This window comes from Streptomyces sp. NPDC000594 (assembly GCF_040299965.1).
In the GTDB taxonomy this organism is placed as follows: Bacteria; Actinomycetota; Actinomycetes; order Streptomycetales; family Streptomycetaceae; genus Streptomyces.
In genome coordinates this window covers 57,117-114,787 of sequence record NZ_JBEPCY010000021.1, presented here as the reverse complement: position 1 = coordinate 114,787, position 57,671 = coordinate 57,117, and the positions used below count along the sequence as shown (strand labels likewise).

At 73.0% G+C, this 57,671-nt stretch carries 33 protein-coding genes (2 of these 33 cut by a window edge); 14 read left to right on the top strand and 19 right to left on the bottom strand.

The features are described from left to right. The 5 genes in view from ABT354_RS25625 to ABT354_RS25605 are tightly spaced (at most 31 nt apart) and all read right to left on the bottom strand, a layout consistent with a single transcriptional unit that may run on beyond the window. A protein-coding gene (locus ABT354_RS25625; RefSeq protein ID WP_351497801.1) for a non-ribosomal peptide synthetase crosses the window boundary here: on the bottom strand, positions 1 to 5,966 show its 5' portion. The gene continues 3,691 nt to the left of window position 1, outside the view; only the first 5,966 of its 9,657 coding nucleotides appear in the window; the start codon lies at positions 5,964 to 5,966; the stop codon falls past the left edge of the window. Then, positions 5,963 to 13,153, bottom strand: coding sequence for a non-ribosomal peptide synthetase (locus tag ABT354_RS25620; RefSeq protein ID WP_351497799.1), 7,191 nt, complete (start codon positions 13,151 to 13,153; stop codon positions 5,963 to 5,965). The genes ABT354_RS25625 and ABT354_RS25620 overlap by 4 nt, the downstream gene beginning before the upstream one ends. Continuing rightward, the gene (locus ABT354_RS25615; RefSeq protein ID WP_351497797.1) at positions 13,146 to 18,272 is read right to left on the bottom strand and encodes a condensation domain-containing protein; all 5,127 of its coding nucleotides are present in this window, start codon (positions 18,270 to 18,272) and stop codon (positions 13,146 to 13,148) included. Before ABT354_RS25615 ends, ABT354_RS25620 begins: the two co-directional genes overlap by 8 nt. 31 nt (positions 18,273 to 18,303) lie before the next feature. Next, positions 18,304 to 20,316 carry a non-ribosomal peptide synthetase gene (locus tag ABT354_RS25610; protein ID WP_351497795.1) on the bottom strand — a complete coding sequence of 671 codons (2,013 nt, stop codon included), beginning with the start codon at positions 20,314 to 20,316 and terminating at the stop codon, positions 18,304 to 18,306. After that, on the bottom strand, positions 20,313 to 21,290 hold the full coding sequence (locus ABT354_RS25605) for a ketoacyl-ACP synthase III family protein (RefSeq protein ID WP_351497793.1): 978 nt from the start codon (positions 21,288 to 21,290) through the stop codon (positions 20,313 to 20,315). The genes ABT354_RS25610 and ABT354_RS25605 overlap by 4 nt, the downstream gene beginning before the upstream one ends. 116 nt (positions 21,291 to 21,406) lie before the next feature. On the opposite strand from ABT354_RS25605, the gene ABT354_RS25600 reads away from it, so the two are divergent. Beyond that, positions 21,407 to 21,967 (top strand): ArsR/SmtB family transcription factor, encoded by a 561-nt coding sequence (locus ABT354_RS25600; protein WP_351497791.1) that lies wholly within the window; start codon positions 21,407 to 21,409, stop codon positions 21,965 to 21,967. A gap of 82 nt (positions 21,968 to 22,049) precedes the next feature. On the opposite strand, the gene ABT354_RS25595 is transcribed toward ABT354_RS25600, so the two are convergent. The 4 genes from ABT354_RS25595 to ABT354_RS25580 form a co-directional block, all read right to left on the bottom strand. Beyond that, on the bottom strand, positions 22,050 to 23,168 hold the full coding sequence (locus tag ABT354_RS25595; RefSeq protein ID WP_351497789.1) for a cation diffusion facilitator family transporter: 1,119 nt from the start codon (positions 23,166 to 23,168) through the stop codon (positions 22,050 to 22,052). Between the two features lie 212 nt (positions 23,169 to 23,380). Then, positions 23,381 to 24,718 (bottom strand): aldehyde dehydrogenase family protein, encoded by a 1,338-nt coding sequence (locus ABT354_RS25590; RefSeq protein WP_502983496.1) that lies wholly within the window; start codon positions 24,716 to 24,718, stop codon positions 23,381 to 23,383. Between the two features lie 83 nt (positions 24,719 to 24,801). After that, positions 24,802 to 25,902, bottom strand: a complete 1,101-nt coding sequence (locus ABT354_RS25585) for an alcohol dehydrogenase catalytic domain-containing protein (protein WP_351497787.1) — start codon at positions 25,900 to 25,902, stop codon at positions 24,802 to 24,804. Next, positions 25,902 to 27,434 carry an APC family permease gene (locus ABT354_RS25580; RefSeq protein ID WP_351497785.1) on the bottom strand — a complete coding sequence of 511 codons (1,533 nt, stop codon included), beginning with the start codon at positions 27,432 to 27,434 and terminating at the stop codon, positions 25,902 to 25,904. Before ABT354_RS25580 ends, ABT354_RS25585 begins: the two co-directional genes overlap by 1 nt. Positions 27,435 to 27,660: 226 nt before the next feature. On the opposite strand from ABT354_RS25580, the gene ABT354_RS25575 reads away from it, so the two are divergent. Beyond that, on the top strand, positions 27,661 to 28,299 hold the full coding sequence (locus tag ABT354_RS25575; protein ID WP_351497783.1) for a TetR/AcrR family transcriptional regulator: 639 nt from the start codon (positions 27,661 to 27,663) through the stop codon (positions 28,297 to 28,299). Positions 28,300 to 28,608: 309 nt separating this feature from the next. Beyond that, positions 28,609 to 29,112: a hypothetical protein gene (locus tag ABT354_RS25570; protein ID WP_351497781.1), complete on the top strand. Its 504-nt coding sequence runs from the start codon at positions 28,609 to 28,611 to the stop codon at positions 29,110 to 29,112. Between the two features lie 628 nt (positions 29,113 to 29,740). Here ABT354_RS25570 and ABT354_RS25565 read toward each other — a convergent pair. From ABT354_RS25565 to ABT354_RS25550, 4 genes are all read right to left on the bottom strand, one after another. Beyond that, a complete protein-coding gene (locus tag ABT354_RS25565; RefSeq protein WP_351497779.1) occupies positions 29,741 to 30,538 on the bottom strand; it encodes a calcium-binding protein in 798 nt (265 codons plus the stop codon). 548 nt (positions 30,539 to 31,086) lie between these two features. Further along, positions 31,087 to 31,797, bottom strand: a complete 711-nt coding sequence (locus ABT354_RS25560) for a tectonin domain-containing protein (protein WP_351497777.1) — start codon at positions 31,795 to 31,797, stop codon at positions 31,087 to 31,089. A gap of 366 nt (positions 31,798 to 32,163) precedes the next feature. Then, entirely contained in the window at positions 32,164 to 33,993 is a 1,830-nt protein-coding gene (locus ABT354_RS25555; protein WP_351497775.1) for an ABC transporter ATP-binding protein, read from the bottom strand. Further along, positions 33,990 to 35,918 carry an ABC transporter transmembrane domain-containing protein gene (locus ABT354_RS25550; RefSeq protein WP_351497773.1) on the bottom strand — a complete coding sequence of 643 codons (1,929 nt, stop codon included), beginning with the start codon at positions 35,916 to 35,918 and terminating at the stop codon, positions 33,990 to 33,992. The genes ABT354_RS25555 and ABT354_RS25550 overlap by 4 nt, the downstream gene beginning before the upstream one ends. An 85-nt stretch (positions 35,919 to 36,003) precedes the next feature. Here ABT354_RS25550 and ABT354_RS25545 point away from each other — a divergent pair, with 85 nt between their 5' ends. From ABT354_RS25545 to ABT354_RS25515, 7 genes are all read left to right on the top strand, one after another. Then, the gene (locus ABT354_RS25545) at positions 36,004 to 36,864 is read left to right on the top strand and encodes an AraC family transcriptional regulator (RefSeq protein ID WP_351497771.1); all 861 of its coding nucleotides are present in this window, start codon (positions 36,004 to 36,006) and stop codon (positions 36,862 to 36,864) included. 119 nt (positions 36,865 to 36,983) lie between these two features. After that, entirely contained in the window at positions 36,984 to 38,015 is a 1,032-nt protein-coding gene (locus ABT354_RS25540) for an ABC transporter substrate-binding protein (RefSeq protein WP_351497769.1), read from the top strand. Then, positions 38,012 to 38,899 (top strand): siderophore-interacting protein, encoded by an 888-nt coding sequence (locus ABT354_RS25535; protein WP_351497767.1) that lies wholly within the window; start codon positions 38,012 to 38,014, stop codon positions 38,897 to 38,899. Before ABT354_RS25540 ends, ABT354_RS25535 begins: the two co-directional genes overlap by 4 nt. After that, positions 38,896 to 40,047, top strand: a complete 1,152-nt coding sequence (locus tag ABT354_RS25530; protein WP_351497765.1) for an iron chelate uptake ABC transporter family permease subunit — start codon at positions 38,896 to 38,898, stop codon at positions 40,045 to 40,047. The genes ABT354_RS25535 and ABT354_RS25530 overlap by 4 nt, the downstream gene beginning before the upstream one ends. Beyond that, a complete protein-coding gene (locus ABT354_RS25525; protein WP_351497763.1) occupies positions 40,044 to 41,099 on the top strand; it encodes a FecCD family ABC transporter permease in 1,056 nt (351 codons plus the stop codon). The genes ABT354_RS25530 and ABT354_RS25525 overlap by 4 nt, the downstream gene beginning before the upstream one ends. A gap of 109 nt (positions 41,100 to 41,208) precedes the next feature. After that, positions 41,209 to 42,108, top strand: a complete 900-nt coding sequence (locus ABT354_RS25520) for an ABC transporter ATP-binding protein (RefSeq protein WP_351497823.1) — start codon at positions 41,209 to 41,211, stop codon at positions 42,106 to 42,108. An 897-nt stretch (positions 42,109 to 43,005) separates the two neighbouring features. Next, positions 43,006 to 43,881, top strand: a complete 876-nt coding sequence (locus tag ABT354_RS25515; protein ID WP_351497761.1) for a hypothetical protein — start codon at positions 43,006 to 43,008, stop codon at positions 43,879 to 43,881. A gap of 394 nt (positions 43,882 to 44,275) precedes the next feature. Here ABT354_RS25515 and ABT354_RS25510 read toward each other — a convergent pair whose 3' ends face one another. The 3 genes from ABT354_RS25510 to ABT354_RS25500 form a co-directional block, all read right to left on the bottom strand. Continuing rightward, positions 44,276 to 45,697: a sulfatase family protein gene (locus tag ABT354_RS25510; RefSeq protein ID WP_351497759.1), complete on the bottom strand. Its 1,422-nt coding sequence runs from the start codon at positions 45,695 to 45,697 to the stop codon at positions 44,276 to 44,278. Between the two features lie 176 nt (positions 45,698 to 45,873). Then, a complete protein-coding gene (locus tag ABT354_RS25505) occupies positions 45,874 to 45,966 on the bottom strand; it encodes a putative leader peptide (RefSeq protein ID WP_332903363.1) in 93 nt (30 codons plus the stop codon). Between the two features lie 268 nt (positions 45,967 to 46,234). Further along, positions 46,235 to 47,821 (bottom strand): hypothetical protein, encoded by a 1,587-nt coding sequence (locus ABT354_RS25500; protein ID WP_351497757.1) that lies wholly within the window; start codon positions 47,819 to 47,821, stop codon positions 46,235 to 46,237. Positions 47,822 to 47,897: 76 nt separating this feature from the next. On the opposite strand from ABT354_RS25500, the gene ABT354_RS25495 reads away from it, so the two are divergent. Continuing rightward, positions 47,898 to 48,407 carry a hypothetical protein gene (locus ABT354_RS25495; protein ID WP_351497755.1) on the top strand — a complete coding sequence of 170 codons (510 nt, stop codon included), beginning with the start codon at positions 47,898 to 47,900 and terminating at the stop codon, positions 48,405 to 48,407. Positions 48,408 to 48,492: 85 nt separating this feature from the next. After that, positions 48,493 to 48,897 carry a hypothetical protein gene (locus ABT354_RS25490; RefSeq protein WP_351497753.1) on the top strand — a complete coding sequence of 135 codons (405 nt, stop codon included), beginning with the start codon at positions 48,493 to 48,495 and terminating at the stop codon, positions 48,895 to 48,897. A gap of 101 nt (positions 48,898 to 48,998) precedes the next feature. Here ABT354_RS25490 and ABT354_RS25485 read toward each other — a convergent pair whose 3' ends face one another. The 3 genes from ABT354_RS25485 to ABT354_RS25475 all read right to left on the bottom strand — a co-directional run bounded on the left by ABT354_RS25485 (position 48,999) and on the right by ABT354_RS25475 (position 56,075). After that, entirely contained in the window at positions 48,999 to 49,610 is a 612-nt protein-coding gene (locus ABT354_RS25485) for a hypothetical protein (RefSeq protein ID WP_351497751.1), read from the bottom strand. 674 nt (positions 49,611 to 50,284) lie between these two features. Next, positions 50,285 to 53,647 carry a S8 family peptidase gene (locus tag ABT354_RS25480; RefSeq protein ID WP_351497749.1) on the bottom strand — a complete coding sequence of 1,121 codons (3,363 nt, stop codon included), beginning with the start codon at positions 53,645 to 53,647 and terminating at the stop codon, positions 50,285 to 50,287. 292 nt (positions 53,648 to 53,939) lie between these two features. Further along, positions 53,940 to 56,075 (bottom strand): SMI1/KNR4 family protein, encoded by a 2,136-nt coding sequence (locus ABT354_RS25475; protein WP_351497747.1) that lies wholly within the window; start codon positions 56,073 to 56,075, stop codon positions 53,940 to 53,942. Between the two features lie 247 nt (positions 56,076 to 56,322). Here ABT354_RS25475 and ABT354_RS25470 point away from each other — a divergent pair, with 247 nt between their 5' ends. Both ABT354_RS25470 and ABT354_RS25465 read left to right on the top strand, forming a co-directional pair. After that, a complete protein-coding gene (locus ABT354_RS25470) occupies positions 56,323 to 56,964 on the top strand; it encodes a GOLPH3/VPS74 family protein (RefSeq protein WP_351497745.1) in 642 nt (213 codons plus the stop codon). Positions 56,965 to 57,136: 172 nt separating this feature from the next. After that, positions 57,137 to 57,671 carry the 5' portion of a hypothetical protein gene (locus tag ABT354_RS25465; protein WP_351497743.1) on the top strand. 353 nt of this gene lie beyond the right edge of the window, so only the first 535 of its 888 coding nucleotides appear in the window; its start codon is at positions 57,137 to 57,139; the stop codon falls past the right edge of the window.

Below are 57,671 nucleotides of genomic sequence, written 5' to 3'. Positions count from 1 at the left end.
CCGCGGGCGAGACCCGTACCCGCGAGATACAGCTCCCCGGTCACCCCGGCGGGTACCGGCTGGAGCCAGTCGTCGAGCACCCGGACCCGGCCGCCGTCCAGCGGTCGGCCGATGGGGACGGGACCACCGTCGGGCAGGTCGGTGACCCGGTGCCGGGTCGCGAAGGTGGTCGCCTCGGCCGGACCGTATCCGTTGACCACCCGGAGGCCCGGGCAGTGCCGCCGCACCGCGCGCACGGCGTGCGGTGACACCACGTCCCCTCCCGTCCACACCGCGTCGAGGCCGCGCAGACAGCCGGGGTTCTCCTCGGCGACGAGCTGGAAGAGACCGGCCGTGAGCCAGAGCGTGGTGATCCCCGATCCGGTCAGCAGGCGTTCCAGGGACGGCAGGTCCAGCTCGCCGGGCGGCGCCACGACGATCTCCCCGCCGGTCAGCAGCGGCACCCAGATCTCCAGGGCGGCGGCGTCGAAGGAGTGCGGCGAGTGCAGCAGGATCCGCTGCGGGCGCTCGCTCTCCCAACAGCGGTCCAGCGCGAGCGCGACCAGGTCGCCGTGGGTGATGGCCACGCCCTTGGGGACGCCCGTCGAACCGGAGGTGTGGATCACGCACGCGAGACCGGCGGGGTGTACGGCCGCCGGCTCCGGACCGGGCGCCGGGGGAGGACCGCCCGTACCCGTGTCCCGTACGTCCACGATCCGTACCCCGGCCCACGCCGGATCCGGGGAACCGGCCCACGCCGCATCCGCCGGGGAACCGGCATGGGCCGCATCCGCCGGGAAACCCGCTCCGGTGACGAGGACCCGCACGCCCGCGTCGGCGACCATCCGCCGCGACCGGGCCTGCGGCGAGCGGGCGTCCAGCGGCGCGTACGCGCTCCCGCAGCGGAGAATCGCCAGCACGGTGACGACGAAGTCCGCGCCCCGCTCCATGAGCACCGCGACCGGTGTCTCCGGCCCGGCACCGGCCGCCGCGAGCCGGGCGGCCAGCCGGGCGGAGCGGGCGTCCAGCTCCGCGTACGACAGCACCCCGTCCGCGGTGCGCAGCGCCGGGGCGTCCGGGGTGCGGCGCACCTGTCGGGCGAACCGGCCCGGCACGGTGTCCCCCGCGCCCCGCGCGGGCACGGGGGCCGCTCCCCAGCCGGTGAGCAGCAGAGCACGCTCCTCGTCCGCGAGGACGGCGAGCCGGTGCACCGGCCGGTCCGGGGCGGCCGCCGCGGTGCGCAGCAGCCGGACGAAGCGGTCCCGTACGGACTCCGCGGCGGCCCGGCCGAACAGCGCGGTGCGGTACTCCAGCACCCCGTCCAGCCCCGCGCCGCGACCGTCCGCACCACGCCGCTCGGTGAGCGAGAACGACAGGTCGAACTTGGCCGCGCCGGTGGCGACGGTGGTGGTCTCCGCCGACAGACCAGGGAGGCCGAGGCCGCTCGGCGGTTCGGGGGTGACCACCAGCATCACCTGGAACAGCGTCCGCCCGCTCGCCTCGCGGCGCGGCCCGACGGCCTCCACCACCAGGTCGAACGGCAGGTCCTGATGGGCGAAGGCGGCCAGATCGGCGTCCCGGACCCGCCCGAGGAGCTGCCGGAACGTCACCGGGCCCGAGGTGTCGGTGCGCAGCACCACCGTATTGACGAAGAATCCGACGGCCCCGTCCCAGCGGGTGTCCGCCCGGTCCGACACCGCCGTGCCCACCGGGATGTCCGTGCCGCCGCCGAGCCGGGTGAGCAGCGCCGCCAGCCCGGCGTGTACGGCCATGAACAGGCTGGCTCCCTCGTCGGCGGCCAGCCGGGCGAGCCCGGCGTGCACCTCCGCCGGAATCCGGAAGGCCACCGAGCCGCCGTCGTCGTCCGGCGGCCCCGTCCGGTCGGCGGGCAGCGGGATCCGCTCCGGCAGCCCGTCGAGGGCACGCGCCCAGTGGGCCGTCAAGGGCCCGGCCGTCCCGGGTCCGGCCGTGGCGGGTCCGGCCGTGGCGGGTGCGGCCGTGGCGGGTGCGGCTGTCCCGGGTCCGGCTGTCGAAGGTGCGGCTGTCCCGGGTTCGGCCGTCGCCGGGCGGTCCGTGCCCAGGCCGAGTGCCGCCCGCTGCCGGAGCGCGAAGTCGGCGTACTGGAGGGGGCGCGTCGGCCAGTCGGGCGCCGCTCCCCCCAGCCGGGCGGTGTAGGCCGTGCCCAGGTCGGCCGTGAGCGGGGCGAGCGAGGCATGGTCGCAGGCGATGTGATGCAGCAGTACCAGCAGGGTGTGCTCGTCGGGGGAGACGGTGAACAGCTCCGCGCGCAGCGGGAGTTCCGCGTCCAGGGCGAAGGCGTGCCGGGCGCTCCGCGCGAGCGCCCCGTCCAGGGCGTCCGCCGCCACCGGCGTCCGGGCGAAGGGCAGCCGGACCTTCTCCGGCGGGACGATCCGCTGGTACGGATGGCCCGCGTGCTCCTCGACGAGGGTACGCAGCGACTCATGGCGGACGGCCAGATCGTGCAGCGCCGCACGGAGCGCCCCGGCGTCCACCCGACCCGTCAGCCGCAGCACCAGGGGAACGTTGTAGGCACGGTCGGGGCCGTTGAGCGAGTGCAGGACCCACAGCCGCCGCTGGGCGAAGGAGAGCGGCACACGGCCGGGGCGGCCGGCCGGAACGGGGGGCCGTACGAGCGGGCCGGATGCCGCCGTCCCCCCGTCGGAGGTCTCGGGACGGAGCCGGGCGGCGAGCCCGGCGGGCGTCGGGTGCGCGAAGACATCACGGACGTCCAGCTCGCCGCCGAACGCCGCGCGGACGGCATCGGCCAGCCGGGCGGCCTGGAGACTGTCGCCGCCCAGGTCGAAGAAGCTGTCGCCGGGCCCGACCCGTGGCACGCCGAGGAGTTCCGCGTACAGGGCGGTGATCCGCCGCTCCTGCGGGGTACGCGGCCGGTCGCTGCCGCCGGGGGCCGGGACGGGGACGGCGGTGGGCAGCGCGGCGCGGTCGAGTTTGCCGTTGGGGGTGAGCGGCAGCGCCGGCACCGGCATGACCAGCGCGGGGACCAGATGGCCGGGCAGCCTGGCCCGCAGCTCCTCCCGCAGCCGGGCGGCGAACCCGGCGGGGTCCTCCGGGGCGCCGCCGGGGACCACATGGGCCACCAGCCGCGGGTCCCCGGCACGGGCAGGGTCCGGGACGGCGCTCACCACGGCCTGGGCGACACCGGGGACGGTGGCCAGGGCCGCCTCGATCTCGGCGGGCTCGATACGGAAGCCCCGGATCTTGACCTGGTCGTCGGAGCGGCCCAGATACTCCAGTCCGCCGTCCGACAGCCGGCGCACCAGGTCGCCCGAGCGGTAGAGGCGCGACCCCGGAGGCCCGAACGGGTCGGACACGAAGCGCTGGGCGGTCAGCCCCGGCCGGTGGAGATAGCCCCGGGCCACACCGGGGCCCGCGATGTACAGCTCACCGGTGACGCCCGGTGGGATCGGCCGGAGCAGATCGTCGAGGACATACAGCCGGGACCCGGCGAGGGCCGTGCCGATGGGGCTGCCGGGCCGCGCGCCGTGCGCCCCGGTCAGGTCGAGCCGGGTGGCGTGGACGGTGGTCTCGGTGATCCCGTACATATTGACCAGCGCGGGCCCGGTGTCGCCGTGCCGCCGGAACCAGGAGCGCAGCCGCTCGGGGCGGAGCGCCTCACCGCCGAAGATCACCCAGCGCAGGGCCAGTTCCCGGTCGCGCTCCGGCGCCTTCGCCGCGGCCAGATCCAGGGCCTGGAAGGCGGAGGGCGTCTGGTTGAGCACGGTCACCCGTTCGCGGACGAGCAGTTCCAGGAACTCCCGGGGCGAGCGGCTCACCTCCTCGGGGACGACGACGAGCCGTCCGCCGTGGGCGAGGGCACCCCACATCTCCCAGACGGAGAAGTCGAAGGCACAGGAGTGGAACATCGTCCACACGTCCCCGGGGTGGAACCCGAACCCGGCGGCCCCGCTGGTCAGCAGGGTGACGGGGGCGCGGTGCGGGACGACGACGCCCTTGGGCCGCCCGGTGGAGCCGGAGGTGTAGATGATGTACGCGCTGTGATCGGCGGTGAGGGGGGCAAGACGCTCGGCGTCGGTGAGATCGGCGTCCGCCCCGGGGGACGCCGGGACGGGGCCCGCCCGCACCGCGCCGCCCGGCGCCGTCCCGCCCGCTGCGAAGGTGTCCGGTGCGGAGGTGTCCGGTGCGAACGTGTCCGGGCCCAGGACCTGTACCGGGGCGGCGTCCGCCAGGATCATGTCCACCCGCTCGGCGGGCCAGGACGGGTCGAGCGGCAGACAGGCCGCACCCGTCTTGGCGACCGCGAGAATCGCCGTCACCAGGTCGGCCGAGCGGGGCAGCAGTACGGCCACGGTCCGCTCGGGGCCCGCGCCCCGGCCGATCAGCGCGCGGGCCAGCCGGTTCGCGCGGGCGTTCAACGCGCCGTACCGCACCAGGGTGTCCCCGCCGCTGACCGCCGGGGCCTGCGGGGTACGCGCCGCCCAGTACTCCACCAGCTCCGGCAGGGTGGCCGGCCCGGCGGGTACCGGTGTCGGCGTCGGTGCCGAGTCGGTAAGGGGTACGTGTACGGGAAGCGGTACGGGTACGGGAAGGGGTACGGGAAGGGGTGCGGAGCGCCGCCGCTCCCCGGCCGACAGCAGCGTGAACCGGCCCACCGGACGGTCGGGCCCATCGATCAGCCCGCCGAGCAGCCGGACATAGCGACGGGCCTCGGCGGCAGCCTCCCGGGGCCCGTACCGCTCGGGGTCCGCATAGAGATCGACCCGCAGGCCGGACCGCTGCGACTCCGGGTGGACAGTGACCGACAGATCCTCCACCGGGCCGACGGCGAGATGATGCATCGTCATCGGCCGCCCGGCGAACCGGCGGCCGAAGCTGAACGGCATCACATTCGAGGCCAGCCCGTACAGCCCGCCCCCGGTACCGGTCAGACCGAGATCGCGGTGCAGATCCTCCACCCGATAGCGCTGATGGGCGAGGACGGCGGTCATCTCCGCACCGACGGCGCGCACCAGATCGGCGGCCGGACGGTCCGGGCGGACCCGGACCCGCAACGGCAGCACATTCGACATCATCCCGCCGACCGCGCGGGCGGTCTCCGTGCCGCGCCCGGCGACCGGCAGCCCGAGCAGCACCTCGTCGCCGCCGCCCGCACCGGAGCGGGCATGCGCCAGCAGGACGGCGGCGGCCGTGGCGACCACGGGCCACCGGACATCGAGCCGGTTGGCCAGCGGGCGCAGCGCGGCGAACCCGGCGGCGGGCAGCCGGGCGAACCCCCGGGCGGCGAGCCCGCCCGGGGGATACGGCCCGGCGGGCGCCCGGGGTCCGGCAGGGCGGGGCCGGCCGGCCATCCGGTCCCGCCAGAAGGCGCGGTCGGCGGCGAAGTCGGCCGAGGCGCGGTAGCCGGACTCCTCGGCGAGGAGCGCGTCCAGCGGGACCCGGTTGCCGGGGGCGGGGTCCTCGCCCCGCTCCAGCGCGGCGTACACCTCGCCGAGCCGGCGGGCGAACAACGCACCGCCGAGGCCGTCCATGACCAGGTGGTGACAGGCCAGGAGCCAGCAGACCCGGTCGTCGGAGAGCCGGATGAGCGCGGTCCGGAACAGCGGTCCTGCGGCGAGGTCGAACGGGCGGGCCGCATCGGCCCGCATCCACGCCACGGCGGAGACCAGGGGCGTCCGTTCGTGCCGCAGATCCACCAGGGGTACGCCCCACGGCGGCAGCGGCGCGATCTGCTGGCGCGGCCGTCCGCCGACGGTACGGAACACCGCCCGCAGCGGTTCGGCCTCCGCCACCACGGCCCGGAAAGCGGCCTCGAACAGCTCCGGCGCCAGCTCTCCGGCCACCTCGAACCCGGCCGCCACGTGATACCGGCCGGGTGGCGCCAGCTCCTGCCCGAGCCAGACCCCGTACTGCGCCGTGGACAGCGGTACGGAGAGATCGTCCCCGCCCGCGCCCCCCGCCGTGCCGTTCCCCGGCAGCGGCCCGCTCATACGGTGCCCCCCGGCGCCGGCGGGTCCGCCTGGAGCCGTCCGGCGAGCACCCGGCAGATCTCGGCCAGTGGTCCGGGCCGCCCCAGCTCGCCGTGGGTGCAGTCGACCTGCGTCACCCGGGCCGTGCCGCCGTCGAGCAGCGGCCGCCACAGCTCACGCGCGACATCCGGGGAGGTCTCCCGGGCGGCGAACACCAGCGCGTCACCGCTGAACGGACGGGGCCGGTGCGCATGCGAGAGGGTGGCGTTGTTGGCGAAGATCCGGGCCACCGCGGCCACCCTCGGCTCGTCGAAGGAGGCCAGCAGTCCCGTCTGTTCGCGGGCGATCTCCACGAACCGGGGGTACGTCAGCGACTCGCCCGCCCAGGAGGCGGGATCGTAGCCGAAGAACTCCAGCACCATCGCGAGCACATCGCGACCCGCCACCGAGGGGGCCACCGCCGGGGCCGGCCCGCCGGAGCAGGGTCCGGCCGGATAGGCGTCGAGGAGGGCGAGCAGGGCGACCTCTTCACCGGCCCGCTGGAGCTGGACGGCCATCTCCTGCGCGACCATTCCGCCGAACGACCAGCCCAGCAGATGGTAGGGCCCGGCGGGCCGGACCCTGCGGACCTGCTCCAGATAGTCCGCCGCCATCTCCTCCATCGTGGCGGGCAGCACCTCCTCGCCGTCGAGGCCGCGCGCCTGAAGGCCGTACACCGGCTGGTCCGTGCCGAGTGGGCCGGTGAGTCCGGCATAGGACCAGGCGATACCCGCCGCCGGGTGCACACAGAACAGCGGCGGCCGGCCGCCGGTCTCCCGCAGGGGCAGGAGGACCCCGGTACCGCTGCCGGACGGAGCGGGGGACACGGCGGACCGGGAGGCCGGGCGGTCACCGGACCGGCCGGAATCGGCGGGCACACCGGACAGATCGAGCACACCCGGCGGATCGAGCACACCGGACGCGGCGGACACGGTGGACGCGGCGGACGCGCCGGACACCACGGCCCCGGTGGTCCCAGTGGTCCCCGTGGTCGCGGCGTCGGCGAAGCCCTGAATCGCCCGGGTGGGCTCATGCGCCGCCGTGGTCAGCAGCCGGACGAAACGGTCCGCGAGCGATACGATCCGCTGCTCCCCCAGGAGATGCGGGCGGTAGTCGAAGCGCAGCAGCAGCCGCTCGGCGCGCGCGGACACCACCAGATTGAGCGGGAAGTGCGGAGCGTCGTCGCCGTACGCCCGGTCCAGCCGCAGCCCCGGCGCGATGGCCGCCAGCTCGTCGTTGTCCAGCGGATAGTTCTCGAACGCCATGACGGTGTCGAAGAGGTTGCCCACATCGGTGATCCGGCGGATCTCACCCAGGCTGATGTGATGGTGGGGGAGCAGGGCGGCCTGCTCCCGCTGGAGCCTGACCAGCAGGGTGCCCAGCGGCTCCGCCGGGTTCAGCCGGACCCGGGTCGGCACGGTGTTGATGAAGAGCCCGACCATGGACTCGACACCTGTGAGTTCCGCCGGGCGCCCGGAGACGACCGACCCGAACACCACATCGGTATTGCCGGTCTCCTGGCCCATCAGCACACCCCAGCAGGCCTGGAGGACCGTGTTGGCGGTGACACCGTGGCGGCGTGCCATCTCCATCAGGGCGGTGGTGGTCTCCGCGGTCAGCTCGACGGTGACATTGCGCGGCGCCAGCGGCGCCGGGGCCGTGCCCTCGTCCACGGCGACCCGGGTGGAGGTGGTGAGACCGGCCAGCGCCTCCCGCCAGGCGGTCTCGGCCTCGGTGCCGTCCACCCGGTCCAGCCAGGAGAGATACTCCCGGAAAGGGGTGACGGGCGGCAGCTCCGCCGGGGAGGCCGTACCGCCGTCGGCACGGTAGAGCGCGAACAGCTCCCGCACCATCACCGGCAGCGACCAGCCGTCCAGAATGATGTGATGGGTGGTGAGCACCACCCGGTGACGGTCCTCGCCCATCCGGATCAGCAGCATCCGCAGCATCGGCGGCGCGGTCGGGGTGAACCGGCGGTTGCGCTCCTCATACAGCAGCCGGTCGATCTCGGCCGTACGCCGGTCCTCCGCCACCGCGCTCACATCGAGCTGCCGCCAGGGCAGCGGGGCACTCGCCCCGAGCACCTGGACGGGCTCGGCCAGACCCTCGTGGACGAAGGCCGCGCTCAGATTGGTATGGCGCTCCAACAGCCGGCTGCCCGCCGTGCGCAGCCGCTCCGGGTCGAGGTCACCGACCAGCTCCAGCCACAACTGGACGGTGTAGACGCTGTGCTCGCCCTCCTGGGCCGCCGCCTCGTTCTCCTCCTCGGCGGCATCCTCCTCGGCGGCATCCGCTTCGGCGGCCATCCCGCTGACCAGTACGTGGTACAGCAGGCCCTGTTGCAGCGGCGACAGCGGAAGGATCTCCTCCAGGCCGGGGTACGCCCGCTCCAGCCGGTCGACCCCGTCCTGGTCGAGCCTGGTCAGCGGGAAGTCGGACGGGCTCCGGCCACCGGCGCCGGGCTCGGCGGCGTGCGCGGCGATCTCGTCGAGGATCGTGAACCAGGTCCGGCTCAGCTCGTCGACGAGATCCTCGTCCAGGATCCCCTCCGGCCAGGTGAAGCTGACACCGAGTTCGGGCCCCTGCTCGGTGTCCTGGGTGAGTGCGGTGATCTCCAGCGGATGGGCCAGCGGCATGTCCGCGTCGGCCCCGGCGCTCATACCGCTCTCCGGCGCGGGCCCCCAGTCCCGCTCGCCCGACGCGTCGGGCAGCAGAAACCGCCCGAAGTAGTTGAAGCCGATGTCCCGGGGCTCGGCGGCCGCCAACGAGGGAGCCGTATCCGGGTTCAGATAGCGCAGCAGACCGTAGCCGATCCCCTTGTCGGGGATGGCGCGCAGCTGCTCCTTCACCCGTCGCAGCGCCCGCCCCGGCCCCGGCTCCCGGTGCGAGCCGTCGCCGGCCGGTGCGAGACGTACCGGGTACATGCTGGTGAACCAGCCGGTGGTACGGGACAGATCGGCGTCGGCGACGACCGGCTCCCGACCGTGCCCCTCCACGTCGATCACCACATCGTCCGTGCTGCCGAGGCAGCGCTGGACCGCCAGCGCCAGGGCGGTGAGCAGCACATCGTTGATCTCGCAGTGGAAGGCGGCGGGGATGGTGCTGAACAGGTGCCGGGCCCGGTCCGCCCCATAGGTGACAGCCCGGGACCGGGCCCGTCCGGTGGTGTCGTGGGCCGGGTCCAGCGGCCGGTTCGCCAGGCGGGGGCCGGGAGTGGCCAGCATCCCGGTCCACAGCGGCAGTTCGGCCAGCCGCCGTTCGTCGCGCGCCTGCTCGGTGAGGGCATGGCTCCAGCGCCGCAGCGAGGTCTCCACCGGGCGCAGCCGGGGGGTGCGCCCGGCCTCCAGCTCCTGATACGCCTCGACCAGGTCGGGGACGAGGATGCGCCAGGACACGCCGTCGCAGGCGAGGTGGTGGGCCAGGAACAGCAGCCGGCCCGGCGTGTCCCCGGTGTCCAGCCAGACGAAGCGGGCCATGACGCCCGCGCCGACATCGAGTTCGCTCTTGGCCCGCGCGGCCTCGGCGACCAGGGTCTCGCCGAGATCGGTGAGCCCTCCCGCGTCCACCCGGCGGACGCAGGAGACGGCGGACACCGACCCGGGCGGCCGGACATCGAGCCGCCAGCGCCCGGGGGAGCGGTCCAGCCGCAGCCGGAGGGCGTCGTGGTGGTCGGTGAGCCGCTGTACGGCGGCGGTCAGCCGGTCCTGGTCGAGACCGGCCGGGACCTGCAACAGCACGGCCTGGTGGAAGCCGTCGACGGGGCCGTCGAGGGAGCGCAGCCACTCCATGATCGGAGTGAGGGCGACCTCGCCGACGCCGTCGCTGTCGGCACCGGTCTTCGCCCTGGCGGTCTCCCGCGCGGCGGCGGCCAGCGCGGTGACGGTCTTGTACTCGAAGATGTCCTGCGGGGTGAGGACCAGACCGGCCTGGCGGAGCCTGCTGACCAACTGGATCGACATGATGCTGTCGCCGCCGAGGTCGAAGAAGCTGACACCGAGGGGCACATCGTCGATCCGGAGCACCTCGGAGAACACCCGGGCGACCTGCTCCTCCCGGGACGGGGCGGGAGCCACCGCCGGGGCCGCTGCCTCGGGTACGGAAGCCACCGCCGGGGCCGTCGCCTTGGGTACGGGAGACACTGCCGGGGCCGCTGCCTCCGGTACGGGGTGCACCGCCGGGGCCGCCGCCTCGGGTACGGCGGGGGCCGGGTCCCTTTCCGGTGAGGTCGGCGCGCCCGCTACGGCTTCCGGCGGGGTGGGCGTTTCCCGTACCGCCACGGCTTCCAGCGGGGCGGGCACGGCCGCGCGGTCGAGTTTGCCGCTGGGTGTCAGCGGCAGCGCCCCGGTGAGGCTCAGCTCGCGCGGCACCAGATGGGCGGGCAGCCGCTCGGCGGCCCACTCCCGCAACACCCCGGGGTCGGGCCGCTCGCCCTCCGCGGGCACCGCCCAGGCCACGAGCCGGGCATCGCCGGACGCGTTCTTCCGTACGGACGCCATGGCCTCGACGACCCCGGGATGCCCGGCGAGCACCGCCTCCAGCTCGCCCGGCTCGATCCGGAAGCCGTTGATCTTCGTCTGGGCGTCCCCCCGGCCCAGGAACCGGAGCCGGCCGTCGGCCAGCCAGCAGACCACATCGCTGGTGCGGTACATCCGGGTGCCGGGAGCGGCGAACGGGTCGGCGACGAAACGGTCCGCCGTCAGGCCCGGCCGGTGCAGATAGCCTCGGGCGAGCCCTTCGCCCGCCAGATACAGCTCGCCCGGCCGGCCGGGCTCCACGGGCTGGAGCGAGCCGTCGAGAACATAGGCGCGGACGTGCGGCAGCGGGCGGCCGATCGGCGGCGGGCCCCCGGCCTCGGCCTCGGCCTCCTCTGCGCCGGCGGACCAGGCGGTGGCGTACACGGTGGCCTCGGTCGGACCGTAGACATTGAGCAGCGCGGTGTCCGGCATGCTCTCGGCCACCCGTGCCACCAGGGCCGCCGGGAGCGCTTCGCCCCCCATCGCCAGCGTCTTCGCCGACACATCCAGCTCGCCGAACTCCAGCAGCCTGGCGAACGCGGAGGGGATCGCGCACAGCACGCCGCCGGACCACCGGGGCGGGTCGCCGTCCAGCAGCGACAGCAGATTGCCGACCACCTCGATGCTGCCGCCGGTGGCCAGCGCGGGGAAGATCTCCACCACGGACACATCGAAGCTGAACGAGGTCGCGGCGAGCATGTGCGCCAGCCCCTCGGCACCGAACTCTCCGGCCGTCCAGGCGATCAGCGGCAGCACATTGGCGTGCGGGACGACCACACCCTTGGGCGTGCCGGTCGACCCCGAGGTGTAGATGACATAGGCGGGGTGGCTCGGCAGCAGCGGCGTGGGCCGGTCGGCGTCGGTGAGCGGCGCGGACGAGCAGCGCTCCAGCTCCCCGGCGGTCTCCGGGGCGTCCAGCAGGATCGCCGTCCCGGCGAGCACATCGCCGTGCCGGTCCGCGCCGGCCGCGTCGGTCAGCACACAGACGGGCGCGGCGTCCCCGGTCATGAAGCGGATCCGCTCGGCCGGGTAGGCGGGGTCCAGCGGCAGATACGCCGCACCGGTCTTGAGCACCGCCAGCATCGCCACGATCGTCTCGGCCGACCGGGGCAGCAGCAGCCCGACGATCCGCTCGGGCCCGGCGCCCCGGCGCAGCAGCAGCCGGGCCAGCCGGTTGGCGCGCGCGTGGAGTCCGGCGTAGTCGAGCCGACCGGCCCGGTCCCGTACCGCGAGCGCCGTCGGGTGGCGGACAGCGGCGGCGTCCAGCAGATCGGTGAGGGTACCGGCCGGGGCGCGCTGCTCGAACCCGCCGGACCAGCCGCGCACGGTCGTCCGGTCACCGGGGTCCAGCAGACCGAACGAGGCCACCGGCCGTCCGGGGGCCGCCACGGCCGCGGACAGCAGCCGGTGGAACCGCCGTCCGTGCGCGGCGAGTTCCCCGGCGGTGTAGCGGCCGGGAGCACCCAGGAAGACGACCCGATGGCGGCCGTCCCCCGGCTGCTCGTCGATCACGATCCGCAGATCCTGGACCGGCTCGGGGCCGACCTGCCGGGCGACGGCCGTGAGCGTGCCGAACCGCAGCCGGGGCGCGGACGGCCGGACGTCGGCGACCGGACCGTACAGCCGGGGGTGGTCGCCGGTCAGACCACGCTCCCGGCACAGCTCGTCGTGGCGCAGCCGCTGGTGGGTGCGGACCAGGCCGCCGACCTGGGCGACCTGCTGGACGAGCCCGGTGAAGCCGGTGCCGGGCCGGACCGTCAGCGGGAGCGCCGTGATGTCCTCGGCGGCCCCCACGACACGCTGGGTCACCCGGTCGGGCCGCCCGTCGACGGGCAGCCCGAGCACCACGCCCGTACCGTCGGTGAGCCGGTGGGTGTACGCGGCCACGGCGGCCAGCAGCACGGCCCGGGAACGGGTGCCGCTGTAGCGGGCCGCCGCGCGCACCCGATCGGTGTCGGCCGCGGTGAGCACGACCGGGCCCGGGGTCCCGTCCGGACCGTCGGACGCGGAGGCGGGGTCGGGGTCCCGGGCGAGGGTCACCGGTTCCGCCCGCCCGGCGAGGGCCTCCTGCCAGAAGGCACGGTCCCGCTCCGGTTCCCCGGACGCCCGGTAGGCGGCCTCCGCCGCGGCGAGCGACGACGACGGCGGGAGGGCGGTGTCGTCCGGTGAGCGGCCCTCGGCGAGCGCGGTGTAGATCTCGGCGCCCCGGCGGCTGACCAGCGAGCAGCCGAAGCCGTCGACGAACGGGCGGTGGTGGCGGTGCAGCCACTGGTGCCGGTCGGCGGAGAGCCGGATCAGGGTCTGCGCCGACCCGGTCCGGCCCGGCCGGGCGGGGCGGGCGAGTTCGGCCCGTACCCATGCCTCGGCGGCGGCGGCGGGATCGGGCTCCGCGCCGACGTCCACCCTGGTCAGCGGCAGTGTGTCGGCGATCTCCAGAGCGTCCGGGCCGCTGCCCGCCGTGGGTACGGTCCGTCGCAGGGCGTCGGCCTCCTGGACGAGCCGGGCGGCGGTCCGCTCGAACAGCGCGACATCCAGCGGGCCGTGGATCTCCACGACCTCCGCGGCATACGGCACGGAGCCGTCCGGGGCGGATCCGCTCCGGACGTCCCGTCCCACCGTGGTCGTCCCGGCGCGCGTGCTGTGATGGTCAGCCATGGTTCGCTCCTCCCCGTAGGACGGGTTCGTTTCCTGGTGCCGGGCAGTGGGGTGATCCGTGGTCCGTCTCGCGTCCGACGCCGCCTCCCGCGACCCGGCCGGCGCGGTCCTCCGGCGCGGTGAACCAGAGCCGGGCCAGGGGCACCGACGGCTCGCGGTCGGCGGAGCGCAGCAGGGCGATCAGATCGGCGGTGAGGGACTCCACGGTCCCGCCGTCGAACAGGTCGGTGCGGTACTCCACCGACACCCGCAGTTCGTCCGGTCCGGGCCCCTCGACCACGGACCAGGCCAGATCGGGGCGGGCCGGGCCGGTGGGCGGGGCCGGGGGTCCGGCCGCCGGGCCGGAACCGGCCGGGACACGGCGGTGGGTGTGGACGACGTCGAACAGCGGGGATCGGCCGGGCTCCCGGGGCAGTCCGGCGGCCCGCGCGATGTCGTCGGGCGAGACCCCCCGATGCGCGAGCGCGGCGGCGGTCACCTCCCGTACCCGGGCGGTGAGGACGTCGGACGAAGGGGCGTCGGAGAGGTCGATCCGCAGCGGCAGGGCGGGGGCGGATCGGTCCGCCCCGGTGAACCCGATCACCGTCTCACCGGCTTCGGAGCGCAGACCGAGCAGGGCCGCGAGGGTACCGAGCAGCCGCTCTTGGGCGCCGTCGCGGATCAGCCCGGCCGCGAGGTCCGTCGGGATCCGGACGGTGTGGACCGCGGGCCCGGCGCCCGCGCCGTCGCCACCCGCGGTACGCGCCCGGTCGACGGGGAGTTCCACGGCGCGCAGCCCGGCCAGTGCCTCCCGCCAGTGGGCGAGCGGCCCACCCGGGTGGGCCGGGGTGTCCGGCCGTTCGGGGACGGTCCGCTCGGCCACCGGCGCTGCGGCGGACCCGGCCGCGACCCGCTCGGTCTCCGCCAGCAGCCGTTCGGGCCCAGTCGGCACCCGCTCGGGCCCAGCCGACCCGGGCGCGGCCGACGCGGGGGGCCGGGCGGGCAGTTCCCCGTACCGGATGTCCTCATCCGCCACGACCCGGTTCAGCAGGTCCAGCAGCGAAGCGCACAGCTCCGCCACCGTCCCCGCGTCGAACAACTGGGTCGCGTACTCGACCACCACATCGAGCGATTCCTCACCCGCCTGCTCCGCCACCACCACGGTGATGTCGAACTTGGCCGTGCCGGGCGGCAGCCCCGGGAAGTACGGGCCGCTGTCCTCCTGTCCCACCGGGGCGGACAGATCCTCCCCGAAGCGGACGTCGGCGGGGAGCGTCTGATGGACGTACATCACATCGAAGATCGGGTTCCGGGCCGGGTCCCGCAGCGGCGCGACCTCCCGGACGATCCTGTCGAACGGGATCTCCTGATGATCGAGCGCGCCGAGCACCACCCCCCGGACCTGGCGCAGCAGTTCCCGGAAGGTCGGATCGCCGGAGAGATCCGAGCGCAGGGCGACGGTGTTGTTGAAGAAGCCGAGCAGCCCCCACAGCTCGGGGCGGCTGCGCCCGATGGTCGGCGTGCCGATCACGATGTCCCGCTGCCCCGACCAGCGCGAGAGCAGCGCGGTCAGCCCGGTGAGCAGCACCATGAAGAGCGTGGAGGTCTCCCGCCCGGCGAGTGCCCGCAGCCGGTTGACCAGCTCGGCGGGGATGGTGAAACCGTGCGACGCTCCGGCGAAGTCCATCCGGGCGGGACGCGGCCGGTCGGTCGGCAGGGCGAGCGCGGGCGGGTCACCGAGCCGCTCGCGCCAGTACGCCAGCTCCCCGTCGAGATACGAGCCCGCCAGCAGTTCCCGCTGCCAGCGGGCATAGTCCCGGTACTGCACCGGCAGCGGCTCCGGCCGGTGCACCCGCCCCTCGCGGCGGGCCGCGTAGAAGGCGAGCAGCTCCGTCATCTGGATCTGGGGCGCCCAGCCGTCATTGACGGCGTGATGCATCACCCAGCAGAAGAGATGGTCGTCGGGCGCGCGGCGCACCACGGTCACCCGCACCAGCGGATCCTTGGCGAGGTCGAAGACCCACTCGGTCCCGGCCCTGACGGCGGCGCGGGCCCCCTCCTCGGGCGACGGATCGGCGGAGACATCCTCGTACCGGAAGAAGTCGCCCAGCCCGGGGCGGACGACCAGACGCGGCCGGCCGTCCTCCTCGACGAAGTTGGCCCGCAGCGCCTCATGCCGCGCGGCGAGATCCTCCCAGGCCAGCCGGAGCGCCTCGATGTCCAGCGGTCCCCGGTGCCGGGAGACCCCGGGCAGGTTGTAGAGGGTGGTGGTGGGGTCGAGCTGGTGATGGAACCACATGCGCTCCTGCCCGTACGACAGCACGAGTTCCGGGCCCGGGCGGACCGGAGGGAGCGCCCCGTCGGCGGCCGGCCGGCCCGGTGACGGCTCACCGCCAGCCGGGCGGGGCAGCAGGGCGGCCACCGCGGCGGCAAGCTCGCTCACGACGGGGTGGTCGTAGACGTCGACCAGCTTGAGGCGGACACCGTAGCGCTGTTCCATGTCCTGGACGAGCTGGAGAGCGATGACGGAATTCCCGCCGATGGCGAAGTAGTCGTCGTCGTCGGCCACCCGGTCGGCGTGCAGAAGTTCCCTGAGTGACTCCTGAAGCCGGCTCAGCACGGCCCCCGGGCCCGGCGGCACACTCCCGGCACCGGTCAGCACCGGCCCCCCGGTGGCCGCCTCCCGAGCCGTCGGCCGCCCTGCGGATACGGATACGGATACGGGTACGGGGGCGGCGGCGGATACCGGTACGGATACGGGTACGGGGGCGGAAGCCGGTACGGGAGCCGGTACGGGTACGGGGGCGGCGGGAGCCGGTAAGGACTTGGGGTCGGCGGCGGGAGCCGGTAAGGACACGGGGTCAGCGGGGGCCGGGCGCACCGGAACGGCCGTCTCCGGACCCGCCCAGCGCACCACCTCCCCCTCCGGCCACGCCCAGCAGCGGACCTCGTGGAACCGCCGGCCGGGCAGCGGCACCCGGCGACCCGGCCCCCCGGGTCCCGTCAGGGCCGGCCAGTCGAGGTCCAGACCTCGTTCGTAGAGGCGGCCGAGCACCTCGTCCGTCCCTCCGTCCAGGGTGAGCACCGTGGCGTCCGGACGGTCCGCGAGGATCTCCGTCAGCAGGGTGCCGATCTCCCCGCCCGCACCCAGCTCGACAAAGACCACCGGGCCGGACGCCAGCAGCTCACCGGCGGCCGCACGCAGCCGGTCCCGCCGGACGGGCTCCCCGGCCACCGCCGGGTCCAGGCCGCTGCCCACCCGCTCCAGCGCCGTCGTGTCGGCCGCCGACAGGGTTCCCCGGAGATGACGGGCCGCATAGCGCGAGACCCCCGAGCTGATCATCGTCTCGGGCAGTACCCCGGCTCGAACGAACCGGGCATACGCGGTGAGCTGGCCCCGTACCGTCGCGGCCCGGTCGTCCGGCACCGGCAGGGCCGCCGGGAGCGGCACCGACGGCACCGTCCGTTCCGGTTCCGCGTCCTGCGAGAGCAGGAACACCACCCGGGGCACAGCGGGGCCGCGTCCGGCCCGCCGCACCACCGGCTCCGGCTCCGCCGCCACGTCCGGCCGCCGCCAGGTGGCCTCGGCGGCCAGCCGGAGCGCGAGACCGGCGGTGCTGCGGGCGACCAGACCCGCCCGGTGGGACTGATGGTCCCGCCCCTCGTTCAAGGTACGGACCACATCGGCCAGCGGCCGGGTACTGCCCCGCAGTTCGAGGGAGAGCCGCTCGCACAGCGCGACGAGATCGGCCGGAGTACGCGCGGAGACCCCGACCAGCCGCGCCGGACCCTCCCCGGCGTCGGCGGGCCCCGGCGGCGACGGCGGCTGCTCCACCACACAGTGGGCATTGACGCCCCCGAGGCTGAACGAGCTGACACCCGCCCGGCGCACCCCGTCCCGCCAGGGCCGTACCGAGGTCACCACCTCCAGCCGGGCCCCGTCGAGATCGACCTCATCGGCGGCCCGCTCGAAGTGCAACGACGGATACAGCTCGCCGTACCGCACACTGAGGATGGCCTTCACCAGTCCGGCGACCCCAGCGGCATGGTCCAGATGCCCGAGGTTGGTCTTCACCGACCCGACGGCGAGCACCGGCCCGCCGCCCGGACGGGCCAGCGCCAGCCCCTCCGCCTCGACGGCGTCACCGAGCCGGGTGCCGGAACCGTGCGTCTCGACATAACCGGCGGTACGGATGTCCAGGGCGGCGCTGCGCCACGCCTTGCGGATGACCGCGGCCTGGGAGCGGGCGCTGGGCGTGGCGATGGTGGCGGAGTGCCGGCCGTTGTGGACCACGGCACTGCCACGGATCACCGCATGGACGGTCGCACCCTCGGCGAGAGCCCGGTCCAGCGTGGTGAGCAGCAGCACCGCGCCCCCTTCACCGCCCCCCGCGCCGTCCGCCGCCCGGTCGAAGGCGCGGGAACGGGCGGTGGGCGAACTGATACCGGGGAACGCGGCGACCGTGGCGGCGGGCGCGATGACATGGCGCAGACTGACTCCGCCGACCACCGCGTACCGGGCCTCCCCGTCACGCAGCTCACGACAGGCCTGATGAACGGCGACGAGCGAACCATTGCAGCCGGTGTCCACCCCGTAACACGGACCGGTCAGCCCGAAGAGATGGGAGACCCGGGCGGGCAGCCCACAGGGGACGTTGCCGATCATGCTGAGCGTGCCCTGCTCACGGACGAGCGGGGCATAGCCGTTACTGGGCGAACTGAACACCACGGCGGTCTCGCTGCCCCGCAGCGCGGCGGGCGCGTATCCGGCGTGCTCCAGGGCCTCATGGGTGAGCTGGAGCGCCAGCCGGTGCTGGGGGTCGGTCACCTCCGCCTCACGCCGGGACATCCCGAAGTGCTCATGGTCGAAGAGATCGATCCGGTCCAGATAGCCCAGCTCGGGATAGTCCACGGTCGGATCCAGACCGGTTGCCGCGATCCGCTCGGGCGGGATGGGACGTACCGAGTCGACACCGGCGAGCAGATTGGCCCGGAAGGCATCAAGACTGTCCGCCTGCGGGAAACGGGTCGCGATACCGATCACCGCGATCGGGGCCTGACCCTGTTCCCTGATCGGGGCCTGACCCTGCTCCCTTCCATCGCTCACATTCATGTCAGCTATTTCCGCTATATCAGCCATATCGGCATTCCGTTCATGCAGCACGCCGCCTTCACAGCTCGTACGCGGTCGGGGGCCGGGGGTCCGTTCGCCGGTCACCGGCATCGAGCCGGGCCTCGATCGCATCCGCCTGAGTGGCGATGGTGATGAGATCGAACAGCTCGCCGATGCGCAGCACACCGGGCCAGCGCCGGCTCAACCGGTCATGCAGGTCGATGACTTTGAGCGAGCTGCCGCCGACCGCGAAGAAGTTGTCGTCCGGGCCGCTCTCCCCGTGCCGCAGCACGGCGGCCCAGATCTCGCCGACGGCACGCCGCCCAGCGGTCCAGTGCTCCCCACCACCGGGTGCGAAGCCCCCACCGGCGGCAGGACCCCCCGCGGCGCCACCGCGCGCCATCTCCCGCAGCGCGGCCCGATCGGCCTTGCCACTGGTGGTGAGCGGCATCCGGGCGACCGGGACAAAACGCACCGGCACCGCCTGCGGCACCAGACGGTCCAGACAGTGCGCGCGCAACGCGGCAGCGGCAGGCAGCGTGCCGCCACTCGCGACCAGGACGAACGCCATCAGCGACGGTTCACCCCCGGCAGCCGGATCGGCGAGCACCACGGCCTGACCGACGGCCGGGTGACCCTCCAGAACACTCTCGACCTCACCGGGTTCGATCCGGATGCCGCGGACCTTCACCTGAAGATCCGACCGGCCGTCGAAGTGCAGCGCCCCAGCCCCATCGGTATGGACGAGATCGCCGGTACGGTAGAGCCGCGCACCCGGCGGCCCGAACGGATCGGCGACAAAACGCTCGGCCGTCCGGCCGGGCTGCGCCGCGTACCCCAGGGCCACGAACGCGCCACCGACATAGAGTTCGCCGACCACCCCGGCCGGAACCCGGCGCAGCCGCTCGTCCAGCACCCAGGCCGTGGCACCGGGCCAGGGACGGCCGATGGGGACCTCGTCCCAGGCCGGATCGACCGCGGGTTCGACGGTGCAGGAGATGGTCGCCTCGGTGGGACCGTACTCATTGGCCAGCCGCACCCCGGGTAACCGCGCGTGGTGCGCGCGCACCAGCTCAGGGGTGCACGCCTCCCCGGCGGTCACCACCAGCCGCAGCGCATCCCCGAAGGACGCGGACTCCGCCAGCAGCCCCCGGTAGTAGGAGGGGACGACAATCAGATGCGTGGCCCGGTACCGGCCCGCGAGCGCGGCCAGCTCCCGTACCCGCGTCAGCTCCCGCACATCGGGAAGCAGCAAGGTGTGGCCGTGGCAGAACGACCAGAACATCCCACCGAGCATGCCGTCGAACGACAGCCGCATGACCATGAGATAAACGGACGGCTCGACACCGTAGACCTCGGCCCGGCCGGCGATGGAGGCGGCCAGCTGCGCCCGGCTGACCATGACCCCCTTGGGGGCCCCGGTCGAACCCGAGGTGTAGACGACATAGGCGGGCGCCCCCTCGGGGACCGAGGTGTCCGGCTCCCGCGCCGCATCGGCCCCGGCCAGGGCCAGGCCGCCCACGGTGAGCCCGGCGGCGTCCAGCACCTGTGGCGGGCCGGTGACCGGCACCTGCGGCGGGTCGGCGAACGGGGTGACGGCGGAAGCCGCCGAACCGATGAACGCGGCTGTCGCCGGGTCGTCGGACGAACCGAGCACCACCGCGCAATCGGTGTCCTGGAGCAACGCCCGCACCCGGACGGCCGGAAGGTCGGGTTCAAGGGCGGCCCAGGCCGCGCCGGTACGCAGGGCGGCGAGCACCGCGACCACGGCGAGGGCACTCTGCTCGATCCGGATGCAGACAACCCGGCCGGGCCGCGCGCCGTACTGCCGCAACAACCGGGCGAGGCCCGCCGACGCGAGGTCGAGCCGGCGGTAGCTGACCGTCTCTCCCCCGACGATCAGCGCGGTCGCCTCCGGGGACCGGGCGGCCTGCCATCGGAACCGGGCCAGCACCGGCGCCCCCGCACCGGGGTCCGCCGCAGGCGGTCCGGCCAGGTCGGCAGGGCGGTTCTGAGCAGGACTGTGCACCACCGTGATCTCCTCACCGTTCACTCGGCCATGCCCGTTCACACCACGGCCTCCTGTGGTCCTATCCGGACGAGCACCACGCTCCAGGCGGCCACCGGGCTCGCGTTGATCAGCACGACGTGGTCGCCGGGGGCCAGCTCGCCGCGCTCCAGCGCCGTGTAGAGATTGAGAAAGACATCGTTGGGGCCGAGGTGCCCGTACCGCCGCAGATTCTCGCGGCAGACGGGCAGCAGACCGATTCCGAGGGCGTCCTCGGTGAAGGCGAGGCTGCCCGCCGACAGGTTGTGGCTGAGATGGCCCCGGATGTCCCCCTTCCCCAGGCCGTTGCGCTCCAGCACCTCCGCCAGCAGTCCGGACAGCGCGTTCCGGGTCTCGATCGCGAGCCGGAAGGAGTAGACGGACGGGTCCTCGCACTCCTCCCGCCACTGCGCGGTGGGCCGGTCCCGGTACTTGACGTGGAAGAGGTTCCAGTGCTGACCGTTGCTCCGCTGGGCGATGTCGAGGATCCGGACCGGGCCGCCGCGCGACAGCAACAGCGCCTGGCCGCCGTCGCCGCTGACCGTCACGGGATGGCGGTACCGCACCGACGAGACCGGTTTGCTGCCATGGACGACCAGCACATCCCCCAGATCGGGGTCGGCGGCCAACAGCCCGCGTGCCGCGAACAGGGCGGGGGTGATGGAGACGCACCCGAGGCCGCCCACGGTGAAGGTCAGCGCCGCGTCGGCCCCGAGCAGCCGCTGAAGCCGCGTCGCCTCGGAGCTGAGGAACGTGTCAGGGGCCCGGGACTCCACCACGATCAGCGCGCCCAGCTCCCCGGCGTCCGCTCCGGCCCGCTCCAGTACCCGACGGGCGGCGCACTCGCCGAGCTGCACCGCGTCCATCCGGTCGTCGGCGCGGATGGTGTCGATGCCCAGTCGGCCGACGGTATGGCGCTCGGTCCCGTCCGGCACCGGCAGATCCGCGACCGACACCTCCGGCTCCGGCAGGAACCAGGCCGCGGCGCTCACCGCCATGGGCGCGGGGCCTCTTCGCGTGGCGTGATCGGTCACGCACCCTCCAACTCGTCTGGAACCGGAGGTGATCACTCTACTGACAACATAGGAATCACGTAAGTGCGTACTCTTTGAAGATGAGTGAAGACCCGAGCGCATCCCCGAAGCCGACGGATGAACTGTCCGCGCAGGTCGCCGAGTTGAGCCGCCGTCTCGCCCTGCTGGAGAGACGGCTGGACCCGAACGAGGAAGCGCCCCCCGAGCAGCCCGGCGGTGAACTGCCGGACGGCTACTGGGCGCTCAAACGACTCCGTGCGGAGCTGGCGGAACTGGGCGCGGCACAGGGCGGCGTCCTGTACGTCGGCTCGGTCACGCGCAACGGCGGTGAACTGACGGAGTGGCAGGGATTCGCCCCGGTCGACTCACTGCTCGGCACCGACTGGGCCGAACTCGCGGAAGTCTTCGCGGCCCTGGGGCAGCCGGTGCGGCTGCTGGTGATCCACGCACTGCTGGAGGGGCGTACCACCGTGGCGGAACTGACCGGGCTGGACGGGCTGGGCACGACCGGTCAGATCTATCACCATCTGCGCCAACTGGTCTCGGCGGGCTGGCTCCAGCCGGCGGGCCGGGGCCACTACCGGGTGCCGCCGCACCGACTGGTACCCCTCATGGTGCTGCTGGCGGCCGGCCGCCGCTGACCGACTCGGCGCTATCACCGCGTAATGGCCCCGTCACACCTCGGTGCCCGGCCCCGGAGAGCGCCTCGGGCTCCCGGATGCCTCAGCCGTCACCGACAACCACCCCGGACACCGGCCCCGGCCGCTCGCCGTGGTGGGCGAGGACCGCGTGCGGATCACTCCCGGCGGCGGTGTGATCGGTGTGTACGGTCGCGGCCGTCAGCCTCGGGACCGCGTGGATCAGGGCGTGCTCCGCGGCGACCGCGATGCGATGCGCCTGGACGACGGTCAGATGCGGGTCGACGACGATGTCGGTCTCGGCCCGAAGGGCGTGCCCGATCCACCGCATCCGCACCTGCCCGGTTCCCCGCACCCCTGCCACCTGGCTCAGAGCCTCCTCCGCTGTGGCGACGAGGGCGGGGTCGACCGAGTCCATCAGCCTGCGGTAGACCTCGCGGGCGGCGTCCTTGAGGACGAACAGGATCGCGACCGTGATCAGCAGGCCGACGACCGGGTCGGCCGCCCGCCAGCCCACCGCCGCGCCCCCGGCTCCCAGGAGGACGGCGAGGGAGGTGAATCCGTCGGTGCGGGCGTGCAGCCCGTCGGCGACCAGCGCGGCGGACCCGATCTTCCGGCCGGTGCGGATGCGGTAGCGGGCGACCCACTCGTTGCCGATGAACCCGGTCACCGCCGCGCCGGCCACCGCCCACAGATGGGTGATGTCGCGGGGGTCGAGGAGCCGGTCGACCGCGACCCAGGCGGCCACCGCCGCGGACGCGCCGATCGTGGCCACGATGACGATCCCGGCGAGGTCCTCCGCGCGGCCGTAGCCGTAGGTGTAGCGGCGGTTCGCCGCCCGCCGTCCCAGCAGGAAGGCGATCCCCAGCGGGACGGCGGTCAGCGCGTCGGCGGCATTGTGGACCGTGTCGCCGAGCAGCGCCACCGACCCCGACAGGACCACGATCACCGCCTGGACCGCGGTCGTCAGCCCGAGGACGGCCAGGGAGATCCACAGGGTCCGCATCCCCTCGCGGGAGGTCTCCATCGCCGCGTCGACCTTGTCGCCGGTGTCATGACGGTGCGGCCGGGCCAGATGGACGATCCGGTCCCGCACCCTGGCCGCGCGGGATGCCCCGCCTTCGTGCCGGTGCCCCGGACCGCCGTGCCCACGGCCCGGATGATGGTGGTGATCGTGCGCGGGGGTGTGCCGACTCTCCTCCATGGCCCCACCGTGGCACACCGAACCGGTTGCGGCTACCACCGTCATACCCCCTCTGACCAGGTGCGATGCCTCAGCACATGCGTCCTGGACGCAACAGTGGAGCGGGCCCGGCGACCCAGCGGGCCCGGCGACCCAGCGGGCGCGGCGGGACCGGGCCCCGCGCGGCCCGGTGAGGGCCACGGCGGGACGCCCCCGCCCCCGTACAGCCATCGTCAGGCGACGGTCCGGATGAGCTTCTTGTTGACGAACTCCTCGATCCCGGGCCGTCCGAGTTCCCGGCCGAACCCGGAGCGCTTGATGCCGCCGAAGGGCAGTTCGGCCCCCTCGGCGCCGACGCCGTTGACGAAGACCATCCCGGCCTCGATCCGGTCGGCGACACGCCTGGCCTGGGCCGGGTCGGTGGTGAAGAGGTAGGAGCCGAGGCCGTAGGGGGTGTCGTTGGCTATCCGTACGGCGTCCTCCTCGTCGGTGGCGGCGAAGACCATCGCGACCGGGCCGAAGAGTTCCTCCCGGGCCGCCGGGTGGGCGGTGGTGAGACCGGTCAGGACGCCGGCGGGGAAGTGGGCGCCGTACCGTTCGCCGGTGGTGTGCAGGGTGGCTCCCTGGGCCACGGCCGCGTCGACCTGGCGGCCCAGGTTCTCGGCCGCCGCGGCCGACGACAGCGGTGCGCCGGTCTGGCCCGCGAGCAGTTCGGCGGTGAACCGCTCGACGAAGGCGTCGTGGAGGTGGTCGAGGACCACGAACCGCTTGGCGGCGTTGCACGCCTGGCCGGTGTTGTCGAGGCGGGCGGCGACGGCGGCGTCGACGGCGGCGTCGAGGTCATCGGTGGAGAGGAGGATGAAGGGGTCGGAGCCGCCGAGTTCGAGGACGACCTTCTTGAGGTGGCGTCCGGCGATCTCCGCGACGGCGGCGCCCGCCCGTTCGGAGCCGGTGAGGGAGACCCCCTGGACCCGGGGGTCGGCGATGACTCCGGCGATCTGCTCGTTGGTGGCGTAGACATTGACGTAGGCCCCGGCCGGGAAGCCCGCCTCGGCGAAGAGCGCCTCCAGGAGCGCGGCCGTGGCCGGGCACTGCGGCGCGTGCTTGAGCACGATGGTGTTGCCGAGTGCCAGGTTGGGGGCGGCGAAGCGGGCGACCTGGTAGGCCGGGAAGTTCCACGGCATGATGCCGAGGAGTACGCCGACCGGGGCGCGCCGGATCACGGCGGTTCCGGGCCCGGAGCGGACGTCGAGGGGTTCGTCGGCGAGGAACTCCCCGGCGTGGTCGGCGTAGTAGTGGTAGATGTCGGCGCAGAAGTCGATCTCGCCCTCGGCCTCCTGGAGCGGCTTGCCCATCTCCTGGACGATGCCCGCGGCCAGCTCGGCCCGGCGTTCGGTGTGCAGATCGCCGAGGCGCCGCAGCAGGGCCGCCCGCTCGGCCACGGTGCTGGTGCGCCCCCAGGCGGTGGCGGTGTGGGCGGCTTCGACGGCCGCCGCCACCTCGGCGTCCGTGGCGGTCGGACAGGTGGCGGTGACCTCGCCGGTGGTCGGGTCGGTGACGGCGTACATCATGTCTCCTGGGGTGGTCGGGGACGGCCGCGGCCGCCGCTGGTGTACGGGGTGTGCGCCGGGTCGGGCCGGTCGGACGGGGTGTCCTACGGTTCGAGGATCGTCCGGACGCCGGTGTTCGACCGGAGGTCGTCGAAGGCCTCCGCCGCCTCACTCAGGGGACGGGTACGGCCGACGAGGTCGTCCAGGGGGAGCTGACCCGACAGATAGAGGCGGGCCAGCTTCGGGATGTCGAGTTCCCCGATGCTGGAGCCGTAGTTGCAGCCGAGGATGCGTTTGCCCTGGTCGGCGAGGTCGAAGGCGTTGAACGAGGCCGTCGCGCCGGTCGCCGCCATGCCCACCAGGACCGCCGCCCCACCGGAGGCGAGCATGTCCGGGAGCGTACCGATGATCCGGGGGTTGCCGATCGCCTCGAAGGCGTACTCCACCCCACCGAACTCCCGCTGGCACCAGGCCGCGACATCGGTCGCGGCGCCGTCGAGGGTGTGGGTGGCGCCGAACCGCCGGGCTGTGGCGAGGCGTTCGGGCGAGAGGTCGACGGCGATGATGGGGTCGGCGCCGATCAGGCGCAGACCCATCACGATGGAGAGTCCGACCCCGCCGGTGCCGATGACCACGGCGGATTCGCCGGGGCGGACGCCCGCGGTGTTCACGACGGCGCCGACGCCGGTCGTGACGGAGCAGCCGAGGAGGGCGCCGATGCCGAAGGGAAGCTCGTCCGGGACCTTCACGGCGGCCACTTCCGGCACGACCAGGCGCCGGGTGAAGGCGCCCAGCCCGAGGTAGGGCCAGACCGGCTCGCCCCGGTCGTCCGTGAACGGGGTGGTGCCGTCGGGGTGCGTATTGGCGACGGCCTTGGTGCCGGTGCACAGCCACGCCGTCCCGGCGACGCATCTGCGGCAGCGGCGGCACGGTGCGAACCAGGACAGGACGACGTGGTCACCGGCCTCCAGGGAGGCGACGCCGGGCCCGGTCGCGGTCACCACCCCGGCCGCCTCGTGCCCGAGGACGAGGGAGCGGTCGCTCGGCCAGTCGCCCGTGACGATATGCAGGTCGGAGTGGCATACGCCCGCCGCGCGTATCTCGATCTCGACCTCGCCCGGCCCGGCTGCCCGGAGGGAGACATCCCGTGAGCGCAGCCCCTCGGTGGGGTCGAAGACGATGGCGGGGGAGGTTTTCGACGACATCAGGACGCCTTCTTCTGGTCCGGGGCCGACGCCGACGCCGACGCCGACGCCGGGGTCGGGGTGGCGGGAGGGGAGGTCACGGTGGCGGGGAGCTTGGTGTGGGGCTTGGCGATCAGGACATAGAGCAGACCGGCGGCGAAGAGGACGGAGAAGACCAGGATCACGGCCCAGACCTGGACCCAGCTGCCGTCGGCCGGGGCCAGCTCGACACGGGGCCAGGCGATGTTGACGGCTTCGAAGAGCAGCCATACGACGGCGAGCCCATTGATCACCAGGCCGGCCCGGCCCAGCCTGAACTGTCCCGCGCCGGGGTTCCAGCGGCCGGTCAGCCGGGCGACCAGCGCCACCACCGCGACGCTGAGGAAGATGAAGTAGAAGCCGCCGGAGCCGAACGCGATCAGTGTCGCGGCGGCGTTGCCGTTCAGCCCGAGGAGCAGCCCGAGGCAGGCGAGTACGGCCGTCGCGATGAGCGACACGTACGGGATCTGGCGGGGCCCGACGGTGGCGAGCTTCGACGAGAAGGGGAGCTGGCGGTCGCGGGCGAAGGAGAAGACGGCGCGGCCGATGTACGTCTGGATCGAGATGGCGCAGGCGATGAACGCGATCAGGACGAGGAGGATGAAGGGCTTCTCGCTCCAGCCGCCCAGCCCGTCGGTGACGGCGGTGAAGACCGGGTCCGCGAGGGCGCCGGAGACCGCGGCCCCGGGGTCACGCAGGGCGAGCGTCACGGCGAGCCCGGTCAGCAGGACCGTGAGGGCGACGAAGAGGTAGGCGCGCAGGAGCGCCCTGGGGACGCTGCGCCGTGGCTGTTCGGTCTCCTCGGCCACCTGGGTGGTCGCGTCGAACCCCAGGAACGCCCAGCCGGCGACCGCCAGCGCGGTCAGGAAGCCCGCCAGCGCGGAGCCGCCCGAGGCCGATTCCGCTCCGAGCGTCTCGAAGAGGATGCCGAAGCCGTTGTTGTGCACGAAGACCAGCAGGACCACACTCACCGCGATCGAGGCGACACCCTCGGCGATGATCCCGGCGTTGAGGAAGTGCTTCACCGGGTTGACGCCGAGGAGGTTGATCCCGAGGGCCACCGCGACGAAGAGCACACCCAGGAGCACATGGGTGGCGGGCGAGAGCGCGCCGTCGGCGAAGAGCATGTGCAGCCACCCCGCCCCCAGGTAGGCCACGGTGGTCAGGGACGCCACGGCGGAGGCCAGATAGATCCAGCCGACCAGCCAGCCCAGCCGTGGCCCGCCCAGCCTGCGCACCCACTGGTAGACGCCGCCCGTGATCGGGAACTGCGAGGACAGCTCGGCGTAGACCAGGGCGACCAGCAGCTGTCCGAGGAAGGCGACGACGACCGCCCAGATCCACGCGGGGCCCGCGAAGACGAATCCCAGCTGGACGACGGCGTACACCCCGACGACGGGCGAGATCGTCGCGAATCCGATCGCGAACACCGCCCAGGGGGACAGGGTCCGTTTCAGCTCTTGTCGGTAGCCGTATTCGGCGAGTTCACCGGCATCGGTGTGGGTGTCGTGCACGTTGATCTCCTGTACAGGTGCTGTGCTCCGGTCCGCGCGCGGGCACCGCCCGTACCGCGAGATCGGGGATCGGCACGGTACGCCCGGGGGGCCGGTCCGACGGGTACGGGAAGCGCTCCCGGGTGGCGGGGCGGGAAGCCGTACCGGGCCGCGCTCTCCGCGGCCGTATCGTTATTGGTCACCCGGCCAATTGCCGATTGGTCACTCACTCAATAACATTCGCTCCATGTCGTCAAGGGATTCCGGCACACGAACCCGCAAGGCTCCGTCCGAGCGCCGTCACGAGATCGTCGGCACCGCCGCGCGGGTCGGTCTCACCGAAGGACTGGAGTGCGTCACCCTGCGGCGGGTCGCCGACGCGCTCGGGGTCCAGCCCGGACTGGTCAGCCACTACTTCCCCGCCGCCGACACCCTGGTCGCGGAGGCGTTCACCAGCGCCACCCGGGCCGAACTCGACGGCCTCCTCCCGGAGGGGCCCCCGGGCCCCGGCCATGAGACCCCGCTGAGCACCCTGCGGCGCTTCTTCCACCTCATCGCGAGCACCGAATTCGACAACGTCAGCAAGCTCTGGCTGAACGCACGGCATCTCTCGCGCTACCGCCCCGTCCTCCGCGACCACGTCATCGAGGCGGAGACCCTCTGGTGCCGCCGCATCGAACAGCTCATCGCGACGGGCACGGACGCGGGGCTCTTCCACTGCGCCGATCCACGGGCGGCGGCCATACGCGTCCTCGTCGCGATCGACGGGATCAGCGTCTACATCAACAGCAGCGCCGACACCCGTACCGCCCCCATCGCGGATCTGGCCCGCACCGTCGCGGAGAGGGAACTCGGCCTGGCGACCGGCGCTCTGGCCGCCTCCTGAGGGTCCGCGCCCGCTCACCGCCGCGCCCGCTCGCCGCCGCTTCCGCTCGCCGCCGCGCGCGCTCGCCGCCGCGCGCGCGAGGTCGTCCCGTACCGGGCCGGACGGTTGAGGCCGCGGGCTTCGGGCGCGCGGCGGTCGGTAGGTGCGTCGTTCGGCCAGATCCCGCGAAGAACGTAACAGTGAGCACACGAATGACTACGATCGCTGTTCACCGGTCCGGGATCACGGGCACCGGCCACGACACCGCGTGGGAGGGGATCCGCATCACCACCCACCCCGAGAAAGCCGTATGGCTGAGGAGGAAGCCTGATGTCGATCTTCCCTGACCTGGCCGAGTTGGCCCGTATCGGCCGTGTGCTCCAGGAGGCACGCTCCCTGCTCCGCTCCGAGCTCGCACGCCTCGAGGAACAGTACGGTCCGTCGCCCGGCGGAGACATCACCGACGCCGGGAGCCCGCAGCAGACACTGCTCGGCATCAGGGACATGTCCCATGGTCTGTCCGGCACGTTCGAGAAGATCGTTCTGGCCGCCGGCTACGCCGCACTCGGCTACACCCGTGAAGCCGACCGCGCACTCGAATCGGCCCGGCTGAAGCCCATGTGCGTCCCCTCCGGCGCGGACCGCATGGCCCGCCCGCTCGGCGAAGCGACCGTACAGGCCCTGGAAATGATCCGGGACCTCGCCTTCTTCCCCGGCGAGACCGCCATCGCGATCGACGTCGCCCTCGCCGCACCACAGGCGACATATCCACCGGAGGACTGGAGCGCCTACGCACGCGAGAAGATGTGGCGCTCCCGGCCCAACCAGACCTGACCGACCGCACCGGACAACACCTCTCTCCCGGCCGTCCTTCGGCAGGCGCCAGCACCGCCGGTACACCTGATCCATGTCCCGGGAAAGTCAATGGATCACGCTGCGGCGAGAGGGCAGTTGGGGGTAGTGTGCCGGGTGGCGCACTGCGGTGCGCCTCCCCTCACGGACATGTCCGGGTCCCGCCCCTTCGGGGCCCGGCCCGAGTCCGAAGGAAGGGTCGTCGGCCGGGATTTCCGGCGGCCGGTTCTGAGGGGAGGCGCCCATGGGGCGTCGCGGAAAGCCGAAGCCATCGATCCGGCAGCGCGTCGAGGACCTTCTGGTCCGAGCGGCATGGAAGCTCGGGAGGTGGCTCAAGGGCTGACCTGAGCCTCGATACATGAGGCTCAGGTCGACGCCCTCGGCTGTACGCGGGGCTCCCGCTTCGGTATCGGCCGGGGCGGGGGCCCTTCTTCGTTTCACGGCCCGTCAGGCCGACCAGGGCACCAAGCACCCGGGCCGTACGACGGAACGCTGCACGTTCCCGCATATTACCGTGCACGTCGTCTCCGGCACCAGGCCACCCGCACTCCGCTGTGGTGGGATCGGAGCCTGGTGGGACGGGGCCTCCGGGGGCGGCCCGGGGGTGCGCTTACCGGAGGACGACGTCGCGGCCGGGGCCACCGTCGAGGGTGTCCTTCCCGGGGCCGCCGCTGACCAGGTCGTCGCCGTTCTCGCCGTGCAGTGTGTCGTCGCCGGAGCCGCCGAGGAGAATGTCGTGGCCGTCCCCGCCCATGGCGTGGTCGTTGCCCGGTCCGGCGTGCACGATGTCCGCACCCCCGTACGCCTCGATCATGTCGTGGCCCCGGCCACCCCACAGGTGCTGGTCGCTGTCGTCGCCCATCAGGTGGTCCATGCCGTCGCCGCCGTCCAGGACCGCGCGCCCCATGACCATGTCGTTCCCCGCGTCGCCCCGTACGGTGTGCGCGGAGTGGGCGTGCAGCTCGTCGTCGCCCGGTCCGCCGCGGACGGTGGCGACCCCGGGGTCGCTGGTGGCGATCGTGTCGTTACGGTCGCCCAGGAAGATGTCGATCCGGTCCGGCCGGGGGCTGTCGGTGGGCAGTTCGCAGACCACATAGGTCTCGTCCCCGGGTGCGAGGTACGCACAGTGGTCGCCTGGTTGAAGCGGGACCGCGTCGCGGAAGCCGATCCGGCGGACCCCGTCGCCGAGATCCCTGGGGATCACATGGAGATTGTTGGCCTGTCCTGCCGCGGCGGTGAAGACGATCGACTGGGTCGCCCAGTCGGCGGTGATACGGGCCTTGGCCCCGGTGGCGGCGGGGGCGGCGGCTGCCGGGGCGGCGGTGAGACCGGCGGCGAGGCCGGTGGCGAGGCCGGTGGCGAGCAGGGTCACGGTGACCGTGCGGGTGGCGGCTTTCTGTCGGTTCATGGGACCTCGTCTCGATAGGGCGATCGGTGGGTCGACCTGCTGGTGGGTGATCACCGAGGGACCCGGCGGCCGGTCGCGACGGCGGCGTCCTCGTGGCGGCCCCTCCCGTACAGGAGTGTTCGCGGGAACTTCTGTACGGGGGTTCATGCCCGCCCACGCGAAGGCAGGGCAGGCGTGAGCATGTCGAGCATCGACTCCCCGGCCGTAGGGACTGCCACGGGCAGCGACGGAAGCGTACCCTGCTTGGTCTAGACCAAACCAGTGCCCGGGTCCCTGCCGATGTGCCCGAACTACCGTCGAGCCAGGGCAGGTTGAGCGGTTCCAGCGGCGCCGACGGACGGGCACGGTGAGCACGCCGGGCCGGGCTGCTGTCTCCGCCGACGTCGTCACACCCACCGCCTGGCGCGCGGTGGCGGCGAAGGGCGCCCTGGACGCGATCGGCGTGCTCACCGTCGCTCTGTCCGGGATCACTGCCGAGACCGCTGGGGTACACACGTGCGGGTCCCCGGCCGGTCAGGCCGGGGACCCGCATGGATGGTGGGGCGGGGTCAGCTGGGCTGGTCGCCGGTGTAGCGGTAGATCTCACCAGCCGTATTGATGTGCCATGCGGTGCCGTCGGCGCCGGCGGCGATGTCGGTGGCGGTGCCGGGGATCTTGATCCATGGGTTGCCGCCGGCGGCGTCGTTGTTGGTGTACCGGTAGATGCTGCCGGCCGGGTCGACGCCCCACACATTGGTCCGGGAGCCCACCGCGATGCGCTTGAGGCTGCCGCTGACGCTCTTCCACACGTTCGAGCTGTCCTGGTCGCCGGTGTACCGGAAGACCTGGTTCCCGGCGTTGACACCCCACACGGTGCCGTCGGCGCCCGCGCCGATGTCACTCAGCACCCCGGGGATCTTGATCCAGGGGTTGGCGTCGTGGTTGGTGTACCGGTAGATGGCGCCGGCGGAGTCCACACCCCACACACTGGTCCGGGAGCCCGCGTCGATCCGGACCAGGCTCCCGCTGATGCCCACCCAGTTCGTCGTGGTCTGGTCCCCGGTGTACCGGTAGATCTGGTTCCCGCTGTTGACACCCCACACCGTGCCGTCCGATGCGGCGCCGATGTCGCTCAGGCCTCCGGGGATGTTGATCCAGGGGCTGCCGTCGTAGTTGGTGTAGTGGTAGACGGCGCTCGCCGCGTTCACACCCCACACCGTCGTCCTGGACCCCGCCGAGATGGCCGTGAGACCGCCCGCGACCTTCACCCAATCCGCCATGCCGAGAACTCCCCTTCCTCGAACCGGTAGTGGCGGCCATCCTCCGCGATGGGATCGGCCCACAGGCGGGTGAATGCCTGTCCCGCCGGCAAACAAGCCAGTGAATCGGTGTTTGGACTTCGACCACCTGTCGCGACGAGGACAGCCGCAGCCGGGCCGGGAGCATGTCGGCTCAAAGCGCTGTCCCACTTACGGGGGATCGACACAGGCGCCGGTCCATGAATCACCGTCGGCGATCTCCCCGGGCCGCCGACCCGGCGTGATCCCGGGCCCTGATACCAGGGCCTGCGCACGGAGCGCTGAACCGCAGGCCCGCACCGGGCACGAGGATCCGTACGGCCGGCGGATCGACGACGGAGACCCCGTTCAGCGGCTCCGCTCCCACGCCTCCCACAGCCGCGCGTACCGCCCCCGCGCCCGTACGAGTTCCGTATGCGTACCGGACTCGACGGCCCGGCCGTCCTCCATGACGACGATACGGTCGGCCCGCGCGGCCTGGCTGAGCCGGTGGGCGATCACGATGGCGGTACGGCCGGACAGCGCCGACGCCGCCGCCCGGTCGAGCAGACCCGCGTCCGTGCTCCCCGCCTCCGCCGTGGCCTCGTCCAGGACCGCGACCGAGGGGGCGGCCAGGGCGAGCCGGAGCAGCGCCAGATGCTGCGCCCGCGCGGCGGTCAGCTCATGGCCGCCCGCGCCGACCGGGGTGTCGAGTCCGGCGGGGAGCCCGTCGATCCAGTCCGCGCCGAGCCGTGCGGCCGCCGCCCGGATGCGGTCGTCGTCCGCGCCGGGGGCGAAGAGGCGCAGGTCATCCGCGACCGTCCCGTCGAAGACATGGACCTCCTGGCTCACCAGGACGGTCCGGGCGCGCCCGGCCGGTGTCGCGGCCCGCGCGCCGTCGATGACGATCTCACCGCTGTCCGGGGTCAGTACACCGGCGACGAGCTTGGCGAGCGTCGTCTTCCCGGCCCCGCTGGCCCCGACGATCGCGACGGTCTCGCCGGGCTCGACGGTCAGCGAGACCCGGTCGAGCGCGAGCCGGCCGGGGCCGTATCCGTACGAGACGCGGTCGAGGACGACCCGGCCGCCGCCGGACGGGCCGGGATCCGGCGAAGGGGCAGTCGTGGGCGACGGGCCGGGAGTCGGCGAAGGGTCGGGCGCGGGCGGCTTCGGCAGGGCGGTGACGCCGACGAGACGCGCCAGACCCGCCCCGGCGTCCTGGACTTCGTCGACCTGCGAGAGGAGCACTCCCACCGGGCCGAACAGCTGATGGAAGTAGAGGGCGGCGGCGGTGGCCGCGCCCAGGCTCACGGTGGAGTCCATGACCAGCCGGTGGCCGACCGCCAGCACGGCCGCGAGACCGATCAGCTCGGCGACGTTCAGCAGCCCGTAGAAGCCGGTGCGCAGCCGTACGGCGTCCAACTCATGGCCGATGGCGCGCTCGGAGGAGGCCGCGATCCGGGCGAGACGCCGACTCCGGCCCCGGAGGGCGGCCACGGTGTCCGCGCCGTTGAGGGTCTCCACGATCTCCTGACTCCTGGCTGCCTCGGCGCTGTGCACCGCCCGGTACACCGGACCCGACCGGGCCAGGAAGCGGCGCAGCGCCAGATACTGGAGGGGTGCGGCGGCCAGCACCGCGAGGGCGAACCGCCAGTCGATCACCCCGATCCCGATCAGGGTCAGCGCGATGGTGAGGAACGCGGAGACAAAGGCGGGCAGCACCCGTCCGATGACGGTGTTGACGGCCTCCGCGTCGCCCGCGACCCGGGACACGAGATCGCCCGTCCCCGCCTTCTCGACCAGGGCGGAGGGCTGGGCGACCGCTGTGGCGAAGACGTCCTCGCGCAGCTCGGCGAGGGCGTGCTGCGCGGTACGGGCCAGCAGCAGCCGCCCCCACCGGCCGAGGCCGGCGCTCAGCAGTGCCGCCGCGAGCACCCCGCCGGCCGGGGGGATCAGCTCGTGCCGGGGCCGCTTCGCGATCACGATGTCGACCATCACGCCCAGCAGGGCGGGGGCCGCCAGCGCGGACGCGGCGGCGGCGAGCAGCACCACGACGGTTCCGGCGAGACGGGCCCGGTGGGGAGAGAGGAGACGAAGGGTGCTGCGGGCGGTCTCCCGGGCGGAGGCGACGGGCAGCAGCGCCGGTCCCGCGCCGTCCGCCGCCGTGCGGTCCCGGAGCTCCGTCGGTGTGGTGGTCATCGCGCGGTCACCGGCTCCTGGTGTGTTCCGGCGGCCGGTTCGGACCGCTCCGGGTTCTGGTGTGTTCCGGCCGCCGGTTCGGACGGCTTCGGTTCCTGGTGCGTCCCGGCCGCCGGTTCGGTCCGTTCCGGGGCCTCGTGGACCCGGTCGCAGACGTCGAGCAGCGCGGGGCTGGTCGTGATGAGGACGATCGCCCGGCCGCCGAACCCGCGCAGCGCACGGGCGATGCGGTCCTCGGTGACGCTGTCGACGGAAGTGGTCGGCTCGTGCAGGACGAGGACGGGCTGCGGCTGGTGCAGGGCCCGGGCGAGCAGCAGCCGCTGCCGCTGGCCGCCCGAGAGCAGCCGGCCCTGTTCGCCGACCTCGGAGGCGGTTCCGTCCGGCAGATGGGTGAGCACATCGTCCAGTCCGGAGGCGGTGAGGGCGGCCGGGTCCACCGCCTTGGCGGCGAGATTGTCGGCGACGGTGCCGGTGAACACCACGGAGTCGTGCGGCGGGGCGAAGACGGTACGGCGCGCCTCGTCGGGGGAGAGCCCCGCGACGTCGCGGCCGCGCAGCAGATACCGGCCCGGCTCCGGGGCCCGGCGGCAGGAGATCAGCTCGGCCAGCTCCCGGGCGGTCTCGCCGTGGGCGCGGATGCCGACGACCTCGCCCGGCCCGGCGGTGACGGCATCCCCGCCCAGCCGCAGGGTGAGGAGCGGACCGTCGGCGGGACCCTCCGCGGGCCCGTCCTGCCGCCCTGCGGGGCCCTCCGCAGGCCCGTCCTGCGGGGCGGCGGTCTCCTGCGGCGCGGCGGCGGTCCCGTCCGGGGGAGCCGTGGACGGCTCGGGGAACCGGTGGGGGACCGAGAGGAGTTCGGCCAGTCTGCGGGCGGAGCCGCGTTTGGAGGCGACCGCCGCGCCCAGGAACCCGAGGGTCTCCATCGGCCCGGCGACCACCTGGGCGAGCCCCACGGCGGTGACGAGGTTCCCGACCGTGATCGAGCCGTCCAGCGCCATGAAGCCCGCGACCAGCGCGATCCCGGCCAGGGCGACCCCGGAGAGCGCGGAGTTCAGCGCGGACAGGTCCGCCAGGGAGCGGATCCGGCGCAGCGCCGCCCGCGCGGAGTCCTGGCTGGCGTCCCGGTAGCGGTCCGCCGCCGTGCCCTCGGCCCCGAAGCCCTTGAGCACCCGCAGCCCGCCGGTGAAGTCGGCCGCCAGCGCGCCCGCCCGGGCGGCGCCGCGCTGCTCGGCGTACACCCGTCGCTCCAGCGGTCCGCTCAGGAGATGGAGCACCAGCAACTGGACGGCCGCGACCGCCAGGACGACGGCGGCGAGCTGCCAGGAGATCAGCAGCAGGGCGGTCGCCGCCGTGAGCAGCCCGGCGAGCGCGCCGCCCTGCTCGGCGAGGACCCAGGCGAGGCCCGAGACGTTCGACGCGTCGGAGGTGGCGACGGTGAGCACATCGCCCGGCGCGCGCCGGGTGGCCATGCCCCGGGGGTGCAGGACCCGGTCCGCCGCCAGCAGCCGCAGCTCGTGCTCTCCGTAGGAGTAGACACGCGTGGTGCGGAGGGACCCCGTCCGCCAACAGAGGATCAGCACGGCGAACAGCAGGGCGAGCGCGGAGAGCAGGCCCAGCAGCGCGCCGGTGTCCCCGGTGCGGACGGCCCGGTCGATCACCACGCCGATGAGGACGGGGACCATCGCCTCCGCGACCTGGTGGCCCGCGAATCCGGCGCCGGCGATGCCGAGCCGCCATCCGCGTCCCGACCCGAAGGATCCGTGCCGGATCAGCGCTCCCGGGGTCGCCGGGCCGCCGGCGGGAGGGAAGGGCCGGGGTGCGCCGGTGGGGTGTACGGGCGGCTGCGGCCCCGGCGACGCGGGGGCCGGGCGGGGATCGGGGGAGGGGCGCGTATCGGGGGCGGGGCGGGTGTCGGGAGCGGTCACCGCCTCACGCTAGGAACGCCGGGGACGGGTACACAAGCAGGTAACGTGACACGCTATGACGGTAAAGCGACAAAAGGTTTCGGCGGTGCGCCTCTGGGGCGCGCCCACGCTGGAGCCCGACGAGTGGACCGCGTATGTGCCCGGCGGGGAACGGCAGGTCGAGGATCCCTGGCTGCTCACCACCAGCACCTTCACCGCGCGCGAGCCGATGGAGTGGGAGCGGATGTCCCACCCCGAGCCGGAGCTGCTCTGGTCGAGCACCGGCAATGTGACGGTCGAGGCGGCCGGGCATGTCTGGCTCGTCCCGCCCGCGCTGGGGATCTGGCTGCCCACGGGCATGCCCCACCGGGTCAAGGCGAGCGCGGGCGCGGTCACCTACGCCACCTATCTCAATCCCGGTCTCGTCCGGACCTCCTGGCACACCGTCACGGGCATTCCGATGAGCCGGCTGCTCCGCGAGATCCTGCTGCACAACCAGCGGGAGGCGATGCCGGAGGAGGAGCGGCTGCGGCTCCAGCAGGTCGGGGTGGACCTCATCAGACCGGTCCAGGCCACCTCGCTCGACATCCCGCTGCCCAAGACCCCGGAGCTGCGCTCGATCGCCGAGCGGATCATCGCCGATCCGGCGGACGACCGTACGACGGAGGAGTGGGCGAGGGAGCTGGGGCTGAGCGGCCGCACCCTGATGCGCTGGTTCCAGCGGGACACCGGCGTCAGCCTCACCCAGTGGCGCATCCTCGTCCGGGTCCGGTCCGCGCTGATCGACATCGCGGCCGGCAAGCCGGTGGTCTCGGTGTCGCGCCGACTCGGCTACGCCAATCCGAGCACCTTCATCGATCTCTTCCGCCAGGTCACGGGTCATACGCCCGCCGCGTACTTCCGCTCGGTGAGCGGGCTCGACGATCCGGCTCCGGCGGTGCCCCTGCCCCGGCCCACCGTGTCGTGAAACCGGAACAAGGTGTCGCCATACCCTGATGGGAACTGGGTTACCTTACTTAGGTAAGCCTGCCCTAAGCCCGAATTGGCGGTCTGTCGACCGCCTGTACGGGTTCCCGAAGGAGTCCGATGACACCCCGCACCACCCCCGCCTTCCGCCTCCCGCGCCGCAGAGCCCTCGCGGCGGCGGCCGTGGGCGTCGCCGCCGTGCTGACCCTCAGCTCCTGCTCGGCGGAGGCACAGAACTCCGGCAAGGACGCGGCCAAGGACTCCGGCGTGAAGACCCGCATGGTCACCGACATCGCCGGAAAGGTCGAGGTCCCGGCCGATCCCCAGCGGATCGTCTCCGTCGACTTCTACTCCCCGGCCGCCCTGGTCGACCTCGGGGTCAACCCGATCGGGGTCGTCGAGGGCTTCGACGACCCCGACCCCAATCTCCGCCCGAAGAAGTACCACGACGCCCTCAAGAAGGCGGCGACGGTCGGGACCTACTACGAGCTGAACGTCGAAGCCGTGGCGAAGCAGGACCCGGACATGATCTTCGCGGAGACCCGTTTCCTCCGGAAGGGCGAGCTGGAGCGGCTCCAGGGCATCGCCCCCGTCGTCCAGCTCGACGCCTCCGGCGTCGGCGCCTGGGAGGACCGTACGCTCATGATCGCCGCGGCCGTCGGCAAGGCCGACGAGGGCAAGCGGCAGCAGACGGTCTTCAGGAAGCGCGCGGACGAACTCAAGACCAAGTACGCGGACATCCTGACCAAGAACAAGATCGCCGTATTCGGCTACGGCCAGGACCAGTCCACCTGGGGCACCTACCCCGCCGGACACTTCTACGTCCCCTCCTGGGACGCCGTCGGCGCCCAGTTCCGTTCCTTCACCGAAGGGGAGCACAAGGGCGAGCCCGGCACGGTGAGCCAGTGGCTGTCGCTCGAACAGATCGGCAAGCTCTCCAACGCGGACATCCTGATCCACTCCTACGGGGCCAAGGACTTCGTGACCTCCCTCTCCAAGAACACGGTGTGGAAGAACCTTCCCGCGGTGAAGGACGGTCTCGTCTTCGAGAACATCCCCGCCGCCGTGGTCTCCTCCTTCGAATGGGGCACGGCGAGCCTGGACGCGCTCGACACCCTCCTCGCCCGGATCGACGCCAAGGCCGGCGCATGACCGACACCACCCCCTACGTCCTCGCGGAAGTCACCGGGGTGCGCGCGCTCTCCCCGGGGATGACCAGGGTCACCCTCCACAGCGAGAGACTCCGCTCCTACTCCTCGACCCGGATCGGCGACGAGTACGTCCGCGTCCACTTCCCCGAGCCGGGAGCCGAACCGGTCCTGCCCGAGATCGGCGAGGACGGCGGCTGGAAGTACCCCGAGGGCCGCTACCCCCATGTCGCGCCCTACACGATCCGCCGGTTCGACCCGGCGGCGGGCGAGGTGGACATCGACTTCGTCCTGCACGGTCACGGCCGCGCGGCGGGCTGGGCGCACGCGGCCCGGCCCGGCGACCGGATCGTCTTCGGCCCGCCCCGGCGGCTCTACGAACCGCCCGCCGGAGCGGCCCGCCAGATCTTCGTCACCGACGCCACCGGTCTGCCCGCCCTGGGCCGCCTCCTCGAACAGCTCGACCCCGGGACCGAGGCCACCGCCGTCGTCGAGATCGCGGACGCCTCCCACACCCTCGAACTCACCGGACCCTCCCGGCGGCTCGATGTGCGCTGGATCCCCGGCCGGGGGAACGGCGTCGGACCCAGCGCCATCACCGAGGCGCTGCGCGAACTCACCATCACCCCCGGCACCTATGTCTGGGTGGCCGGTGAATCGACCGAACTCCGCGTCGCCCGCCGCTACCTCCGCCATGAACTCCGGCTGCCCGCCGAGTGGTACCAGGTGATCGGCTACTGGACCTTCAAGCACGAGGAGTGGCTCCGGCGGTACGAGGCCCTGGACGAGGAGACCGTCGCCCGGCTGGAGAGCGTCTGGACCCGTACCGACGACGCGGAACTCGGTCGCGACCTCTACGAGAAGCAGCTGGAGCGTCTCGGGCTATGAGCACCACAGAGGCCGCCGGTCGCGCCGGGCGGTCCGGACCGGACCCGGCCCCGCCATCCGGCAAATCCGGCACGCCCGGCACGCCCGGCACGCCCGGCACGGGCGTCACGGGCGGCGAGGACGGCGGACGGCGCCGCCCGGGGCTGGTGAGCACCAACGCGGGACGGACCCTCGGACTCCTCGTCTCCCTCGCCGTCCTGGGCGCGTGCCTGGTACTGAGCCTCGCCTTCGGCGCCAAATCCATCCCCGTCGCCGACGTCTGGCAGGCGCTGACCGCCGACGACGGCTCCGAGGACGCCTTCATCGTGCGCGACCTGCGGGTGCCGCGCGCCTTCCTCGGACTGATCGTCGGGGCCGCCCTGGGCGTCTCCGGAGCCCTCATCCAGGCACTCACCCGCAATCCGCTGGCCGACCCCGGCATCCTCGGCGTCAACGCCGGCGCCGGATTCGCCGTCACCATTGGCGTCGCCTTCCTCGGACTCACCTCGATCGGCCAGTACCTCGGCATGTCCTTCGCGGGAGCCGTCGTCACCACTACCCTGGTGTACGTCCTCGGATCGGCCGGCCGGGGCGGCGCGACACCCGTCCAGCTGACCCTCGTCGGCGTGGCCCTCAGCGCGGTACTGGCCGGGATCTCCGCCGCCGTCGCCCTGCTGAGACCCGAGGTCCTCGACGCGATGCGCGGCTGGGCGGCGGGCTCGCTCGCCGCCCGCGACTGGGACGTCTTCCGGGCCGTGCTCCCCTTCATCGCGGCGGGCCTGGTCCTGGCCCTCCTCTCGGCCCGCTCCCTGAACGCCATCGCCCTCGGCGACGACCTCGCCCGGTCCCTGGGTGCGGGCATCGGCCGCACCCGGATCATGGTGGTCGTCGCCGTCACCCTGCTCGCCGGAGCGGCCACCGCCGCGGCCGGACCCATCGGCTTCGTCGGCCTGATGGTGCCCCATGTCGTCCGCTGGTTCGTCGGACCCGACCAGCGCTGGATCATCCCGTACACCATCGTCTGCGCGCCGATTCTGCTGATCGTCTCCGACACGGTCGGCCGCGTCGTCCTCACCCCCCAGGAACTCCAGGTCGGTATCGTGACCGCGTTCATCGGAGCCCCCGTGCTCATCCTGCTCGTACGCCGCAAGAAGGCGAGCGGACTGTGAGCGGCCCGGCCGTCGACTTCGGCAGAACCGTCCTCGTCTCCCGGGGCCCCCGCTGGTCGCTCCGCATCGACACGCGCACCGCCGTCGCCTGTACGGTCTTCGCCCTGCTCACGGCCGCGGCCGTGCTGATCTCCCTGGCGTACGGCACCTACGAGATTCCCCTCGGCGAGGTGATCAGCACCCTGACCGGCGGCGGGGAGCCCGGCGCAAGGAAGATCATCATCGAGTGGCGGCTTCCCCGGGCGCTGCTCGCCGTGCTCTTCGGCGCGGCCCTGGCCATCGCCGGGGCGATCTTCCAGTCCATCAGCCGGAACCCGCTCGGCTCACCCGACATCATCGGCTTCTCCTCCGGCTCCTACACCGGCGCGCTCGTCGTCATGCTGCTGAGCGGCGGCGGCTACTACCAGGTGGCCGCTGGCTCGCTGCTCGGCGGCATCGCCACCGCGTTCCTGGTCTTCGTCCTGGCCTACCGCCGGGGCGTGCAGGCCTTCCAGCTGATCATCGTCGGTATCGCGATCTCGGCCATGCTCGGTGCGTTCAACACCTGGCTGCTGCTGCGGACGGACATCGAGGAGGCCATGCTCGCCGCGGTCTGGGGCGGCGGCTCCCTCAACAGCCTGGGGTACGACCAGCTCTGGCCGGTCCTGGGCATCCTCGCCGTACTGGTCCCGCTGGCCCTGGCGATCGGCCCCGCGATGCGGCAGCTCGAACTCGGCGACGACGCGGCGGCCGCCCTCGGCACCCGTACCGACGCCGTACGGCTCGTCGCGGTCGTCCTGGGAGTCGCGCTCACCGCGCTGGTGACCGCCTCGGCCGGCCCCATCGCCTTCATCTCCCTCGTCGCACCGCAGATCGCCCGGCGCGTCACCCGCTCCTCGTCGGTCGCCCTGCTGCCGTCCGCCGTGCTCGGGGCCTTTCTGCTCGTCCTCGCCGATCTCACCGGCCAGCGTCTCTTCGCCCCGGTCCAACTGCCGGTCGGCATCGTGACCGTCTCGATCGGCGGACTGTACTTCGTCTGGCTGCTGGTGCGCGAAGCCCGCCGGGCCGGCTGACCCGACCGAACGCCCGAGGAACCCGGACATGACCAGAGCCCAGAACCGCCGTACCACCCAGAGCACGAAGGCCACCCCCATCACCAAGGCCACCGACACCACGAAGGCCATGCACACCAACGACATCCCCACCGCCCGGCTGCGGGCCGAGAACATCACCCTCGGCTACGACAGCCGCACCATCTCCCGGGACCTGTCCGTCCGGATCCCCGACGGATCGTTCACCGTCATCGTCGGCCCCAACGCCTGCGGCAAGTCCACCCTCCTCCGGGGTCTGGCCAAACTGCTCAAACCCACCACCGGCCAGGTCGTCCTGGACGGAAAGGCCATCACCTCGTACCGCTCCAAGGAAGTGGCCCGGGTACTCGGCCTGCTCCCGCAGACCTCGCTCGCCCCGGACGGGATCACCGTCGCCGACCTCATAGCCCGCGGCCGCCACCCCCACCAGCGGCTGATCAGACAGTGGTCGGCCCAGGACGAGGCCGCAGTGGTACGGGCCATGGCGGCGACCGACATCACCGCGCTCTCGGGCCGGCCGGTCGACGAACTCTCCGGCGGGCAGCGCCAGCGGGTGTGGGTGGCGATGGTCCTCGCCCAGGAGACCCCGCTGCTGCTGCTCGACGAGCCGACGACCTTCCTCGACATCGCCCACCAGATCGAACTGCTGGAGCTGTTCACCCGGCTCAACCGGGAGGGCCGCACCCTGGTCGCGGTCCTCCACGACCTCAACCAGGCCGCACGTTACGGAACCCATGTCATCGCCATGAAGGACGGGACCGTCGTCGCCGAGGGCGCGCCCTCGGACATCATCACCGGAGAACTCGTAGAAGAGGTCTTCGGACTCCCCTGCACCATCATCACGGACCCCGTGGCGGGCAGCCCGCTCGTCATCCCCCTGGGCAGCGCGGGCGCCGCCGACCGCACGGCGGCGACGGTGTCCACAGCGGCGAGGAGGCGGGGGAGGAGCTCGGAGAGGACGCCCATGGCCCCGAGTGGCCCCGGCCAGTGACACCAGCACCCGGGCGACCCGGTGCGGCATCCTGCGCAGGGTGCCCCCAGCGCCGCCTGCCGCCATCGGTCCTCACCTCGGTCACCCTCCTCGCCCCGGACCTCGGCCGTATCCTCACCCGGTACGACTCCCACGACTCCGACCGCGCCGTGTACAGGACGCCCGGGGCGTACACCCCGGGAACCCCGTTCGCCAGTGCCATCACCGTCACCCCGTCCGGACGGCTGCTCTGCCAGGTAGCCGAGTACGGGGTCTGGGGATACGGCAGCACCTCATCCTCAGCGTGCCCGTCCCCAACGACCTCACCACCCAGACGCTGTAACCGGCGTCCCCCACCCGGCCAGCCCTTCGGCCTGCCTGCCGTCCTCGGCCGGGACCGGAGGGCCGAGCGTTCCTGGCTGTCCTGCGCGACAGTGCCGGGCACGGCTGCGGATCCGGGGGCGTCGACGAGCGGGGTTGCCATGAACCGGCGGCGCAGGGCCAGTCCCGACGGGTACGGTGCAACTGCCAGGGCTCGGTGGCAAAGGGGGATCGTCTTGGTGCAGGTAAAGGAAAACGACATGATCACGTGACAACAGCCCAGGTCACGAAGTATCCGCCCCGCCCGCGCGGGGGTCGTTCCCGCACCGGCGCTCTCCGCGACGGAATGACGGGATCCGCCCCGCCCGCGCGGGGCCGTTCTCGCGTCGCCCCGCCACCCCCGTGGCGACGGCCCGTACCCGCCGCCACGGACCCTGCTACGGGCGGCTGCCTGCCGGGTGCGCAGCCCTGTCGGGGCGGGCGCTTCCACTCGCAGGTGATCTTTTGCGGGTGCCGGGTGAAGCCGGATGCCCCGGCCCCGGACCATGGAGGGCTCCGGGCGTCTGTGATGATCGTTCCGAGCTGAAGGAGGAGCCGGTGGACGACAGTCGGACGGGTGTGCCCGGGGCGGGGCGGCACGCCGCAGACAGCGGGGCCGCCCGATATCGGCGGGGAGATGTGCTGATGCTGGAGTGCCCGTTCGCCGAGGCCACCGTCGCGGAGGTGTCCCCTTCCTACGCCTCCGTCCGCTGGCCGTGGCGGGAGGTGGACCCACTGGCGGAAAGCTACCGGTGGAACGGGTGCATGGCGCTTCCGACGCCCGAGTCCGCCGAATGGGCGTGGCTGTACTTCCGGTCGGAGCCGGCGGCGGGGGCGCTGAACGCGGGTGACACCTGCCTGGTGGGTATCCCTCCGACCGTGGTCCACGTGGTGTCGGTCGATCACTACGATCCACCCCGGGTCACCGGCATGCTCCCCCGGACCGCCTCCTCCCTCGCGGTCCTCCCGCAGGGAGAGAGCCCCGATCCGGACTTCGACGAGCCGCTGTTCACCTTCGACCCGGCGGGCGGTGAGCCGATCAGCCTCCAGCTGCTCTTCCGGCCCTATGCCTTCCTCGACCCGGGCGACGAGGTCGTCGACCGCGATGGGCGGGTCTGGAGGTTCGACACGGCCTGGGACTGGCACCCGTTCGACGGCGGTCGGCCCGGTGCCCCGGCCTGGCCGCTCGCTCTGCTCTTCCGCGACGGCGATCCCACACCCGAGGAGGCCACGAGGGTGGCTGCCGCGACGGCGGCCGGCACCCATGCGGAGGAACGGGGCCGGTGGACCGAACTCACCCACGCGAAGCCGGCCGGCTTCCTGTCGGCAACAAGCCCACCGGCCACCATCGGTCGGCGGCGAACGGCCACCCGGCCAGGCGAGTGTGACCAGGCATCCGACCTTGCCCCTCCCCGCTGGGCTCAGCGCCCATGACCACTGTCTCCACCAGGTGATCAACCCTGGTTCGACGAGAGACCTGGAACCTGGACCACCGGGCCGCTGTGCGGCGGTGGCGAATCCGCGCGGTCGCCGAACGGACCGGGTCTCCCGCCGACGTGCAACGTGCGGCGTGCAGCGGGTGATTCACCTGGTCAGTGTGGGGTGCGCGGCGAACCTGGGAGCCGAGGACTCGGTCACGGACAGGATTTTGGTCCCGCTTGCCGCGTCGCGGCCCACCGGCGAGCCGGCCGCAGGAAAAGGCATCACCGCGGCGATCCTGAAGGCGCGCCTCCAGAACAAGCGGGTCGAGGCCATCGGCGAGCCGACCGCCAGGACGCCGAATGAGAGGAGACGCCCTGGGCACACGGAGATCCCTCGGATCCGGCCCTCATGAGGGGTAGGGCAGCAGTCCCCGGTCGATCCCCTCCCACGCGCTCCTCAGCTCCGTCAGCAGCTCCGGCCGTACGGAGGCCTTGTCGGCCTGCTCGCGGATGTCCTCCGAGAGCCGGTAGAGGCGGTCCCTGCCGTCCTTGCCCCGGTAGTACTTCCACTCGCCGCGCCGCAGCGCCCGCTCCCCCCGGACCCGCCAGAACAGATCGCGCTCGGGCGCCCCGGTGCCGTGGAGCAGATAGCCCGCGAGGCTGACACCGTCGAGCGGGTACGCCGGATGGGGCCGGGCCCCGCCGACCTCCAGGAGGGTCGCCGTCCAGTCGGGGGAGTACACCGGGACCCGGCTGACCTGCCCGCCGTCGATCCGCGCGGGCCAGCGCAGGATGGAGGGGACCCGGATGCCACCGTCCAGCAGCGAACCCTTGTTGCCGCTGAGCGGCCAGTTGTACGAGAAGCGTTCGCCGCCGTTGTCGCTGGCGAAGAAGACCAGGGTGTCCTCCTCCTGCCCGGACCGCTTCAGCGCCGCGAGCACCTTGCCGACCGAGCGGTCGAGGTCCTCGACCATCTGCCGGTACTTGGCGAGCGAGCCCCCGTCCTGGTGATACAGCGCCCGCCGGTCGCCCGCCTCGATACGGCGGACGATCTCGGCGCTGGTCTCCTCGTCGCCGTCGGCGATCCACGGCCAGTGCGGGGTGGTGAAGTTGAGGTTGAGGAGCCATGGGGTACGCCCGTGGTCGCGGCTGACGTACTCGACGGCCCGTTCGGTCAGGATGCGGGTGTAGTAGCGCAGGTCGCGGTATTCGGCGTCGCCTTCGTAGAGGTCGTACTCGCCCCGGGAGCTCAGCTTGGAGTAGTACTCCAGCGCCCCGCCGAAGTTCCCGAAGAACTCGTCCCAGCCGGAGCGGGTGGGGCTGTGGTCGGGCAGATAGCCGCAGTGCCACTTGCCGATGAGCGCGGTCCGGTACCCGGCGTCGCCCAGCAGCGAGGCGAGGGTGGGATGGGTGGGATCGAGCCCCACCGACCGGTCCGCGATCGGCTCGGCGAGCCCTCCCCTCGTACGGCCCGGATAGCGGCCGGTGTAGAGGCTGAACCGGGTGGGCGAGCAGGTCGCCGAGCCGCTGTACGCGTCGGTGAACCGTACGCCCTGCCGGGCGAGCCGGTCCAGATGGGGGGTGCGGATCTCCGGGGCGCCATAGGAGGAGAGATCGGCCCAGCCCAGGTCGTCGCCCAGGATGAACAGAACATTGGGGCGGCGGGCACCCCGGCCGGTCGCGCGGGCCGCGCGGAACGGGCGTTCGGCGGGAGGGGCGCCGCCGCTGTCGGCGGAGGCGTCGGCGGCGGACAGCCCGAGGGCCGCCACGGCCCCGGCGGCGGTACCGCCGAAGGCGCGCCGGGACAGGGAGGAGTCGAAGGAGGTCAAGGGGGTGCTCCAGGACAGGGGTGCGGGCGGGGCCCGCGCGGATGCGTGGCACCGCGCGGCGACGGGAACCCGGGAACCGGGGTTGCCGGGGTGCGGAGGAGCTGCGGTACGGGCAGCTGCGGTACGGACGCGGTCAACCCGAAGGCCGGCGAAGCCTCAGGTTGCGGCGGTGTGCGTCAGACGCGGCGACAGATGGCGCTCGCGACACGGACCAAGTCGACGTGGCGGCGCTCCACAAGACGGACCCGCAGGTCACCCAGTGGCTGCATGCCCCCAGACCCTTCCGGATGCCCCTCCTCCTGTCAACGCCCCGCCCACTCCTCGAACCTCCGTCGAGGCCCGCCCGACCACGAGCCTTCCGTCCCGGTCCCCTGGCGGGAAGCCGGCCGGGGCGTTCCGCCCGCCGGCCGAGGACGTTCTCACCCCGTCGGAGGGCCGGGCCTGAAGACGGCCCGGCCCTCAGCCCCGGCTCGCAGCGGGAGCGGCACCGGGGACAGCCCACCTCAGGTGGTGGAGACGGGCGGTGGTGCGGGTGGATCAGTGGAGCTTGCGCACCTCGGGGTCATTGATGCCGACCGCGTAGATGACGCGCAGGGACTTCGCCGGGTCCTTCTTGGCCCTCTGGTGGCAGACGTCGAACGGCTCTCTGGCGCTGGGCGTGAAGGTCGTTTCACAGACCTTCTCGGTCAGCCCCCAGATCTCGTCGACCTGTGCCCCGCCCCGCACGGGCCAGTAGCTGAGCGCCTGGGGGGTGCCGGCTGCCCAGTTGCCCTGCTGGAGATCGGTCGTCTCGGTCAGCCGCTCGATCTTGCAGCCGCGGGTGTAGGTGGGCCGGACATCCGCCGTCGAGGTCATGGCGAAGACGCTGGGGGTCGAGCCGCATCCCTTGTTCAGGGCGACGTTCATCAGCCCCTGGCCGTCGGTCCAGGTCATGGCGCCCTGAACACCGCTGTAGCGGTTGTTGCGGTAGGCGTCGTGGATCGCGGTCCTGCTGACCGTCTTCGTGGCCGTGCCGTCCTGCACCGTGATGTCTTCCATGCTCAACAGCCCCGGAGTGGTCGTGGAGCTCCAGGGGTTGAGCTTGTACCGCACGAGTCGCCCACCGGTCTTCGTGTGATATTCACCGGTGACGAGCTTGAAGTGGGCGTCGCCGCCCGTCTTGTCCAGCGAGAGCCAGTCGTAGCAGAGGATTCCGGGCTGGCGGTTTCCGCTCTCGTCGACCTTGCAGTTGCCCGGACGCTGGTACTGATGGGACTGCGGAATGACGTACGGGTAGCCGCAGGCGCTGCTCAGCTTCTTGGTCACGCCTCCCACCGTGGCGGTGCGCACACCGACGGTCTTGAGGTCCTTGCCGTATTCGTCGACCTTCGCCATCGAGTTGAGGTCGAAGACCCGGATGCCCTTGTCACGGTCCGTCACATAGATGTTGCTGCCGTACCAGACGACCCCTCCGCCGTGGCCCTGGACCGGGGCGAAGTCGGTCTCGGTCGCCGAGGTGCTCTTCGGCGCGACGAGAAGGACATGGCGGTAGTCCTGCGTCGTCTCGTCGATGAGGGTCAGCCGCAGTGTGTCGTGCGTGACGCACGCACCCTTCGAATCATCCGTGTTGTTGTAGTACCAGGCGACCGCGAGGGCGGAGCGGCCCTCGATGGTTCCCTTGCCGCCGTTCGCCGTGCCCGTGTGGCTCATGCCCTGCGGGTTCCACTGCGTGGAGACGTCATCGCCGTGGCCCTTGCCCCAGCAGTAGGCCTCCTTCACCGTATGAAGGGGGGGCAGGGCCTGCACCTCCAGATCGGCGCAGGGGCGCATCTTCCGGAGCGTCAGCCAGGGGTCGGGGTTGTTCGCGGAGTCCTTGTCGATCTTCTCCGTGAAGACCCGGTTCAGATTGGCCTGGTTCTTCAGCGTCGTCGCCACCAGATTGTCGGTGGCGGCCCGGTAACTGACGCTCTGCATCCGGAAGTCCTCGTCGGCGAACCCCTGGGGGGTGAACGCCGGAGTCGCCGCCGGGGCCGGCACCTCGGTCACGGGCACGGCCCCCGTCGCCGGCTGCGCCGCCAGCAGGGCCGCCGCACAGGCGAGGGTCATGGACGCCGCGAGTGTCCGCAAGCTTCTTGCTGCTCGCATCTACTCCTCCTCTTATTGTTATATACAAGTAAGTGCGTGCACATGACATCACAGGAGTCGCCTATCACGCTGGTCGGTGACCTGCGCGTATGCCCTGGATGAGCCGGACGACCCTTGTCCACAGCGCAGCGGCCGGCTCTCCTTCGCCCGCGAACGCGGGGACACTAATCTGGCTGGCGTCGCCCGCTATGTACTGGTTCCGATCGGCAACGCCATTGCCTGGGCCGTGGAGCGGCTGCTGCGGCCACCGCTCGTGTTCCTGATCCGCTACCTCGTGATCAAGCCCGGCGCACTGCTGTACCGCTATGTGCTGGCCCCGGTCGGGCGCTATGTGCTGGCGCCGATCGTGTACGCACTGATCGGGGCGCTGTTGTTCGCGGGGAGCGTGTCGACCGTGGTGTTCGACTTCCTGATCGTGCGCCCGCTCTCGTGGCTGTGGCGCGCCGTGCTCGTCCCGATCCGGAATCACGTACTCGCGCCGATCGGCCGGGCGATCCGGGCGACCCTTCGGCCCATCGGAAACGCCACCCGAGAGATCCTCCGGGCCTTCCGCATCGGGGGGCGCGCCGTTCCACCGGGACGGTGAGGACCCCCTGCGCGCGGTACGGGACGGGATCAGCGCCTACCGCGTCGAGGGGACGGCGAAGGTCCACCCGCACATGATCCGGCCCGTGGCCGACGATGAGGCCGGGATCGACAACGGGCCCTCCTCGACGTCGTCCTGGCCGCAGCTCCCGGGCACCGTGCCGATGGCCGCCGTCAGCACCGTTCCCCATGCGACGATCGACCGCATGGAAACCCACCAGCCGCCGGACGGATGGACGCTCCAACGGATTCGGGACGTCTCCGGGGACATCCGGGCCGAGGTGCTCAGCCCGGATCGAAGGGTCGTGCACTGCGACGCCGCTGACGACGTCCTGCACCCCACGCTTGTCCTCGGGTTCGGTGAACTCTGCATCGTGAGGGTCCCCGATGGCGACGACTGGTACTGGTACATGGGCAGCCTGAACGACGACGGCGGCGTCGTCTGCTGGAGCGTCTACGACGATCTGTACGAGGCGCTGCGTGGTCTGTAGTCCCCGCGGCGGAGCCGTACCTGGTCCGTGCGGGGGTGCGCGATCGGGCCCACGGGATACCGCACATCCGCTCAAGCGGCCTGCGGCACCCGGGGCGGGGGCTACCAGGTGATGAGGAGGAGCGCGCCGCCTCCGGCACGGCCGTCGTGTCCCGCCGCGCCGGAGGAGCCGTCGGTGGAGGAGAGGGTCAGGTCGCGCCCGCCGGTGCCGCCGCTGCCGCCGGTGCCGCCCGCGCCGCCGTCGCCGCCGGCTCCGGTGCCCGTCGGCGGGGTGAAGGACGTGCCGTCGGGCAGGGGGACGGAGTTCAGGGGCAACTGGCCGCCCGTGCCGCCGTAGCCTCCCCCGCCGCCCGCCCCGGCGAGCGGGTTGTTGCCGGACGTCTCCCGTCCCGTCTTGCCCGTCCCGCCGGCCGTCCCGCCCGCGGACGGCACATTCCCGGTGCACAGGATGTCCGGGACGTTGTCGGTCCCGGCTCCGCCGGGGGCGGGCTCGGTGCTCCCGGCCCCGCCGGCCGCGGACCCCGACCCGCCCTGACCGCTGCCGCCCGCCTCGCCCGCGGTCCGGGGCCTGAAACCGCCCTGGGCCGACACCACGCGCCGCGTGATGACGCCGCTCGCGCTGGTCTGCTCGACCCGGATGGTCGTCCCGAAGCGGCTCGTGTCGCCCTCGGTGCCGTCTCCGCCCGCGCTGCCGTCCTGACCGATCGTTCCCACGCCCCGCGCACCCCCCGATCCGCCCTCGCCAGGGGTTCCGCCGGTGCTGGCGGGCGTGAACTCGATCGTCAACGGGCGCCCCACCAGCGGCAGGGAGACCACGGGGACGGTGCACCTCTGGTACCGGCCGCTCGCCCCGCCGCCTCCGCCGCCCCCGCCTCCACCGCCGCCTCCACCCGCGCCGGGTGTGGACCTGGTCAGGTTCACGTCGGCGGCCTCTCCTCCGCCGCCCCCGCCGCCGCCCCCGCCGCCCGCACCTCCGGCACCGCCGCTCCACAGATGGATGGTCAGGACGTTCACCACGGCGGGAATCTCCCACTCGGCCGACCCGGTGAAGACTTGGTGGCGAGGTTCCGCCGCCCGCCCCCGGGCCGCCCCGTCGGCCTGCGCGGCCGGGACACCCGCCACCGACACCGCACACACCGCCACACCCGCCAGCAGGCACCTTCCGCGCGAACCCATCAACCGGCCTCATCTCTTCCAGGAACGGACAGGACAGGAGGAACGCGGCCAGAACCTTCCCCCGCCCAGGCCGGGCATAACCACGCATACTCCAACAGCCGCACCCGCGACCGTGCCCCCGACGGCAGGCAGGGCCCCACCGCCGGAGCGGTGGGGCCCTGCCTGCCGTACCCCTCAGCGCGTGGGGCGCGGTATCGCGTACACCGGCACGGTCACTTGCCGAAGTAGGCGTCGTACACGGTCACGCTCGCCTTGCCGCCCTTGGTGTCGGTGGCCTCGCCGCGCAGGGCGAGCGACTTCCCCCGGGCGGGGTTCTTCAGGGTGACCTTGCCCTGGGTCACCGTCAGCTTCTTCCAGGTCTTGCCGTTGTCGTACGAGACCGAGACCGCCAGGGACTTCAGCGCCTTGCCCGCCGCCGGGCCCTGCACCGTGACCGGGAAGGTGACCGTACGGCCCGCCGGGACCGTACCGTCCAGCGCCACCTGGGCACCGAACCGTACCGCCGAGAGCGGGGTCCGGGCCTCGTCGTTCCCGGCCGGGCGGGTGCTGCGGAAGGTCCACGACGCGTCCACGCGGGTGGAGACGCGGGAGACGGACGGGCTCCGCTTCACCGAGGTGGCCAGGGTGTACTCGGCGGCCTCCGGGTAGACGGGGAAGCCGGTCTCGCCGGCCAGCGGCTCGCCGCTTCTCTTGATCAGGGTGGTGCCGTGGTGGAGCGTGGTGTTCGCCGAGGTGTACGTGGATGTGCCGCTGTTGTCACCGCTGTCGGAGAAGAGCGGCACATCGAACCGGATGCGGTTCTCGCGGCGCAGGACGCCGCTGCCCGGGTGCGTCATCGGCGAGTGGACGGCGCGGCCGACGGTCACCTGGTGGGTTTTGCCGGGCGCGTACTCCCGTACCCCGGAGGTGTACTCGGCGTCGTCCCCCGCTCCGGCGCCCTTGGCGGTCTGGGTCGCGGAGACGGCCCAGCGGTTGCTCTTCGCGCCCGTGGCCACCTGGTGGGTCCGGGTGCCGGGCAGGGCGAAGGTGTGGTCGGAGTGGAGGAGGGAGCCGTCCAGCCCGCTCACCACGGTGGAGGACGACTGCTTGCCCTTGACGGAGGCCCCCACGCTCACCGAGAGCTTCGCGAAGTCGGCGGCCTTGAACTTCTTGTCCACACCGGTGGCGAGCTGCTTGACCGGACCGCCGAAGGCGGCGTTGTACTGGGTCGCACCCCGCTCCCACTGGCCGTGGAAGGTCTCCCTCAACGTGACGCCGGTGGGCTGGGCCGGGCCCAGCTGCGCGGTCCGGAGGTCACCGGTGAAGTCGGTGTTGTTCTCGACGGTCCGGTCGCCCTTCTTGATGGCGTACGTCATCCTGCCGCCGCTCTGCGGGGCCCGGGTGTCGGGGATCCTGATCGAGACGGGCTTGGTGCGGCGGGCGTCGAGGGTGACGGTGGTGTTCTTCGTCAGCGCCAGCCGGGGGTGGATCAGGCTGTCCTGGGTCGGATCGGCTTCGGAGTAGCGGCTGGCCGTCACGGCGTAGTCGCCCTTGGGCAGCCGGAACGTCGCGGAGGTCCGGCCCTCCCCGTCCACCAGGGCCTCGCGGGCCGGGCCGGAGAGCGGGTGGACAGAGGCGCCGAAGTCCTTGCTGGGCTTGCCGTCGCGGCCGGTGTACTTGAGGGTCAGGGTGTACGACTCGACCTCGCGCTCCACGGCGGCGGTGGTACGGACGGTCTGCCCGCCGCCGGTCGCGACGACGGCGGCGGAGAAGGTCCCGTTGTGGGTGCCGCCGATCCGGGTGTCGGCGGTCAGGGGGACGGCGGCGGTGCCGCCGGCGGGCACGGTGACCTGCCCGGCGCCGAGGGTGAAGAGCCCCGCCGGGGCGGGCCTGCCCTGCGCGTCGGCGGCCTTGACGGCCAGGTCGAGGGTGATGTCCTGCTTGCCGAGGTTGCGGTAGGTGATCCGCTGGGTGACGGGCTTGTCGTCGGTGTGCGGGAACGGGTGGGAACCGAAGGAGAGGCCCGTGCGGTCGGCGACGACGCTCTGCTCCAGGGCGCGGTCGGCGGCGACCTCCCCGGCGCCCTGCGCGAACACATGATGGCCGCCGTCCTTCGCGGACGCGGTGAGCGCGGCCTTGATCCGCCCGCCCGACCACGACGGGTACCGCTGCTTCAGCAGCGCCGCCGCCCCGGCCACATGCGGTGTGGCCATCGAGGTACCGGACATGGCGACATAGCCGGCCGGCCGCTCGGCGTACCGCTGGGCGGCCGCGCTGCCGGGCGCCAACGCGGCGGTGGTGTCGACGCCGGGTGCGGTGATGTCCGGCTTCATACCGTGGTCACCCGGGCGCGGACCACGGCTGGAGAAGTAGGCCATCCGGCCGGCGTCGTCCACCGCGCCGACGGCGAGGGCCGCGTCCGCGGTGCTCGGGGAGCCGATGGGGCCGTTGATCGAACCATGGTTGCCGGCGGCGACGGCGAAGAGGACGCCCTTCTCCTTCGACAACCTGTTGACAGTGGCCTCCAGCGGGTCGATACCGGGCCGATCCGGGCTGCCGAGGCTCATATTGATGATCTGTGCGCCCTGGGCCACCGCCCAGTCCATACCGGCGATGATGCCGGAGTCCTCGCCGCCGGCGGAGTCGCCGAGCACCTTGGCATTCAGGATTTTGGCCCCGGGGGCGACACCCTTGTGCTTCCCGCCCGAGCGCGCTCCGGAGCCCGCCGCCGTCGAGGCGACATGGGTGCCGTGGCCGTTCCGGTCCCTGGCGTCGGGGGAGTCGCTGAAGTTGCGCTCCCCGACGACCCGGCCCTTCAGGTCGGGGTGGTTCTTGTCCACGCCGGTGTCGAGGACCGCGATGGTGACACCCGTGCCGTCGTATCCGGCCTCCCACGCCTTCGGCGCGCCGATCCGGGCCACGGATGTGTCGAGCTGCGCGGTGCGGACCGCGTCCAGCCAGACCTTGGCGACACCGGGGACGGTACGGGTGGTCCGCGCCCCCTCGGCGGCGGACCGGGTCAGGGTGTCCCAGAGCCCGCCCGCGTCCCGCTCGGGGATCGTGACCGCGTCGGCGTTGAGGGAGGGCAGGGTGCGGCGGACCTCGGCGTCGCCGCGGACCCCCTTGCGGGCGGCGGGTCCGTCGCCGCCCTCGTACGCGACGATGACCTTCAGGCCCTTGCGGTAGGCCCGGCGGCTCTCCGGCGTGCTCAGTCCGGTGACATCGAAGAGCCGTCGGTCCAGGGTGCCCCGGGCGATCAGCCGCTCGGCGTCGGCCGGGACGACGAAGGTGCGCCCGCTGTCGGTGAAGGACCGGACGGGTATCCTCTCGCGGCCCTGGGCCCGGTCGACGGAGACCGCCCTGCCCCGGGCGTCGACGCCGATACGGTCACCCGTGATCAGGGTGACCCACCGCAGCCCGGTGCCGGTGCCGCCCCGCGCGGCGTCGGGGACAGTGGCGGCTGCCGGGCCGCCGACGCCGGGTCCGGTGGTGTCCGCGAACGTGGTCGTGCTGGTCAGTCCGGCGACGAGAGCCGCCGCCACCAGCGCCGTGGTGACGGTCACGGCCCCCCGGCCCGGACGTCCGATGGTGAACAAGCTGACTCCCCCATGCTCAGCGGGTTCGGACGGCGCAACGCCGGAAGTGGCCCCGCTCCCCACCCCCGGCGGGAAAGAGCGATCACCGCGGAGTCGCGTTGCAGCAGAGTCTAAGAATGGCTCAAAGACGCCCATCAAGTGCCCGTTGATCCCATGTACTTTCTCCCGCTTTCTCCCGTCGAACCCTGCTGAACAGGGAGAGTTTCCGCCATCTTGGTCGTTTCACGCATCGAACCCGACATCCGCAGGGAAAGATTTCAGACAGCGGAATCAGGCGCCGGGACAGGCATGTTCATGTGCGCTCTCCGGGGTCCGGCCGGTGGAAAGTGACGGCGATCGTCATATACGACTCGTCGGGGCCCGGCGGACGGATCCACGAACGGGTGACGAAGCTGTGCAGCGGACCTTCCCGCAGGGCGGCGCGCGGCAGGGTCAGCCCCAGGGCCCGCTCCAGGGCCCCCAGCGCGCTCCGTGTCCCCGGCAGTCCCCGGGGCGGGGTGTTCGGGTCGTCCGCTTCCGTCCAGGGATCCTCCGCACCCCGCCACTGCCCGGTCGTCGCCGGGAATCCGTCGAGCGCCAGCCACGGCGGTATCTCCCCGGTCCAGTGCGGCTTGACGCCCCCGGCCGTCACGGAGAACGCGCACACCTCCTCGCCGCCGACCCCGACGGAGAGATGGAAACGCGTCCTGGTCCGGTCGAAGGTGTCGACGCTGTGCCAGACGACCACCGCCCTGGTCCCCTCCGACGCGGCGGCGGCCGGGGAGACGAAACGTCCCTCGTCGAAGTCCTTCGGGGCGCCGTCGAAGGCGAAGCTCCACCCGGGGGCCGCCTGCCCGATCCGGGCCAGCGCGCGGTCGTCGTACGACGTACTGCCGAGCGCCAGGCCCAGCCGGTAGTCCGCGTCCCACCCGCTCAGGGGCGGATACAACCCGTCCGGCCCGGGTGTCACGTCCCGCTGCGGCCGGCCGCCGGGCCCGGGGCCGCCCCCGCCGGGGTCCTTCAGACGGGCCGGCAGGCCCGCCGGATCGGGGTCCGCGACGAACACGGCCCGATAGCCCCCGCGGAACCGGTCCGGCACCTCGTCCTCCAGCCAGGACAGACCCACCGGATCGTCCCCCGGGGCGGTACCGGGCAGCTTCCGCCCGGGCCGCGCGAACTCGCCCCGGGGCAGGGCCAGCAGCAGCCGCCCCCGCTCCGGGGTGATCATCGGACCCAGTACCGGATCCGCGAGCAGTCCCAGCGGTGCCAGATGGTCCGGCCCCAGCGGCCGCCAGTGGGGGAGCGCGGCCCACAGCAGCCGCCACGCCTCGTTCCACCGGCCCCAGCGGGCCAACGCGCGTGCCGCATCGGCCGCCTCCCCGAGCGGCCCGTCGGCCGTGAAGCGGTACGTCCCCTCCCGCGCCGCCCGCAGGGCGTCCTCCGCCGTCGCCCGGGTCGCAGGTGTCGGACAGCGGGCGAGCAGCGGCCACGACCTGTCACTGTCGCTGCCGCTGTGGCTGTGGTGCCGGTCGGCGACGGAGAAGCCCACGGCGGCCACCGGCAGCAGATCAGGGGCGTACACCGGGTCGACCGCGAGGGCGTCGACCGAGAACGCCGGGGCATGCGCCGAGAGCAGACAGTCCAGCTGCCCCCGCAGCAGCCCGGCCCTCGGCCTCCCGTACCTCTCGGCTTCTCGCAGCAGGGACAGGGCCTCCTCGTACTCCCCGCCCAGCGCCGCCCGCCGGGCCCGCTCCACCCTGGCGTCCTGTGCCCGCGTCGTGTCGTTGGCGAACGGCGGTCCTTCACCCTGAGCGGCCTTGTGGACGGCCGAGCGGTGGAAAGACCGGTAACGCTCCAGCATGTAGTGGCGGAAGGACGGAAAGCGCTCGGGCGGTGCGGCCCGCCAGGACGCCCACTCGTACACCGCCCACTCGCCGTCCGCGTCCCGGTCCAGCGGATCGATCAGGACCATCGTCGCGTCCGTCTCCGCGTCCAGATGGAACGCCCGGTGCCACATCCCGGCCTCCAGCAGCTCCTGCGGCGACGCGTTCTCGTCCAGGTGATCCCCGAAGATCTCGGCGAGGCCCTGGGCGTTCCCGTGCGGATGGATGCCCCGGGTGCCGGCCAGCCGGTAGACGGGGTGGTCCGCCGGCTCCCAGCCGTCGCTGATCCGCAGGAACGCGTCGAGCGACGGCGGCAGCCGATGCCCGATCCGCTCCTCCAGCGCGGCGATGTCCGCGTCCGACGCCCCCGGACAGCCGAGCCACCGGGCCGCTATCAGCTTCCGGTCCGACTCGTCCGACGCGCCAAAATCATCAGACATGTCCGGCTCGTCGGGGTCATCCGGCTCATCGGGGTCCTGGGCGTCCGCCCACTCCCCGCTCCAGCGGGTGAGGAACTCTCGCCAGTCGAATGGGGTTTCGGCCGCCGTCTCAGCCATCGAGGTCATACGGCGATGGTGGCACCCGCCACTGACAACAGGCCCCGCCGCCCCGCCCGCCGGATCCTCGCGGCGGGGTCCATCCGGCCCCGGGCGAGGTTCCGACGTCACCCGTACTCCCGCCGCCCGGTGACGGGACTTCGGCCCCGGGGGAGGGGACGATACTGATCGTGGCAGTCGCTCCACCGCCGGGCAGGCCCCGTGCGGGCCGGGCGGCGAGGACGTACCTGTGCCGATGTCGTTGAGGGGAGCCGTCATGACCACGGCGAAAGACCTGTTCATCATCGCCATGGACCCGGGAGCCGGACAGCCGGTGGGACAGGGTGACCTGTCGCTCGCACTCGCGGGCGCCGAGCTGATCGATCTCATCGCCGCGGGGGCCGTCGCCGTGGACAACGACCGCATCGTGCCCCAGGGGTCACCGGCGCCGGACGACCGGCTCGTCACCGAGGCCGCGTCCGGACTCACCCGGCAGGCGCCCTACGAGACGATCGAGGACTGGCTGTGGCGCCGGGGCCGGGATCTGTCAGCCGCGTACCAGGCCGCCCTGGAGGAGGACGGCGAGCTGATCCGCAGGCGGAGCGGCGCCTCGCCCTTCGGCGCGCGACGGGTGGAACCGGCCGATACGCCCGCGCGCCGCCGGGCGGTCTCCCGCTGGGAGGAGAAGGAACCCGTCCTGGGCGCCCTCGCCGCGGCCGTCGGTATCGGCGACGCCGAACCCTCCGACGCCGAACCCTCCGGCGACGAGCCCGGCCTCGCCGATGAGCCCGGCCTCGCCGACGAGGCCGCGACAGCCGTGGTGGCCGCTGTCCACGACGCGGTGATGGAGCTGGAGGCCGTACGCCAGCGGCGGTCCATCGAGAGCGCGGCCTTCGCCAACCTCTGGCGCGGCGTGTGAGCCCGCTCCCCGGGGAGCGGCCGGACCGTGGCCTCACGAGCGGGAGGAGCGGAAGGCGGCCCGTCCGGCTGTGAGGCGCGCCCGGAGTTCTCGCAGGGCGCCTGGTCCGTCGAGGGGCTGTCCGGCGACAGGCCGGGTGGCCCCCTCCCGACCCCGGCCTATCATCGGCCCCATGGCTTCAGACAGCCCTCCGTCGAGGGCCCCGGTGACCGTCCTCACCCGTGGCGGGACCACCGCGCGCTTCGACGGTGAACATCTCACCGTGGCACGGGACCGCTCGACCTGGACCGTGCCGGTCCGGGCACTGGACTCCGCCGACCTGTCGTCCGACGGCACGATACGCGTGACGATCTCCGGCCCCACCGATGCCGCGACCCACGGCCTGGGACCTCTCATCACCCTGCGCGGCCCCAACCGGTCCGCCGTCGAGGCCTTCTTCGGCCCGCTCGGCTCCGCCGTCGCCCGGACCCCGTCCGCCCCCGACGGCCATGCCCTGATCCACCACCACGTCCGGCCACGGACGGCCCGCACCCCGATGGGCCCCGCCTGGCGCCGAGGGCTCACCATCACGGGGCTGATCCTGCTCCACCACCTCCTCCTCACCGCGATCGGGCTGCTCACGCTGGACAATCCCGGACTGGCCGTCTTCGCCGTGATCCTGTTCGGTACACCGGGCCTCCTGGGCGGCCTCGTCCTCTGGCGGGCCG

Coding starts and splice junctions, on each gene's coding strand:
- ABT354_RS25620 (WP_351497799.1), bottom strand. CDS start 13,153: ATGGCTGACCATCACAGCACGCGCGCCGGGACGACCACGGTGGGACGG.
- ABT354_RS25615 (WP_351497797.1), bottom strand. CDS start 18,272: ATGGCTGATATAGCGGAAATAGCTGACATGAATGTGAGCGATGGAAGG.
- ABT354_RS25605 (WP_351497793.1), bottom strand. CDS start 21,290: ATGGCGGTGAGCGCCGCGGCCTGGTTCCTGCCGGAGCCGGAGGTGTCG.
- ABT354_RS25600 (WP_351497791.1), top strand. CDS start 21,407: ATGAGTGAAGACCCGAGCGCATCCCCGAAGCCGACGGATGAACTGTCC.
- ABT354_RS25595 (WP_351497789.1), bottom strand. CDS start 23,168: ATGGAGGAGAGTCGGCACACCCCCGCGCACGATCACCACCATCATCCG.
- ABT354_RS25590 (WP_502983496.1), bottom strand. CDS start 24,718: ATGATGTACGCCGTCACCGACCCGACCACCGGCGAGGTCACCGCCACC.
- ABT354_RS25585 (WP_351497787.1), bottom strand. CDS start 25,902: ATGTCGTCGAAAACCTCCCCCGCCATCGTCTTCGACCCCACCGAGGGG.
- ABT354_RS25575 (WP_351497783.1), top strand. CDS start 27,661: ATGTCGTCAAGGGATTCCGGCACACGAACCCGCAAGGCTCCGTCCGAG.
- ABT354_RS25570 (WP_351497781.1), top strand. CDS start 28,609: ATGTCGATCTTCCCTGACCTGGCCGAGTTGGCCCGTATCGGCCGTGTG.
- ABT354_RS25565 (WP_351497779.1), bottom strand. CDS start 30,538: ATGAACCGACAGAAAGCCGCCACCCGCACGGTCACCGTGACCCTGCTC.
- ABT354_RS25560 (WP_351497777.1), bottom strand. CDS start 31,797: ATGGCGGATTGGGTGAAGGTCGCGGGCGGTCTCACGGCCATCTCGGCG.
- ABT354_RS25555 (WP_351497775.1), bottom strand. CDS start 33,993: ATGACCACCACACCGACGGAGCTCCGGGACCGCACGGCGGCGGACGGC.
- ABT354_RS25540 (WP_351497769.1), top strand. CDS start 36,984: ATGACACCCCGCACCACCCCCGCCTTCCGCCTCCCGCGCCGCAGAGCC.
- ABT354_RS25535 (WP_351497767.1), top strand. CDS start 38,012: ATGACCGACACCACCCCCTACGTCCTCGCGGAAGTCACCGGGGTGCGC.
- ABT354_RS25530 (WP_351497765.1), top strand. CDS start 38,896: ATGAGCACCACAGAGGCCGCCGGTCGCGCCGGGCGGTCCGGACCGGAC.
- ABT354_RS25520 (WP_351497823.1), top strand. CDS start 41,209: ATGCACACCAACGACATCCCCACCGCCCGGCTGCGGGCCGAGAACATC.
- ABT354_RS25505 (WP_332903363.1), bottom strand. CDS start 45,966: ATGCAGCCACTGGGTGACCTGCGGGTCCGTCTTGTGGAGCGCCGCCAC.
- ABT354_RS25500 (WP_351497757.1), bottom strand. CDS start 47,821: ATGCGAGCAGCAAGAAGCTTGCGGACACTCGCGGCGTCCATGACCCTC.
- ABT354_RS25475 (WP_351497747.1), bottom strand. CDS start 56,075: ATGACCTCGATGGCTGAGACGGCGGCCGAAACCCCATTCGACTGGCGA.
- ABT354_RS25470 (WP_351497745.1), top strand. CDS start 56,323: ATGACCACGGCGAAAGACCTGTTCATCATCGCCATGGACCCGGGAGCC.